The sequence below is a fragment of the Afipia sp. GW822-FHT03D08 genome, assembly GCF_058801645.1.
This window is the reverse complement of the sequence record NZ_JBXANK010000002.1, coordinates 230687-288357: the sequence shown is the minus strand read 5'-3', so window position 1 is coordinate 288357 and position 57671 is coordinate 230687. Positions and strand designations below refer to the sequence as shown.

Here is a 57671-nt window from a genome sequence, read left to right as displayed (position 1 = left end):
TATCGCGACCAGCTCGATTTCGGCTTTATCGCCGGAGCCAACATCATTCCGCATGTGGAAGTCCTGGCGAACATGCTGCCCAAGGAGTTCGAGCTGCTCGCTGCAGCCGTAGCGCCCGGCAATCACGCAAGCGCGGCAAGCTGAGACGTGGCACCTGCAATGACGGAAATGCCGCCGCTTCAGTATGCCGAGGTCAATGGCATACGCATGGGCTTCTATGAAGCCGGTCCCAAGTCAGACAAGCCGCCGCTGGTGCTATGCCATGGATGGCCGGAGATCGCATTTTCCTGGCGGCATCAGATCAAGGCGCTGAGCGAGGCGGGTGTCCGGGTTATTGCGCCAGACCAGCGCGGATATGGCGCGACGGACCGTCCGGAGCAGGTCGAAGCTTACGATATTGAACACCTCACCGGCGATCTGGTCGGCCTGCTGGATCATCTCAACATCGACAAGGCGATCTTTGTCGGCCACGACTGGGGCGGGTTTATCGTCTGGCAGATGCCGCTGCGGCATCCATCCCGTGTCGCAGGCGTCATCGGCGTCAACACGCCGCACACCCCGCGAACGGCAAGCGATCCGATCGGACTTCTGCGCCAGCGGTACGGCGACCATCTCTATATCGCGCAGTTTCAGGACCCTGAACGCCGCGCCGACAAGATATTCGACAGCCGTGTCGAGCAGACCTTCGATTTCTTCATGCGCAAGCCGATGCCGCAAAAGAAAGCGCCGGAAGCCGGCGAAGGGCCGCCAGCGGCGGGTCTCGGTGCGTCACCGAAGCTGAACATGGCGTTTCCGCAGATGGTCGCGGGTTACGATGGCAAGCTCGATCCTCGCGAGAAAATCCTGACGCCCGAGGAAATGCAGGTGTTCGTGGATGCTTTCAAAGGCTCGGGCTTCACCGGCGGCATCAACTGGTATCGCAACATGACCCGAAACTGGGAGCGTTCGGCGCATATCGACCACACCGTGCGCGTGCCCTCGCTGATGATCATGGCGGAGAACGATGCGGTTCTTCCGCCGTCGTCATGCGACGGGATGGAGAATATTGTTCCTGATCTCGAAAAACACCTGATCAGAGACAGCGGCCACTGGACTCAGCAGGAGCAGCCCCGTGAGGTCAGCGCCAAAATCCTCGAATGGCGGAGGCGGCGTTTCGGGTAACGCCGCCGGGAGGCCAGTCAAAGCCCTTGCAGTATAAGTTCTTTGCAAAAGATGCGCCGGAACAGTAGCTTCGGAGAAAAGCTCCGGGCCAGCCGGGCATCAATAAGTCACGTGGGCAGGAGATATCCGAGCGATGGCGTCCCAGAATAAGCTGAATCCCATTCCGCATCCGCCGAAGAAACCGGTCGTCGGCAACATGCTGTCGGTTGACGCCAATGCGCCCGCACAGCATCTGGCGAAGATGGCGAAGGAATTGGGCCCGATCTTCTGGCTCGACATGATGGGCGCGCCGTTCGTCGTCGTCTCCGGCGCAGACCTCGTCGATGAACTGAGCGACGAGACCCGTTTCGACAAGTCGGTGCGTGGCTCGTTGCGGCGTGTTCGCGCGATCGGCGGCGACGGGCTGTTCACGGCGCACACCAACGAGCCGAACTGGAGCAAGGCGCACAACATCCTGATGCAGCCGTTCGGCAACCGGGCGATGACGTCCTATCACCCGATGATGGTCGATATCGCCGAACAACTCGTCAAGAAGTGGGAGCGTCTCAACGCCGATGACGAGATCGACGTCGTGCACGACATGACCGCGCTGACGCTCGATACCATCGGTCTCTGCGGATTCGATTACCGGTTCAATTCGTTTTATCGCAAGGACTATCACCCGTTCGTCGAGTCCATGGTGCGTTCGCTCGAAACCATCATGATGACGCGCGGCCTGCCGCTTGAAAAACTCTGGATGAAGAAGCGGAATCACGACCTCGTGGAAGATGTGAAGTTCATGAATTCCATGGTCGACGAGATTGTCGCGGAGCGGCGCAAGAACGCCGAGACGACCGCCGGCAAGAAGGACATGCTCAACGCCATGATGACCGGTGTCGACAAGATCACCGGTGAAACGCTGGACGACGTAAATATCCGTTACCAGATCAACACTTTCCTGATCGCGGGCCATGAGACGACCAGCGGCCTTTTGTCCTGCGCGATCTATGCGTTGCTGAAGCATCCGAATGTGCTGGCCAAGGCTTACGAGGAAGTTGATCGCGTCCTTGGTTCGGACATCGCTGCGAAGCCGACATATCAGCAGGTGACGCAGCTCACCTACATTTCGCAGATCCTGAAGGAATGTCTGCGGCTCTGGCCGCCGGCGCCGATCTACGGAATCATGCCGCTCAAGGACGAGGTGATCGGCGGCAAGTACAAGCTGAAGAAGGGCACCTTCATCGCGGTTCTGGCGCTCGCGTTGCATCGCGATCCAAAGATCTGGGGGCCGCATCCGGACGTCTTCAACCCGGACCATTTCACGCGCGAGGCGGAGGCCGCTCGCCCGGTCAATGCCTGGAAACCGTTCGGGAATGGCCAGCGCGCCTGCATCGGCCGCGGCTTTGCGATGCATGAAGCCGCACTGGCGATCGGCATGATCCTTCAGCGTTTCCGGCTGATCGATCATGAGCGTTATCAGATGCACATGAAGGAAACGCTGACCATCAAGCCGGACGGCTTCAAGATCAAGGTGCGGCCGCGCCCCGACGGTGATCGCAAGGTCAGTGCAGCAAAACCCACGGCTGTGTCGGCCGGGACCGCGGCGCCGGCCACGCCAAGCCGTGCGCGGCCCGGTCACAACACTCCGCTTCTCGTCCTTTATGGATCGAATCTCGGCACCGCCGAGGAACTGGCGACGCGGGTTGCCGACCTTGCCGAGGTCAATGGCTTCGACACCAGGCTCGGGACACTGGATGAATATGCCGGTCATCTGCCCGATAAGGGCGGCGTCCTGATCTTCTGCGCATCCTACAATGGCGCCGCGCCTGACAACGCCACGCAGTTCGTCAAATGGCTTTCGGGCGATCTCGCGAAGGATGCGCTGGCCGGTGTGCGCTATGCCGTCTTCGGCTGCGGCAACAGCGACTGGGCCGCGACATACCAGTCGGTTCCGCGCATGCTCGACGAGCAGCTTGCGGCGCATGGCGCGAAACCGGTCTATGTGCGCGGCGAGGGCGATGCGCGGGACGATCTCGACGGCCAGTTCGAGAGATGGTTCGCAAAACTCGGCGCGGCGTCGATGAAGGAGTTCGGTCTCGACGCGGGATCGGGCGCGAGTTTCGCGCGCAGCGCGGACGATGCGCCGCTCTATCAGCTCGAGCCTGTCGCGGCGACGGCGGTCAACACCATTGTCGTTCAGGGTGGCGTCGTTCCCATGAGGGTTCTTGCCAACGACGAGTTGCAGAACAAATCCGGCGCCAATCCGTCCGCACGCTCGACGCGGCATATCGAAATCGAGCTGCCGGATGATCTTTCCTATCGCGTTGGCGATCACCTCAGCGTCATTCCGCGGAACGACCCGGTTCTGGTGGACGCCGTGGCGCGGCGCTTCGGCTTCCTGCCTGCCGATCAGGTGCGGCTGCATGTCGCCGCCGGACGCCGGGCGCAGTTGCCGGTCGACAATGCCGTGTCGGTCGGGCGGCTGCTGACCGAGTTCGTGGAATTGCAGCAGATCGCGACCCGCAAGCAGATCCAGATCATGGCGGAGAATACACGCTGCCCGAGGACCAAACCGAAGCTGGAAGCCTTTATCGGTGACGATCCTGTCTCGACCGAACTCTACCGTTCGGAAATCCTGGGCAAGCGCAGGTCGGTCTACAGCCTGCTGGAGGAATATCCGGCGTGCGAGCTGCCGTTCCACACCTATCTGGAAATGCTCTCGCTGCTGTCGCCGCGCTACTATTCCATCTCGTCGTCGCCGGCGGCGCTCGGTAGCAACAAGTGCAGCGTGACCGTCGGTGTGGTCGATGCGCCCGCGACCTCCGGACGCGGCATCTACAAGGGCGTCTGCTCGAATTATCTCGCCAGCCGGCGTCCGGGCGATGTGGTTCATGCCATCGTTCGCGAAACCAAGGCCGGCTTCCGGCTACCCGATAATCCCCTGACGCCGATCATCATGATCGGCCCGGGCACCGGTCTCGCTCCGTTCCGCGGCTTCCTGCAGGAACGCGCGGCGATGAAGGAGAAGGGGCAGACGCTCGGTCCCTCGATGCTGTTCTTCGGCTGCCGTCACCCGGAGCAGGATTTCCTCTATGCGGATGAACTCAAGGGTTACGCCGAGAAGGGGATCACCGATCTTCACGTCGCCTTCTCGCGCGCGGACACGCCGAAGAGCTATGTGCAGGACTTGATCGCCGCCCAGAAGGACAAGGTCTGGAAACTGATCGAGGCCGGCGCGATCATTTACGTGTGCGGTGACGGCAGCAAGATGGAGCCGGACGTCAAGCGCGTGCTCACGACAATCTACCGCGAGCGGACCGGAGCCGGCGAGGCCGCCGCCCTGCAATGGATCGACACCATGGGGACGCAGAACCGTTATGTACTCGACGTCTGGGCGGGGAGCTGAGATTTCCGCCGGCCGGATCTCTGCCGGCCGCCTCCGCACGCTTTCTTGTTAGTTCCTGTTGATTCCGCGCGCGTGTTCGGCGATCGCATTGATGATTGTCGGCCACATCGGAATCGGCAGTGCATGGCCCATGCCGTCGATCAGCAGCAGCTTCGCGCCGGGAATGGACGCGGCCGTGTCTTTTCCCGCTTCCACCCGCACCAGCGGATCGATGGTGCCGTGAATGACCAGCGTTGGCGCCCTGACCGACCGCAGCCGATCCTTGCGATTGCCCGAGGCGAGAATGGCGCGCAGTTGCCGTCCGACGCCCGCCGGATTGAGGCCGCGCGCATATGTTGCCTCTGCGCGGTGAAGGTCTTTTGCTTCGTCCTGCGGGAATGAACCGCCGCGTAGAACTTTCCACGTCTTGCCGAAACGCTCGATATATTCCTCTTTGGAAGTCGGCGGAGGTGCGAACAGAATGGCCGACGCCTCACGGGTCGGCTGAGGCAGCTTGGGATTGCCCGTCGATGACATGATCGATGTAAGCGACAGTACCCGGTCAGGATGCTGCATCGCAATTTCCTGCGCGATCATGCCGCCCATCGAGGCGCCGACGATATGCGCCTTTTTGATTCCGAGTGTATCGAGCAGGCCCACGACGTCACGGGCCATGTCCCACAGCTTGTAGGGCGCTTCAGGAGCGATCTTGAAAAGCCGGAGCTTGATCAGTTCCATCCGCCGCAGCGGCTTTCCGCCCGAAAGCCTGGTCGATTTTCCGATGTCGCGGTTGTCGAAACGGATCACGCGAAAGCCGCGCCCGGCGAGCTGCTCGCAGAACTCGTCATCCCAGTGAATCATCTGCGCGCCAAGACCCATGATGAGGACCAGCGGTTCTGCATCCGGCGCACCGAAGATTTCGTAGCAAAGTTCGATTCCGTTGGCCTTCGCCATCTGCGGAGGCTGGTGTGCAATTGCGTCCACGTCGTCCCTCTCGAAATGAAATAAAGTTAAAACCCCTATTACATGCTTTTGGGGCTTGCAGAAGCCGCGAACGGTGTCGCGCCTGTTTTAAACGACGGGTCGGTTGACCGAACCCACGCAACGGTATGGAATAGCAAAAAAAGCCGGCCCAACGGCTATTCGTTAACGTTTCCGGAGGGGCGCCTTATATGTCCGACAAACCCACCGATCCGGTGCAGGTGTGGCACACCATGCTTGCCGAGATGGAAAAAGGTTTCAACGCCATGGCCAATCAGGTCATGGGTTCGGAGCAGTTCAGCCGGGTCACACATCAGCTCACCGGCGCTTCGGTCGGTGCGCAAAAAACCGTCGGCGACCTGATGGAGCGCTATCTGGTCAGTATGAACCTGCCCAGCCGTGCGCAGATGACGGATATGGCTGACCGGCTGCAATCGATCGAAGGGCAACTGAGCGAAATCAGGGCGCTTCTCAATCGCGTGCATGGCGATCCTGTCTCGCAGAGCAACGGGACGGCCGCGCCGCGGCCTCCGCGCACCAAGCAGCCTCCATCTGCAGCCAAGGGAGGCACGCCATGAACGCGCAGGCCAACGCAAGCGCTCTGCCGGACGTCGCGCAGATCGGAGAGCGCATCCAGACCGAAGTCCAGCGTGCAATTCAGCGCAGCATCAAGGGTGTGGAGTATTTCGCATCGTCCGGGCCTTCGCTCGGATCGACGCCGAAAGATGTGCTGATCTCCAGAGGCACGATGAATCTTTATCACTATCGGCCGCTGGCGGATGAGATCTATCGCATCCCGATCCTGATCGTGATGGCGACGACCAACCGCGGTTACATCCTCGATCTGGTGCCGGGTCAGAGCTTCATCGAATTCCTGCTGAAGCAGGGTTACGATGTCTACATGCTCGACTGGAACGCGCCGCGTCCGGAAGAAAAGTCGCTGCGCATGGAAGACTATGTGCTCGGCTTCATTCCGGAGTGCATTCGGCGCGTGCAGGAGGATTCCGGCGAGACCGATGTCAACGTCATCGGGTATTGTTTCGGCGGTGTGCTGTCCTTGCTTTATGGCTCGATTTTCAACGATGGGCCGATGAAGAACCTCGTATGCTTCACCACGCCGATCGATTTCCGCCAGATGAAATTGTTCCAGAATTTCGCCGACCGGCGTTATTTCGACGTGGATGGCTTGATCGACAAGGCCGGCAATGTCTCGCCCGAAATGATCCGGTCGTCGTTTGAAATGCTGCGGCCGGCGTCGCGCGCTGTCGGGCAGATACAGCTATGGGAAAACATCTGGAATGATGAGTACGTGAAATCCTTCCAGATGTTTGATCGTTGGGGGCAGGATACGCTGCCGCTGGCCGGTGAATATTTCCGGCAGACCACGAAAGATCTCATGTGGGACAATAAGCTCTTCAACGGCACGATGACTGTTGGCGGGCGTCCTGCGGACATCTCAAAGATCAAAGTCCCGTTGCTTCACGCTGTCGCTGAGCACGATCACATTGTGCCTTACGATGCGGCAAAGCATCTGATGCAGATGATCGGATCGACTGACAAGACCGAGATCATTCTCAAGGGCGGTCACGTCAGTCTCGTCGCCGGCGCGAATGCCATCAAGCGCCTTTGGCCCAAACTCGATTCCTGGTTAAGTGAGCGATCAACATGAGCAGCACTGAAATGCGTTCCTATCCGCGTCGCGTCATGACCGAAGGCGGCGAGATCGAATTTCGTCACATGACGGCGGCGGACGAGGCGGCTGTCCTTGCGTTCGCGCAAAAGCTCCCGGTTCATGACCTGCTCTTCATTCCGCGCAACATCAGCGAGCCGAAGGTGCTCTCCGCCTGGATCAAGGAGCTCGAGCGCGGCGGTTTGGTGAGTCTTCTGGCAGTGAAGGGGAGTACGGTGGTGGGCTGCGGCACCATCGTCCGGGATCTTCTGTCGTGGTCGCCGCATGTCGGCGAAATCCGCATGGTGGTGTCCAAGGACGTCCGCGGTCTCGGTGTAGGCCGTGCGCTGTCGCAGGAAACCTTCGCGCTCGCGTTGGGATCAGGGCTGGAAAAGATCGTGGCCCAGATGACGGTCGATCAGACTGGCGCCATCGCCCTGTTCGAGAGCCTCGGCTTCAAGGCGGAGGCCCTGCTGCACGATCAGGTGAGGGACCTGGTCGGGAAAACCCACGATATCGTGGTTCTCGGTCACAATGTTTCCAAGGTCCGTGCCCAGCTCGAGGCCTATGGGGTGTCCGAAGCTGTCGGGTAAGCTATTGAAATAACTTAAATGTTATCTTATCACGGGCTCGTGATGGCGCAGTGCAACATTTCTGTTGCAGTGCATCTAAGACTTTGGCATAACTACCTTGCCCCGGGCCATACCGGACGGGGATGAGCCCATAGCTCGCAACCTTGAGGATGGAGACAGACAATGACGAATTCTTTCAACACCGAGTCCGTGCTGAACACCGTGAAGTCCGCTTTCGCGCCCGTCACCGACGCGCTGAAGAATTTCCCGAACGTGGAAGTTCCTGAAGCTGCTCGTGAGTTCGTGAAGAAGGCCGCCGGCACCGCCAAGGACCGTGCTGCTGAAATCCACACCGGTTCGGAGAAGGTGACCTCTGCGATCGAAACCGCTGTCGCCGGTTCGGTCAGCGAGACCGCGAAGATCTCCCGCAGCATCCAGCAGGCCGTTTACGAAGACGCGCAGGCGCTGTTCTCGGGCATCGACAAGCTGGCGTCGGCGAAGTCGCTGAACGAAGCCGTCACGATCCAGGGCGATCTGCTCCGCGCTCAGGGCGAAGTGGTGATGTCGCGCGCCAAGGCGACCACCGAATACTTCGGCAAGCTGATCGCCGACGGTGCGAAGACCGCGCAGGACAACTTCGCGAAGGTCGCGTCCTACACCAAGTCGGCCTGATAGCCGGCCTCGACCACCCTACAATTCGACGACCAAAGGCCCGCTTCGAGCGGGCCTTTGTTTGCCGCGCCTCTCCATCCTTTGACGGGAGCGGGTTCGCGATGCAATGTCGGTTGACCGGGATCGATCATGGCTGACAACGGAAAATTCGTGCTGGTCGCGGATACCGGCGACATCGCGCGCGCCGCGGAACTGCGCCGGGTCAAGATGCTCGCCACGCTCGTGCTCGTGGGCTGTGTCGTCGTGCTGATCATCGCCAAGGCGATGGAGCGCGTGCATCCGGGATTCGGATTTCTCGCAGCCTTCGCGGAGGCAGCGACGATCGGCGGGCTGGCGGATTGGTACGCCGTGGTGGCACTGTTCCGGCGTCCGCTGGGGCTGCCGATCCCGCACACCGCCATCATCCAGCAGAATCAGCACAGAATCGCTGACAAACTTGGCGAATTCATCGAGGTGCATTTTCTGAGCCCGGCGCCGGTCGACGCGAAGTTGCGTGAGGTCGATTTCGCATCCTTCATTTCAGCCTGGCTGACAGATCAGAAGAAAAGTTCGGATCTGGCGCGTTTCGTTCTGCGTCTGTTGCCGGAGGCGCTTGCGGCCGCGGAAACCTCGGGATTGAAGTCGTACTTCACACGCCGCATCGTGACGCAGCTTCAGTCTGTCGATCTCGCGCCATTGGCCGCGGGAACGCTCCGCGGCTTTATCGCCGAGGGACGCCACAAGGGCATGCTCGACGATCTGCTGCAGGCAATTCACGAGTCCATCAACAAGCCGGAGACGCTTGAACTGATCCGGGAGAAAATCCGCAACGAGCTTCCGACGCTGCTGAAGTTTTATCGCGCCGACAAGTTCCTGCTGAAGAGGGTTGCGGCGTCGGCCACATCGTTCTTTGAAGAAGTGCGCTCTGATCCGCAGCACCCGTTTCGCGGCGAGGTCGATCGCATCCTGCTGACACTCCCCGACAAGCTGGCGAACGACAAGACTTACGCAGATCGCATCGACGGATTGAAGCGCGACCTGCTGGCGCGTCCCGAGCTTGCTGCGCTGACGCGCGACATCTGGGCCAACATCAAGACATTCATTGACCGAAGCGCGAGCGGCGAGAGTAACGTGCTGCAGCATCATCTCGCCAACGTGTTCCTGGAGGCGGGCCGGCAACTCGCCGCCGACAGCGAAATGCGCGCAGAGATCAACGGTGGCATCGTTGCTGTGCTTCGCAGCTTCATCGCCGATCAGAAGAGCGGCGTGTCGCGTTTCATCGCCGATCAGGTCAAGTCGTGGGACATGAAGCAGTTGATCAACCTGATCGAGATCAACATCGGCAAAGATCTGCAATACATCCGATTCAATGGCGCGCTGATCGGAGGACTCGCAGGTGTTGCACTGCACACCGCGGAAGTGGTGATCAAAACGTTCTGATAGTCCACGCGAAAATTCAGCCTGTCGGCTATTTGCAACACTCGTTTCAAACGCGACGAGGGCGGCTTGAAATGCCGGAATTTGACCCATAGCTTGAACCAATGTGCGTTGATTGACGTGTTGTCCTGATTCGTTTCGCATTGGAGTTGATTTTGTCGCGCCGGCCGAAAGCCGGAAACGTACTGACGAAAAGGAAATCGAATGTCCGTTGCTACCCAGACGCTTCGCCCGCCATCCAGATTGCTGATGCTGATGGAGGCGCGCGCCATTAACGAATTCGGCGCCTTCCTCGGCGCGCTTCCCTTGCTCAGCCTCGCGCCCAAGGGTGATGGTCATCCCGTGCTGGTGCTGCCGGGATTGATCACCAGCGACAACGCGACGCGTCCGCTGCGCTCGTTCCTGAAGAGCCGCGGCTATGCCGTGAGCGGCTGGGGCCTTGGCCGCAACTTCGGTCCGCGCGCCGGTGTGCAGGACGCCATGATCAATCTCGTGCAGGATCTCAACGAGACGCACGGCCGCAAGGTCAGTCTTGTGGGATGGAGCCTCGGCGGAATCTATGCACGGCAGTTGTCGAAGATGATGCCGGACCGTGTGCGCTCGGTGATCACGCTCGGCAGCCCGTTCGCGGGGAATCCGCGGGCGACCAATGCGTGGCGCACTTATGAGACTGTCAGCGGCCGCCGCGCCGACCAGCACGATACGACCTTCGGCGGCGAGATGGCGAGGACACCGCCGGTGCCGACCACCGCGATCTTCAGCCGCACCGACGGCATTTGCGCGTGGCAAAGCTGCATCGAGCAGCCGGGCACGTATGCCGAGAACATCGAGGTGCAGGGCGCCAGCCATTGCGGCATGGGTCACCATCCGGCGATCGTTTATGCCGTCGCCGATCGTCTTGCGCAGGCGGAAGGCGAATGGAAGCCGTTCGATCGCAGCGGCTGGCGCAGCCTGGTTTATCCCGATCCGAGCCGCTGAACGGTTGATCTCGGCGGATATTCCCGTCCCGGGAACCGCCTCAGGGCGGTGTTCCGGGAGCATGCTTTTAGTCTCGCATAATCCTATCGGGTGCTGGCATTCATGCCAGGCGCGGATTATGTGGGCCTGGCTGGTGGGGGCCTGCGCACGTTGATGCGCGGCAACACGTCAGGAGGAGTGCTATGAAGCGCGTCTCTCTGATCGCCGCCCTGTCGCTGATCATTTTGTTTCCGTTCCCCGCGACGGCTGCCGACAACCACGCTGTTGTATCCCCTGATCAACTGAAATGGGCCCCGGCACCGCCGGCTTTCCCGAAGGGCGCACAGATGGCCGTGCTGAGCGGTGATCCGTCGAAGGAAGGGCTTTATGTTGTTAGGGTGAAGGTACCTGCCGGATACAAGGTGCCGCCGCATACACATCCTAACGATGAAAATGTCACCGTCATCTCCGGCACGTTCAACATTGGAATGGGTGGCACGTTCAACGATAAGAATGGCAGCGCTCTCAAGGCTGGAGGTTTTGCGTTCGCTCCGAAAGGCATGCAGCATTACGCGTGGTTCACCGAGGACTCCATCATCCAGTTGCACGGGATGGGGCCGCAGGGGATCATTTATGTCAATCCGGCCGATGATCCACGCAAAGGCAATTAGAATCTGAACGGAGCCGAGAGCCCTGGTCTCGGGTGATGCTTTCATAAATCGTCACGGCCGGGCATAGCCCTTGAAGAACGGCGTTCTAAGAACGCCGATGTTCCGGCCATTTTCTCGTCAGCCTTTCCCGCGCAGTTTGCCGACCACTCCCGTCGGGAAGAAGTACACGCTGGCGATGAACAGCAGACCGAGCCACAGCAGCCAGCGGTCGGGATGCAGCAGGGCAGGCAACACAGGAATGCCCGCACCGGCGGTCGCCTGCGAGGCCGCACCCATCAGCGCCTGAAGGTAGTTTTCAGCGAGAATGAAAATCGCCGCGCCGATGATCGCGCCGTACATCGTGCCCATGCCGCCGATCACCACCATCAGCAGAATGTCGATCATGATCGTGAAGGAGAGCGTCTCCGGTCCGGCATAGCGCAGCCACAACGCATTCAGCACGCCGGCGCAGGCGGCGACCAGAGCGGCAATCACGTTGGCCCAGGTCAGGTGAAACACCGTGCGATAGCCGAGCGCCTCGGCGCGGAAACGGTTTTCGCGCACCGCCTGCAACACGCGGCCGAACGGCGAGTTCACGATGCGCAGCAGCGTGAGGATCAGCGCAGCCGCGATCACGAAGACGATGTAGTAGGTCAGTATGCGTCCGTTGAATTCGAAGCCGAATACATCTTTCGGAATGATCACGGTGCCGGGACGCAGCAACTCCGGCAAACGGAAGCTGCGGCCATCATCGCCACCGGTCAGCCACGACAGTTGCGAGGCCAGCACCTGAAACGCTGACGCAACGGCCAGCGTGATCATGGCAAAGAAGATTGCCTGCACCCGCAGCGAGAACAGTCCGATACAAAGCGCGAGGAGCGCGGCCAGCGGCAGGCCAATGACAATGCCGGTGGCTACCGCCGACCACGTCGGCCCCATCGCGTAGAGCGCAATGGCGATGCCGTAGCTGCCGATGCCATAGAACATTGTATGCGCGAACGACACCGTGCCGGTGTAGCCGAGAAGCAGATCGTAGGACGCCACCAGCAGCGCGAAGATGCAGATCTTGGTGGCGACATTCATCGCCTTGGCGCCGGGAAACAGGAACGGAGCCAGCGCCAGCACCGTCACGATGACGATGAGCAGGAGAGAGAGAACGCGGCTGCGCGGCGGATCGCCGGAAAGGATCATCATCGATTTGTTACCGGATAGAGTCCGCGCGGCCGCCACATCAGGATTGCCACCATCAGCAGGATGTTCGAGATCAGCGCCAGCTTCGGCACCAGGAAGCCTCCATAGTTCGCGACCATGGCGACCAGGATCGCGCCGATGAAACATCCGCCGATAGAGCCGAGGCCGCCGATGATGATCACAATGAATATCAGCACCGTCAGTTCGCCGCCGATAGAGGCGTGAACTTCCTCGCGATAGAGCGCCCACATGATGCCTCCGAGGCCGGCCAGCGCGGAGCCTGTCATAAAGACGCCGAGAAAAAGCCGCTTGATGCGATAGCCCAGCGCCTCGACCATCTCGCGATTTTCGACACCGGCGCGGATCAGCAAGCCGATCTTTGTGCGGTTCAAGACCAGAAGCACAAGGCTGAACACCACCAGGCCGACGACCATCGCCAGCACGCGGTATTTGGCGATGGCAATGTCGCCGAGAATGAAGGACCCGCGCAGCGCCGAGGGTAGCGGCAGCGGAATGCGCTCCGGACCCCACAGCGCATAGAGAAGTTGTTCAGCTACGATGAGGCCGCCCATGGTGATCAAGATCTGCTTGAGATGGTTGCCGTAGACGGGAAGGATCAGCACCCGTTCGAACACGAGGCCGAGCGCGCCTGAGACCGCCATCGACAGCAGCGCGGCTGGGGCCAGCGCGAGCAGATTAAGCCACAGCGAGTCGGCCTGGACGTATCCGGCCATCGGCGCCAGCACCAGCGTCGCGACATAGGCGCCGACCGCGATGAATGCGCCGTGTCCGAAGTTCAGGACATCCATCAGGCCGAACACCAAAGTCAGCCCCGAGGCCATGATGAAAATCATCATGCCCATGGCGAGGCTCGCGATTGTCAGCGTCACCCAGGTCGAAGGCGAGCCGATCAGCGGGATCATGGCGAGGGCAAGTGCGATTGGCAGCAACAGCGGAATGAAATCGCGATTGGCTTGGGGCAGCGGTTCAACGGCAGCCGGTGGTGTCGTCGTGTCGGTCATTGATGCGCCTCGAGGCTGAGACCCAGCAGCTTTTCCTGCAACGAGGTATCCTTGGCGAGGTCGGCCATCGCGCCGCGATGCACGATCTTGCCGTTGTCCATCACCAGCACATTGTCGCCGACTTCCTGCGCCACGCGGAAATTCTGTTCCACCAGCAGGATGGTCGCGCCGCGCTTCTTCACTTCAGCGAGACATTCGATCAGGTTGACGACGATGGCGGGCGCAAGACCCTTGGTCGGCTCATCAATGAGGAGCAGCTTGCGTGGCTCGACGATGGCGCGGGCGATGGACAGCATCTGCTTCTGCCCGCCGGACAAAGATCCCGCGCGCGACAGCCAGAAGCGTTTCAGCGCCGGGAAGAATCCGAAAATCCATTGCAGCCGCGTGTCGTCGAGTGGACCTTCGCGCGCGGCGAGGATCAGGTTCTCCTTCACGGTCAGGTCCGAGAACACGGACATGGTTTCGGGCACGTAGCCGACGCCGAGGGTTGCGATGTCGGGCGTCAGTTTCTTTTCGGTGCGCTGGCCTGCGAGCGTGATTGTGCCGGAGGAGGGCGGTGATAGACCCATGATGGTGCGCAGTGTCGTGGTCTTGCCCGCGCCGTTGCGGCCGAGCAGCATGGTGATCTGGCCTTCCGGCACATTGAGATCGACGCCATGCAGGATGTGATACTGCGCGATGTGGGTGTGGACGCCGGTGAGAGTCAGCATGTCGCTCATGCCGCGGTCTCTTGTGCATGAATTGCGATGGTTGCGCTTACTGCAACCCTCCCCCTTGCGGGGAGGGGTCGGGGGTGGGGGGTATCACGAAGATTGCGCTTGTGGTTTACCCCCCACCCTAACCCTCCCCCGCAAGGGGGGAGGGAGCTGCGCTGAGTTGGTTGCGGGTGCATTGTGAAAGTCATGCCGCACTCTTTCCGGGCGCGATGCCCAGATAAGCTTCCTGCACGATCGGCGAGGCGATCACCTCGGCTGGCTTGCCGTCGGCGACCAGTTGTCCGTTGTGCAGGACGATGATGCGGTCGGCGAGGGAGCGCACCACGTCCATCTTGTGCTCGACCAGCAGGATGATCTTGCTGGTGTCCTGCTTCAGCCGCGCGATGAGATCCAGCACCACCGGCACTTCGTCCACGCTCATGCCCGCGGTCGGCTCGTCGAACATGAAGACTTTCGGCTCCAGCGCCATCATCAGCGCAACTTCAAGTTTGCGCTGGTCACCATGGGAGAGGGCCGCCGCTGCGACCGCGCGGCGGTTGCCGAGCGCGATGGAATCGAGGATCGCATCGGCGCGTTCGATCAGGTCACGGCGCTTCATCCACGGCCGCAGCATCTCGTAATGCACGCCGCTGGCCGCCTGCACGGCAAGGCGGACATTTTCCTCGACGCTCAGGTTCGGGAAAAGATTGGTGAGCTGAAACGCGCGGCCGAGCCCCTTGCGGGTGCGCAGGGGGGCAGTCAGGCGTGTGATGTTCTCGTCCGCAAGCAGTACTTCGCCGGCGGTCGGCCGTAACTGTCCCGAGATCAGATTGAAGTAGGTGGTCTTGCCGGCGCCGTTCGGTCCGACAATGGCGGTCAGTTCGCCGGGGCGAAATGTGCAACTCACCTTGTTGACGGCAACGTGGCCGCCGAAACGGATGGTCAGGTCGCGGGTCTCTAGGGTGAGGGGCATGTTTCGAGTCTCGTCGTTCGTCATTGCGAGGAGCGAAGCGACGAAGCAATCCAGCTTTTGAAGACTGGATTGCTTCACTTCGCTCGCAAGGACGACGTGCTTGTTACCGCTTGTTCTTGATCGGGATCTGCATGTCCTCGATCTTGAGCTCGCGGACCAGTTCGTTATCCGCCCAAGCGAGGTTCGGATCGACCTTGACGCGGAAGTGATACATGCTCTGCAGCGCCTGATGGTCTTCCTTGCGGAACATCATCTTGCCCTTCGGCGTATCGAATTCCATGCCTTCCATCGCCGCGATCAGCTTCTCGGTGTCGGTCGATTTCGCCTTCTGAACAGCGGTCACCGCAGCCATCGCCGCGGCGAAACCGCCCGCGGTGAAGAAGTCCGGCGGCGCGTTGAAGCGCTTCTGATGCTCGGCGACGAGCCAGTCGTTGATCGGGTTCTTCGGGATTGCGTAGTAGTAGTAAGTTGCGCCTTCGAGGCCCGGCAGGCGCTTGTAGGCAGCCAGCGCCGGGAGAATGTTGCCGCCGCTCGACAGTTCGATGTTGTAACGCTTCGGGTCCATGTCCTGGATCTTGGTCAGAGGATCGCCGCCGCCGGCCCAGATCACCCAGATGATCTTGCGGCCGGGCTTGTCCTTCAGCGCATCGAACAGGCGCTGGGCTGCCGCGGTGAAGTCGGTCGTAGCTGCCGGAACATATTCTTCCGCTGCCAATGTCGCGCCGGTCTTGCCGAGTGCTTCCTTGAACGCGGCGACGCCGTCCTTGCCGAACGCGTTGTCCTGACCGAGCGTGGCGACAGTGACGCCCTGCTTGCCGATAGCGACCGCGTTCGAGATCGCGTCCTGCGACGAGTTGCGGCCAGTGCGGAAGATGTAGCGATTCCACTTCTCGCCGGTGATGGCGTCGGCCACCGCCGGCTCGACGATCAGCACCTTCTTGTTTTCTTCGGCGATCGGCAGCATGGCCAGCGCCGCGCCAGAGGCGGTGGTGCCGATGGCGAGATCGACCTTGTCGTCCTGATAGGCTTCGGCCAGCGCCGCCTTGGCGAGGTCCGGCTTGCCCTGGTCGTCCTTGGTGATCAGGACGATCTTGCGGCCATCGACCGTCATCGTGTTCTTGGTGGCGTATTCCAGACCCATGCGCAGGCCGTTTTCGGTCTGCTTGGCATAGGCCTCCAGCGGTCCGGTCTTGCCGTAGATCAGCGCGATCTTGAGATCGTCGGCTGACGCCGGTGCTACTGCCAGCGCGGCGGCGACGCCCGCGAGAATTGCAATTTTACGCATTATTGTCCTCCCCGATTTTCCTCAGAGCGGACCATACATACACGGATCGGAATTACCAATTTTTTTGCGGAAATTTCCCTGCGGGCCGTAACCGACCGGCCGTGTGTCACAGCCATGACGCCGCTCAGTAATGGGGCGGCGGCTCGTTCGTGATGGGTGAGCCCGATTTGGCCTCGGCGTCATCAAGCCGCTCGCGCAGCGCCAGCATCTCCCGGCTCAGGGCGTCGATCTGCTTCCATTGCGCGGTAATGGTACTGTTCAGCGTCTCGATGGTTTCGTCGAGATACGCGATGCGGATTTCCAACGCGTCGATGCGCGTGGCGGGCGAGGTGGGCTCAGTCATCGGCTTGCTCGCTCATGTCGATCTCTGTCGCGTCGGTGTGATCCGCTCCATCCCCACGCAGGGCCTGACGCTCGCTCAGCCCGTGACCGAGCGCGATGCGCTGGTCGAACACGAAGCATTCGCCGCGCCACAGACTTTGCTCTTCGGGGATCTCCTCGAGATACTTCAGGATGCCGCCCTTGAGGTGATAGACCTCCTCGAAGCCTTGCGACAGCAAGTAGGAACTGGCCTTTTCGCAGCGGATGCCGCCGGTGCAGAACATCGCTATTTTCTTGTGCTTGCTGGAGTCGAGTGTGCGGCCGGCGAAATCGGGAAACTCGCCAAAGCGGGTGATCTTCGGATCGACCGCGCCTTCGAATGTGCCCATCTCGACTTCGAAGCCGTTGCGGGTGTCGAGCAGCAGCACATCGTCCTGCCTGATGAGCGCGTTCCAGTCGGCGGCATCGACGTAGATGCCGACCCGGGCGTTTGGATCGGTTTCCGGGTCGCCGAGCCTGACGATCTCCTTTTTCAGCCGGACCTTCATCCGGTTGAACGGCATCTCGCTCGCGCTGGAGAATTTCAGTTCCAGATTGTCGAGGCGGCCATTGAAAAGCGCGCCATTCTGCAACTGGTTCATCAAGGCATCGATGGAAGCCTCGCGGCCTGCGACGGTCCCGTTGATGCCCTCCGCCGCCAGCAGGATGATGCCCTTGATATCGAGCGCCACGCACATATTGCGCAGGGGCTCCCTGAGCGCCTCAAAATCCGGGAGCGCGACGAACTGATAAAATGCGGCGACCTTGTACGACATGGCGGGGGTTATATCGCACGAGGCCTAGCCCCAAAACCCGTATTCAACGTCAGGCCGGGCGGGAGCAGACGGCCGGGTTTTGCCGCATTTTGGGGCAAATTCTGGCCGACCGGCAGTGTCGTGTTCCGGCCAGGTTTGCGCCGAACCGGCGAGGTGTGTCGCAAAGGCTACTTAATGCTGCTTTATTTGGCGGGCATGCCCCATGACAGGGAAATCTGCTAGATAAAACGCTGGCTTACCTTCGAATCGGAACCGTCCCGTTGCATCAGATTTCAAAAGAGCCCGTTCACAGCGATCCCGCAAAAAAGAACTTCAGTATCGCGTTCGGCTTGGAACGGATCGGGCTGATTGCGCTGCGCGCGCCGCGCACGGCGGCGGTCGTCCTGCTTGCACTGTGCGTGATCGCGGTGTTCGGCATCCAGCGCATCAAGATCGACGATTCGCTGAGCCAGTTGTTCCGGTCCGATACGCCCGAATACAAGCAATATGAGGAAGTGACCAAGCGCTTCCCGTCCAGCGAATATGATGTGTTGGTCGTGGTGGAGGGCAAGTCGCTGCTGGAGCGCTCGTCCCTCGAAAAGCTGCGCGACCTGGTCACAGACCTGCAACTTGTGGACGGCACCCGCGGCATTATCTCGCTGTTCTCCGCCCGCCAGCCGCCCGAGGGCGGACGGCTGCCTGCGGCCCTGTTTCCTGAAACCCTGCCGGAAGGCGCGGCGTATGATGCCTTTATCAAGCGCGTAAAGGAAAACGAGGTCATCAAGGGCAAGCTGCTGTCTGAGGACGGCACGCTGGCGCTGATCGTGCTCGCGCTCGACCCGAAGATTGTCGGCAACAAGGGCCTCAACGCGACCATCGGCGAAGTTCGCAAGCTGATGAGCGAAGATCTCGCCGACACCGGTTTGAATAGCCAGTTGTCCGGCGTGCCGGTGATGCAGCTCGAAATCCGCAACGCGGTCGAGCGGGACGGCCTGACCTACAACATCGCGGGCATTCTGGCTGGTTGCATCATAGCGATCATCTTTTTCCGCCGCATCTCGTTCATGATCGTCGCGGCGTTTCCGCCGCTGCTGGCGATCCTGCTGTCGATCGGCACGCTGGGCTGGCTCGGTTTCAGCCTCAACATGTTCCTGAACGTGATGACGCCGCTCATTATGGTCATCAGTTTCGCCGACTCGATGCAGCTTACGTTCGCGGCTCGAGATCGTCTGATCGCGGGCGAGGATAAATACACCGCCTTTCGTAACGCCGTGCTGGTGGTCGGGCCAGCCTGCGTGCTGACCCACGGCACGGCGGCGTTGTCATTCCTTGCCTTGCAGTTTTCCGATTCCGACCTGATCCGCACCTTCGGCGAGGCCGGATTGATGGCGACCGTCATCGCACTGCTCGCGGTGTTGTCGCTGGTGCCGGTGTTTGGCGTTCTGCTGGTGCGCAAGGAGAACCTCCTCGCCACCAAGGTGAAGGGGGCGGACCGTGGCGTCGAAGCCCTGCGTGCGTTCTGCGCGTTTATCGCCAAGCGGATGGTCGGGCACCCCGGACTTTTCAGTCTGATTGCGCTGCTCGTGGTGCTCGGTCTCGGTATTATCTACGCGAGCCTTGAGCCGCGCTATCGTCTGGCCGATCAGGTGCCGGACAAGCAGCAGGCCGTTGAAGCCTCGAGCCGCCTTGATGCCAAGCTGACCGGCGCCAATCCGATCGATGTGCTGATCGAATTCCCGAAGGGCAAGTCGCTCTATGATCAGGATACGCTCGATACCATCGCAGCCGTTCACTCGATCATCGAGAAGCAGGCGGGTGTCGGCAACGTCTGGTCGATCGAGACGCTGCGGCGCTGGCTGGCGGAAAAAGCCGGCCGCTCTGACGTGGCGATCCTGAAAGAATATGTCGACCTGCTGCCGGCCTATCTGGTCAGGCGCTTTATTTCCGAGCAGCAGGACGCGGTCGTGGTGTCGGGACGCGTGCCTGATCTCGACTCCAGCCAGATCCTGCCGACGGTCGAGAAGCTCGATGCAGCGATGGGGACGGTCCGTCAGGCGCATCCAGGCTACAATATTGCGGTGACCGGCCTGTCCGCCATCGCCGCGCGCAACAGCGCCAGCATGATTGGAAAACTCAACCACGGTCTGACCATCGAGTTCATTCTGGTTGCGGCTTTTATCGGTCTGGCGTTCCGCTCGGTGGTGGTGATGTTCGCGAGCATCCTGCCCGGCATCTTCCCGGTTGTGCTCTCGGGCACGGTATTGTGGTTCATGGGCGAGGGGCTGCAGTTTGCAAGCGTGGTCGCGCTGACCGTGTCATTCGGCCTGGGATTGAGTGCGACAATTCATTTCCTCAACCGCTTGCGGCTGGAAGAGAAACCTGGCGTCGACGAGGCGCAGGCGGTCGAACGCGCCACGGTTCTGGTCGGCCCGGCCTTGATCCTGACCACGGTGGTGCTGGCCTGCGGTCTGGTGGTGACGGTGTTTTCCGATCTGCCGTCGCTGCGCCTGTTCGGATGGCTCAGCGCTTTCGCCATGATCGCGGCGTTGATCGCCGACCTTTTCATTTTGCGGCCGACGGCGATGTGGCTCATCAGCACCTCTGACCGCATCAAGGCGGCGTGGGGCAGGAAATAACCCCCGAGGCGTCTCTCGGCTTCAGTCAGCAAAAAGCCCGCCGACTCATCATCGGCGGGCTTTTGAGTATGAGATCCTAGTTGCTTCTCGACAGGCTGATAGTCACGCCGCGCAACTCGCCCTTCGAACTGATGTTGACCGACTGCTTGTTGCCGCGGGTCACGACGTTGAAGGTCGCTGCATAGCCGTTGGTCTGGACCAGTGCGGTAACCTGGCCATTTACAATACTTCCCTCGACGGTGCCGTTGACGCCGCGGCTGGCTTCGCTCCAAGAACCGGTAATGTTGCTGCCCCTGGCCAGGATATTGCTTGTGAGTTCGAACTTGTAGCTGTCGCTGGCGCAGCGCAGGACCTGACGAAGGTTGTTGCCGCTGTCGTCGACGGAGTAGGTGCCGCGGCAACGGATGCGCTCGGTACCGCCCTCGGCGATGGTGATCGTGCCGTTGCCGGACCAGTTGCCTGCATAATTGGCAAATGGCGCGGTTTCGGCATGCGCGAGCGCAGGAGCCATCAGGAAGGCTGCAGCCAGGGTAGCGCCGCGAAAACTACGAAAATCAAAACGCGAAGCGGGGAAAGACATCTCTAAACACCATCGTTGGCGGGCGATAAGTATTTGTCGCTCATATCACGCTTTGGTTCATTGGAAAACGTGGCGCAGTGCACCAAAACGAGAAAATCGCGATGACGGACTCCTTGTAAGTCTTGTGACATCGGCTCATTCGTCCATGACTGGACGCTTTCGGCCATTTCGCGCGCTGCAGCGCAATGATCGGATGTTTGGGATAATTCCTCCCCGGAGCGGTAGACAATCCCGTTTTTCGGACTTCTAATCCTCCCCAAGGCCGGCGGAAAAAAGCATGGCCATTTGGGAGGACGACGATGAAATTGACGAGACGTGAGTTTTCCGTGGGCGTTGGTGCCGTCCTTGCGGCGCCTGCCGTGATAAAAAGCGCCGGAGCGCAAGGCGCGACCATCAAGATCGGCATGGTGCTTCCCGTTACAGGATCAGCCGCAGAGCAAGGCAAGTTCGCACTGAACGGCGCCAAACTGGCGCTGGAGGCCGTCAACAAGGCCGGCGGCGTTCTCGGCAAGCAGGTCGAACTTGTCACCGAAGATGATCAGACCACCAATCCGGGTGTTGTGCTCGCATTCTCCAAGCTCGCTGCGCAGCAGGACATCGTCGCATTTCTCGGTTCGATCCGTTCGACGCAGGTGCATGCCATGGCGCCGGATGTGCTGAAACTCGGCAAGCCGATGGCGATCGGGGGAACCGATCCGAACCTGACTCACATGGGCAATAAGTGGCTGTTTCGCTTCCGTCCGAACGACAGTTATTCCGGCAGCGTGATCGCCGACTATGGCACCAACACCCTCGGCAAGAAAAAGTGGGCTGTGCTCCATTCCACCGACGCGTTCGGTACGGCCGGCGGCAAGGCGCTGACCGAAGGATTGAGCAAGCTCGGCATTACCCCGGTTCTTGACCAAGGCTATGCCAACCAAAGCCAGGACTTTACCCCGGTGGTGCTGGCGATCAAGCAATCCGGCGCGGATGTTCTCGGCTCCTACTTCACGTTCGAGAACGATCTCGGCATCTTCGCGCGTCAGTTGCGCCAGCTTGGCGTCAACATCCCGTGGGTGGGATCGCCGTCGATCGTCGGCGTGTCATCGACAAGACTAGCGGGCGCCTCGCTCTTTGGAACCTACGGGGTCGCGGATTACGCGGAAGATTCAAGTCCTACAGCCAAGGCTTACGGCAAGGCTTACCGCGATGCCTACAAGCTCGCGCCGGACAATCAGAGCGCATGGACCTATGACGCTGTTACCGTGCTCGCAAAGGCGATGAACACGGCAAAGTCCACCGAGCCGGAGAAGGTTCGCACTGCGATCCTGGCGATCAAGGGATTCGAAGGCGCGGAAGGTCAATACAACTTCGATGAAAACGGGGATGGCCTTCACGGCTACAACATCGTGAAGAACGACAAGGGCAACATCGTCTTCGAGAAGCATATCGAAGCGAAGCGATAGGCCGCCCTTCGTCATTGCGAGGAGCGCAGCGACGAAGCAATCCAGCTTCTTTTGTAGTTCTGGATTGCTTCGCTTCGCTCGCAATGACGAGACCAAGACCATTCACCTCCGTCTCTCGGGTAGAGTGTCTCATGGATCAGATTCTTCAATTGCTCTTTACGGGCATCGGCATCGGCTCCGTCTATGCGCTCGTCGCGCTCGGTTTCGTGCTGATCTTCCGCGCGACCAATGTCGTGAACTTCGCGCAGGGCGAGTTCTCGATGGTGGCGGCGTTTCTGATGGTTGTGTTCGCGGTCGACCTGCAATGGCCTTACTGGCTGTCGTTCCTGATCTCGCTCGCCGGCATGGCGCTGTTCGGCGTGATCTTCAATCTCGGGGTGTATTATCCGCTGCGCCACCGCACCTTTCTGCCGGTCATCATCGCCACCATCGGCGCATCGATCTTTCTGGCGAATTCGGTGCTGGCGATCTACGGACCCGCGCCGCAGGTGTTGGAAGGCTGGTTCGAGACGCCGGGCATCCAGTTGGGGCCGGTCTATCTCGACAGCCAGTATCTGCTGATTATCGCGGTCACCATCGCGCTTGTGATTCTGAATTACTGGTTCTTCGAGCACACGATGCTCGGCAAGAAGCTACAGGCGACGTCGCAGGACAAGGAAATGGCGTCGCTGCTCGGTATCTCCGTGTCGAGCATGATCATGATCACCTTCATCTATTCCGCGGTCCTGGGTGGACTGGCCGGCATCCTTGTCGCGCCCATCCTGTTCGTCTCGATCCAGATGGGGGCGACAATCGCGCTGAAGGCTTTCGCAGCCACCATTATCGGCGGCTTTGGCGATGTCACGGGCGCAATCATCGGCGGTGTCGCACTCGGCATCATTGAGACCTTCGGTGCAGCCTATGTGTCGGTTCCGTACAAGGATGCGTTCGCATTCCTCGTGCTGATCGCGTTCCTGGTCTTCCGTCCGCAAGGCATCTTCGGCGAACGCGTGGCGGAAAAAGCATGAGCATGCCGAGCCAGAACATACCTGTCACCGCGACCCTGCGCTCGACGCCGCTTGTGCTCCGACATCTGCCGTACTTCCTCCTCGCTGCGGTTGCCGTGTTCGCCGCGGCGACCATGAACTTCGATGGTTACGTCCTCAATATTCTGATGCAGGCGGCGACGTTTGCCATCGCGGTATTCGGTCTGACGGTCGTGCTCGGGTTGTGCGGACAGATCAATCTGGCACAGGCGGCGTTCTTCGGATTGGGCGCCTATGCCGTCGGATTGGGCACGGCTGATTACCAGATCAATTTCTGGATTTGCCTTGTGGCCGGTTCGCTACTGGCGCTGGCGGCCGGAGCATTGCTCGGCATGAGCACGCTCAAGCTCGGCGGTCATTACCTCGCCATGGTCACGATCTCGTTCCAGCAGATCGTCACGCTGGTCATGATCAATGCGATCTGGCTCACGCGCGGCCCCGACGGCATCTCGAAGATCGGGCGGCCGGCGCTGTTCCAGTCGCAGCAGTCGTTTCTGGCGTTCTGCGTCGCGGCGCTCGCAGTGATCGGCTATATCGTTTGGCATCTACCGGACACACGGATCGGCCGCGCCATGCGCGCGGTACGTGACAATGAACTTGCTGCTGGCGTCGCGGGCATCGACATCTTCCGCACCAAGGTGGCGGCGTTTGCGCTCTCCGCACTGCTTGGCGGAATCGGCGGCGGACTGTTCGCGGGTGGCTTCTCTTATGTCAGCCCGGACCAGTTCTCGTTCGCAGAGTCGATTGTCTTTCTCACCATGGCGCTGCTGGGCGGTGTCGGATCCCCGATCGGCGCCGTGATCGGCACCGGCTTGCTGATCCTGATTCCGGAATGGCTGCGCTTTCTGAAGAACATCCCGGGGCTGTATCTTGCGATCTACGGGCTGTTCGTCATCCTCATCGTGCGCTTCATGCCGGACGGCATCTGGGGCTTCGTGCAGGACGTCATCACGAGGTGGCGGGCGAAAGCCGCGCCTCATATCGCAAGTCCCGCGCTACAACTCGCGCCGGCCAAGACCGGCGGCGATATGGTGCTTGAGGTGACGGGCCTGTCCAAACACTTCGGGGGTCTCAAGGCCGTCGATAAGGTGGATATTTCCGTGCGCCGTGGCAGCGTCCATGCGCTGATCGGACCGAATGGCTCGGGCAAGACGACCACACTCAACATGCTGTCGGGCCTCTACAAGACGACTGCCGGCAGGATCGTGCTCGACGGTACCGACGTCACCGATATGCCCGCGCACCAGCGTACCGCTGCGGGGCTGGGGCGCACCTTCCAGAATATCCGGCTGTTCCGTTCGATGAGCGCGCTGGAGAACGTGGTGATAGGCGCGGAGCGTCCGGGCAATACGTTGATCGGCAAGGGCGGTCAGGACGCGTTGACCCAGCGCGCGATGTCTGCGCTGACATTTGTCGGTCTCGGCGGGCGTGCCAATGAGCTGGTGTCTAGTTTCTCCTATGGTCACCAGCGCCTGATCGAAATCGCCCGCGCGCTGGCAGGAAATCCGACACTGTTGTTGCTGGACGAACCGGCGGCAGGCCTGAACTCGAGCGAGAAGGTCGAATTGCATGACCTGCTCAAGCGGATCGCGGCTCAGGGGCTCACCATTCTGATTATCGATCACGACATGACGCTGGTACGCGAGGCGGCGCAGCACATCACCGTGCTCAACTTCGGCAAGCGGATCGCCGATGGCGAGTCGCTGGCGGTATTGCAGCATCCCGATGTCATCTCTGCTTATCTCGGGACGGAGTGAATCATGGCGCTGCTCGAGATCAACGACCTTATAGTCCTCTACGGCGAAATCGAAGCGTTGCGCGGTGTTTCGCTTAAGGTGGAGCAGGGGCAGGTAGTGACGCTGCTCGGCTCCAACGGGGCGGGCAAGTCCACCACGCTGCGTGCGATATCAGGCCTCGCCAAGCCGGCGGCCGGAGAAATCCTGTTCGACGGCAAGTCGATTGTGGGCCTCGGACCGGAAGCCATTGTGCGTCTCGGTATTTCGCACGTTCCGGAGGGGCGGCGGGTGTTTCCCGGCCTCACCGTGAAAGAAAACATCATGCTTGGCGCGTCGAACCGCAAGGTCGCAAAGGCTCAGCTTTCGCGCGAAGCCGATGCGATGTTCGATCTGTTTCCGGATATTCGTGCGTTCTCCGACAAACTCGGCTGGACGCTGTCAGGCGGTCAGTTGCAAATGGTCGCGGTCGCGCGCGGACTGATGGCCAAGCCGCGTCTCCTGCTGCTGGATGAGCCGTCGCTCGGCCTTGCGCCGGTGATCGTGCAGGCGGTGTTTCGCATCATCGCCGAAATCCGCAAGGAAACGACTGTTTTACTTGTCGAGCAGAATGCGCGAATGGGATTGTCCGTTGCAGATCATGGCTACGTGCTGGAAACGGGCCGCCTTGCTCTGGGCGGCAAACCCGACGAACTGTGGAGCAACGAAGCAATCAGAGCCGCTTACCTAGGCGGCCATACCAAGGCAACTGTCTAAATGGTCACTATAAACTCCCAGAAGCTCATCGGCTTCGTCTCCGAGATTTTTTCCCGCGCCGGCTCGTCAAAGGCGGAGGCGGATCGCATCGCCACTTATCTTACGACGGCAAACCTCACCGGCCATGACAGCCACGGCGTCATCCGCGTGCCAAAATATGTCGCCTGGGTGCAGGACGGCTCCATCATCCCTGACCAGAAGATCAAGATCGACGTCGACACGCCATCGCTGGCGGTGATCGACGGCGGCTTCGGCTATGGACAGACGGTCACACCGCAGGCGGTGAAGATCGGCATCGAGAAGTGCAAGGCGAATGGCGTCGCGGTGATGACGCTGAAAAATTCCGGACATCTCGGCCGGGTCGGCGATTGGGCCGAAATGGCGGCGGCGGAAGGATTGATCTCGATCTTTTTCGTCAACGCCGCAGGATCGGTGCTCGTTGCGCCTTATGGCGGCGTCGGCCGCAAACTCTCGACCGCGCCCTATTGCGTCGGCATTCCGCGTCCGGAGCAGGGGCCGGTGGTGCTGGATTTTGCGACCTCCATTGTCGCCGAAGGCAAGGTGATGGTCGCGAGCCGAGGCGGCAAGAAGCTGCCGAAAGGCGCGTTGGTCGATGAAAACGGTGCGCTTACCGAGGACCCGCATGTTCTTTACGGGCCCTATGACGCCGAAGGGCCAAGAAATCATGCCCTTGGGACAGGCGCGATCCGCGCGTTCGGCGAGCACAAGGGTTCAGGTCTCGCGTTGATGTGCGAATTGTTAGGAGGCGCGCTGACCGGGAACGGGGCGACCAAGACAGACCGGCGCTTCTCCAACGGCATGCTTGCGATCTTCATCGACCCCAAGGTCGTCGATCCTGCGCATTTCTTCGACGGCGAGGTCGCCCGCTACATCGCCTACTTCAAGGACAGCAAGCTCGCGCAGGGCCACGAAGCGGTGCTGATTCCGGGCGAGCCGGAAGCGGCGACGCGGGCCGAACGCACAAAGAATGGCGTCCCGCTGACCGACGAGACCTGGAATTCCATCGCGGCTACGGCCCGGTCCCTCGGAATCGGCGAAGACGCCATTGCCAACGCAACCGGGTAGGTCGAGGATCGGGTTTAGCCGGAGGGCAGCTCATGCATGACCCGCGCCCAAACCAAGCGACAACAATCAAAACAGAAACGGGAAACGATCGAATGGCAAACAAGGTCAAGGAAATCTGGGCTGCGGGCAAGGTGGTCGTCAACGGCTGGCTTGCCATCCCCTCAGGTTTTTCAGCCGAGGTGATGGCGCAATGCGGTTTCGACAGCGTCACCGTCGATATGCAGCATGGCGTGCAGGATTATCAGTCAATGATCCAGTGCTTCCAGGCGATGCAGGCGCATCCGGTCACGCCGATGGTTCGCGTGCCGTGGAACGAGCCCGGCATTATCGGCAAGGTGCTGGATGGCGGCGCTTACGGCGTTATCTGTCCGATGATCAACACGAAAGAGGAAGCCGAGCGCTTCGTGCAGTATGCGAAGTATCCGCCACGCGGCACTCGCAGCAACGGTCCGATCCGCGCCATGATGTATGGCTCCGCCGGCACCTATCAGCAGACTGCGAATGAAGAGACGCTCTGCATTCCGATGATCGAGACCAAGACTGCGATCGAAAACCTCGAAGCGATCCTTGATGTGAAGGGCATAGCGGGTGTCTATATCGGTCCGTCAGATCTCGGCTTCTCCTACGGCTTGCATCCGACACTGGATCGGACCGAGCCGGAGATCATCAAGATCTATGAGCGGATCGTGAAGGAATGCGACAAACGCGGCATCTTTCCCGGAATCCATTGCAGCGGTGCGGCGGGCGCGGCACTCGCCATCGAGCGCGGTTTCAAGCTCGTCACGATCATGAACGATAGCGGGCTGCTGGCCATGTCTGCGAAGAGTCACATCGCCGAGACGCGGAAAAATTCCGGCGGCAAGGCTTAACGAGCGCAGGCATGCGTGCGCGTCATTGCGAGGAGCGTAGCGACGAAGCAATCCAGTCTCTTTAAAGGGTGGATTGCTTCGCTTCGCTCGCAATGACGAGACGAGATTTGCGCGAAGTGAACCGAAAGCCAGAGCCAAACAAGGATAACAGCCATGGCCCCGACACCCGTGATCCGCCTGCATTCCGATGACAGCGTGGTGATCGCGCGGACGGCGCTGCTGCCGGGCGCCGAGATCGCGCAGGGTGTTGCTGCGACGGAACGCATTCCCGCAGGTCACAAGGTTGCGGTGAAGCCGATTGCGGTCGGAGAGCCCGTCAAGCGCTACGGCCAGATCATCGGTTTCGCCATCGTTCCGATCGCGCCGGGACAGCATGTCCATGTGCAGAATATCGGCATGGGGGAGTTTTCCAAGGACTATGCCTACGGTGTCGACGTCAAGCCGACGCCAAACTTCGATCTGCCTGCGACATTTCAGGGCATTCGCCGTCCGGACGGGCGCGTGGCGACGCGCAATTACATTGGCATTCTCACTTCGGTGAATTGCAGCGCGCATGTCGCTGGCCTGGTCGCTGACGTGTTCAAGAAAAATCCGTTCACCGGTCACGATCCGCTCGCCGATTATCCCAATGTGGATGGCGTCGTCGCGCTGACCCACAAGACCGGCTGCGGCATGACGCAGCTTGAGCCGCTGACGGTTCTACGGCGAACACTCGGCGGTTATGCACGCCATGTGAATTTCTCGCATGTGATCATTCTCGGTCTCGGCTGCGAGATGAATCAGATCGGCGGATTTCTCGAGGAGCAGCGGCTGGCGGGCCGTCTGCGGTCGCTGGACATCCAGGATGTTGGTGGATCGCGCAAGACGGTCGAGAAGGCTGTCGCATTTGTGCGCGAAGTTCTCGCGGAATCGAACAACATCAAGCGCGAACCGTGTCCGGCGAGCGAGTTGATGGTCGCGCTTCAATGCGGCGGTTCAGATGGCTACTCCGGCGTGTCGGCCAATCCGGCGCTCGGCGCGGCCAGCGATCTGCTGGTGCGCCACGGTGGCTCGGTGATCCTGTCCGAAACACCCGAGACCTATGGTGCGGAACATCTTCTGACGCGCCGCGCGGTCAGTCCCGAGGTAGGCGAGAAGCTTGTCGCCTTGATGCGGTGGTGGGAGGACTACACCCAGCGCAACGGCGCGGAGATGGATTCCAATCCCAGCCCCGGCAACAAGGCGGGCGGCCTCACGACGATCCTGGAGAAATCGCTTGGCGCGATGGCCAAGGCCGGCAGCACCAACCTTGTCGACGTGGTTGGCTATGCCGAGCCAGTCACCAAGAAGGGCTTCACCTTTATGGATACGCCAGGCTTCGATCCGGTGGCTGCGACCGGGCAGGTCGCGGGCGGTGCCAATCTGGTGTGTTTCACCACGGGGCGCGGCAGCGTGTTCGGCTGCAAACCATCGCCGTCGATCAAGCTCGCGACCAACACGCCGATGTTCCGCCGCATGGAAGAGGACATGGATGTGAACTGCGGAACCATTCTGGACGGCGACGAAACCGTGCAGCAATGCGGCCAGCGTATTTTCGAGCTGATCCTGCGAGTGGCCTCCGGAGAACAGACCAAGAGCGAAGCGTTCGATTTCGGCGCTGCGGAATTTGCGCCGTGGGTATTAGGCGCTACGATGTAGCCATCGACCGCGGGGATTCTGGACATGCCGGCCGTTGAACGCATTGACCCAAAGACGATCTTCTCTGCCGAGGAATGGGCGCGGCTGACCGCGCGCGATTCATGGCGCGGCATGTGGCTGGTCGTGCATTGCTGGGGCACCATCGCCGCTGCCGTCGCCCTCGTGACCCTCTGGCCGAACCCGTTCACCTGGCTGCTCGCGGTGATGATCGTCGGCACGCGGCAGCTTGGGCTGGCGATCCTGATGCACGAGGCCGCACATGGCGGGCTGCACACAAACCAGAAGATCAACGAGTTCGTCGGAAACTGGATTTGTGCCGTGCCGGTCGCGCGACGCTGGCAGGCTATCGCACTTACCATCTCAAGCATCATCGGTTCACGCAGCAGCCGGAAGATCCCGACCTCGGGCTTTCCGCGCCGTTTCCGATCTCGAAGGACAGCTTCTATCGGAAGGCGTTCCGCGATCTCACAGGGCAAACCTTCATCAAGCAGCGCAGGCCATCGTTCAAGGCGCTGTTCGCGCGGCATGATCCGGTGCTGACGGACGCGATGCGCGATGAGGAGACTGAGAACTTCCTGACCAGCGGCCGGATCGCCATGCAGCGGTTTCTCGCCGTCAACGCGCTGCTGTTCGGCCTGTTCTGGCTTGCCGGCGCAGGCATTTGGTTCTTCGGCGTCTGGATCGTTGCGATGGCGACGTGGTTTCCGCTGGTGACGCGGGTGCGCAACATCGCCGAGCATGCCTGCACTTCGACCGGTCCCGATCCGTTCAGCCATGCGCGCACGACCCATGCAAACATCATCGAGCGCGCACTGATCGCACCTTATTGGGTGAACTATCACGCCGAGCACCATCTGTTCATGTATCTGCCGTGCTACCGGCTGGAAGAAGCGCACCGCTTGCTGACCGAGAAGGGCCTGATCCAGCGGGTTGACGTCGCTGCTGGCTATCTCGACGTCCTGCGCCTTGCGACGTCGCGCGCGCGGCCTGCTTCCGCAGCATGACCGCCGCACGGATCACAATCGCTCTCGTCGCATCGCTGTTTGCCACCACGCTCGCGCAGGCGCAGGAATGGCCGACGCGGCCGATTACGCTGGTGGTTCCGTTCGCGGCGGGTGGTACAGCCGATCTGGTCGCGCGGCCGATCGCGCAAGGGCTGACAGAAAAGCTTGGCCAATCCGTCGTGGTGGAGAACAAGGCCGGTGCGGGAGGCACGCTCGCAGCCGGCATCGTCGCGAAATCGCCGCCCGACGGCTACACGGTATTCTTCTCGACCATCGCGCATACGATCGCGCCGAGCCTTTACAAAGCATTACCGTATGACTTCGAGAAGGATCTTGAGCCAGTTACGATTGCTGCGAAGGTGCCGAACATCCTGATCGTCAATCCCTCGGTGCCAGCGAAAACCGTCAGTGAACTGATTGCCTGGATCAAGGCGAATCCCGGCAAGGTGAATTTCGGCTCGGCGGGACTTGGCAGCACCGAGCATATGTCCGGCGAGATGTTTCGCGCGAGCCTCGGCGTCGACATCGTGCATGTTCCCTATAAGGGCGGCGCGCCGATGATGACCGATTTGATCGCCGGCCAGATCCAGATGGCGATCGAGACCAGCGGATCGGCACGGCCACATATCCAGAGCGGCACCGTCCGGGCACTGGCGGTGAGCACGCTTGCGCGTTCTCCTTACTTCCCGGAGCTTCCGACGCTCGATGAAGCGGGGCTCAAGGGTTATGAGATCACGACCTGGTACGGCGTCTTGTTGCCGAAGGGGACGCCAATTGCCATTCGCGACAAGCTTTACGCGGCCATCGTCGATGTCCTGAAACAGCCGCTGATCGCCGACCGCCTCAAGGATCTGGCGGCGGAGCCGGGCGGGCAGCCGCCTGCGGAGTTTACTAAATTTATCGCATCAGAGACCGCGAAATGGCGCAAGGTCGCCAAGGACGCAGACCTCAAGGTCGAATGACACTGCCTTTGCCATCCATCCCGAAATGTTCTTAAGTGCCCATCGCATAAGGACGGGAAGGCAGAATGACAAAGGGTCTCAAGAAAGGGCTGACCAGCTACGGCGATCCGGGATTTTCGCTGTTCCTGCGCAAGGCCTTCATCAAGGCGATGGGCTATTCCGACGATGCGCTGGAGCGCCCGATTGTCGGCATCACCAACACCTACAGCGATTACAATCCCTGCCACGGCAACGTCCCCCAGATCATCGAGGCCGTGAAGCGCGGCGTCATGCTGGCCGGCGCGATGCCGATGGTGTTTCCGACCATTTCGATCGCCGAAAGTTTTTCGTTCCCGACCTCGATGTACCTGCGCAACCTGATGGCGATGGACACGGAAGAGATGATCCGCGCGCAGCCGATGGACGCGATCGTTGTCATCGGCGGTTGCGACAAGACGCTGCCGGCGCAAATCATGGCCGCGGTGAGTGCCGACCTGCCGACGGTCGTCATCCCGGTGGGGCCGATGGTGGTGGGTCATCACAAGGGCGAGGTGCTGGGCGCATGCACCGACTGCCGCCGCATGTGGGGAAAATTCCGCGCGGGCGAAATCGATCAGGCCGAAATTGAGGCCGTCAACGGCCGCCTCGCGCCATCGGTGGGAACATGCATGGTCATGGGCACCGCCAGCACCATGGCCTGCATCACCGAGACGCTGGGCCTGTCGTTGCCGATGAGCGCGACAATTCCTGCGCCACATTCCGAGCGGATACGCTCGGCCGAATTGAGCGGCAAGCGCGCCGCTGAAATGGCAGTTACCGGCGGACCTCGTCCCAGTGAATTGCTGACGCCTGCCGCGTTTCGCAATGCGCAGGTGGTGTTGCAGGCGATCGGCGGCTCGACCAACGGGCTGATTCATCTGACGGCGATAGCCAATCGGACGCCGCATCGCATCGATCTCGCCGCGTTCGATCAGCTTGGCCGCGAGGTGCCGGTGCTGATCGACCTGAAGCCGTCTGGTGCTCATTACATGGAGCATTTCCATCACGCGGGCGGTGTGCCGAAGCTGATGAAGCAACTTGGCGACCTGATCGATCTTGATGCGAAGACCATCGCCGGCGGTACGCTGCGCGATGTCGTCGCCAATGCGGAGGAAGTGCCCGGGCAGGACGCTATCCGTCCGCGCGACAATCCGATCAACCGCGAAGGCGCGATGGCGGTCCTCCACGGCAATCTCGCGCCACGCGGCGCGGTCATCAAGCAGTCGGCGGCGACGCCTTCGCTGCTTCAGCACACCGGACGTGCGGTTGTGTTCGAGTCGGTCGAGGACATGACGCTCCGCGTTGACGATCCAGAGCTGGACGTCAAAGCCGATGACGTGCTGGTGTTGCGCAATGCCGGGCCGAAGGGCGCGCCGGGCATGCCGGAGGCCGGCTATCTGCCGATTCCGCAAAAAATCCTGCGCACGGGGGTCAAGGACATGGTGCGCATTTCGGATGCCCGCATGAGCGGCACAGCATTCGGCACCATTGTGTTGCACATCACGCCGGAATCTGCCGTCGGCGGCCCGCTGGCGTTGGTGCAGACCGGCGACATGATCCGGCTCGATGTCGCGAAGCGGCGCATCGATCTTCTGGTGGATGAGGTCGAACTGACCATGCGCCAGAAAGCCTTGCCGAAGCCGTCAACGCCGGACTGGGCGTCTCGCGGCTATGCGCATTTGTTCCATGAGACGATCACGCAGGCCGACGAGGGCTGCGATTTTGATTTCATGCGGCGGGAGGGTCCCGGCGAGGTCTGAACAGCGCACCGTTTCGTTTGAACCGTTTTCACAAGGAGAGAGCGATGAGCACCATGACAATGACGGCGGAACAGTACGCCGACCGCCGCCGCCGGATATGGGCCATCGTCGGAAGCTCATCTGGCAATCTTGTGGAGTGGTACGATTTTTACGCCTACGCGTTCACGGCGCTTTATTTCGCTCACGCGTTTTTTCCCGCGGGCAACCAGACCACGCAATTGCTGCAAACGGCGGCGGTGTTTGCCATCGGCTTCCTGATGCGGCCGATCGGCGGATATATTTTCGGCAGGATTGCCGACAAATACGGCCGCAAGACCTCGATGGTCACCTCCATTTTGATGATGTGCGGCGGCTCGCTGGCCATCGGCCTGCTGCCGACCCACGACACCATTGGTGTTGCAGCGCCGATCCTGCTGCTGCTTGCGCGCATGGTGCAGGGGCTCTCGGTCGGCGGTGAATATGGCACGACCGCGACCTACATGAGCGAGGTTTCGCTGCCCGGCAAGCGTGGTTTCTACGCATCGTTCCAGTACGTCACGCTGATCGGCGGGCCGTTGCTCGCCTCGCTGGTCGTGCTGATCGTCCAGCTTTCACTGACGGACGCGGAACTGCGGGCCTGGGGCTGGCGTATTCCATTCCTGATCGGTGCGCTCTGTGCGATCGTTGCACTTTATCTGCGCATGTCGCTGCACGAAACATCGTCCGAAAAGAGCCGCTCGCAGGAGGGCGCAGGGACCCTGCGCAACATCTTTACGCATCACATGAAGCCGTTTCTGCTGGTGCTCGGCTACACCGCGGGCGGGTCGCTGATCTTCTATACGTTCACGACCTACATGCAGAAGTATCTGGTGAACACGGCGCACATGGACCATCGCACCGTGAACATTGTGATGAGCGCGGTGCTGTTCACCTACATGATCATGCAACCGCCATTCGGCGCGTTGTCGGACCGGATCGGGCGGCGCACGCAAATGCGGCTGTTCGGTGTGCTGACGGTCCTGACTGTCGTTCCGCTTATGCATGCGATCGGCAGCGTAAAAAGTCCCTACATGGCCTATCTGCTGATCGTCATCGCGCTGGCGATCGTGTCGCTCTACACATCAATCAGCGGCGTGGTGAAGGCCGAGATGTTTCCGCCGGAGGTGAGGGCGCTCAGCGTCGGTTTTGCCTATGCCATTGCCAATGCGGGATTTGGCGGCACCGCGGAATATGTCGCGTTGTGGTTCAAGGATCACGGAATCGAATCGGACTTCTTCTGGTACGTAACTGTGATGTGCGCTCTTGCGTTGCTCGCGGCGATCCTGATGCCTGACCCCAAGGTCAAGGGCTATCTGCACGGTCACGAGTCGGATCCGGATTAGGTCAGGACACAGCGTGCCGTCACCCTGAGGTGCCGAAGCAAAGCGGAGGCCTCGAAGGGCGACGGCGATAGTTGCGCGTCATCCTTCGAGGCTCGCAAGCGCTCGCACCTCAGGATGACGGACATCCTCAATAGGTCGCGCGGCCACCGGAAATATCGAACACGGCACCGGTGGTGTAGAGACATTCCTCGGATGCCATCCACGCCACAAGCGATGCCAGCTCTTCCACCTTCAGGAAGCGTCCGCGCGGAATTTTCGACAGCATGAAGTCGATATGCTGCTGCGTCATCTGATCGAAAATCGCTGTCTTCGCGGCAGCGGGAGTCACGGCATTCACTGCGATGTCGGTGCCAGCCAGTTCCTTGCCGAGCGATTTTGTCAGCGCGATCACGCCGGCCTTCGAGGCCGAGTAGTGCGACGCGTTCGGGTTGCCTTCCTTGCCTGCGATGGAGGCAATGTTCACGATCCGCCCGTAGTTCTGCTTCATCATCACGGGCACGATGGCCTTGCAGCAGATGAAGGGGCCGTCGAGGTTGATCTTCATCACCTGACGCCACTCGTCGTAGGAGAGATCGGCGACGGTCTTGTTCACGCCCGCGATACCCGCATTGTTGACCAGAATGTCGATGCGGCCGAACGCCTTCAGCGTTGCGTCGCGCGCGGCCTCCACGGCGGCCGGGTCGGTAACGTCGACCTTCAGAACGGTGACTGCGGAGCCGATCTCTTTCGCGGTTTTGTCCGCCAGCGCCTGGTCGAAATCCCAGATCCCAACCTTGGCGCCGGAGGCCACAAAGCGTTCGGTGATGGCGCGGCCAAAGCCCTGCGCGCCGCCGGTGACGACGGCGAACCGTCCGTTGAGATCGATCTTGTTCACGGTGGCTCTCCCGAGGTTTCTTATGAGGATATTGCTGCGACAACTGCGGACTGCTCCCTCTCCCCGGTGGGGAGAGGGGTGGGGTGAGGGGCACTAAATCTATCGGGAGATTCTACGCCCTCACCCGGATTGCTTCGCAATCCGACCTCTCCCCATGGGAGAGGTGAATAACTCACTCTATTTCGCTTTTGGTGGAGCGTCGAAATCACAGCGTCCAGCCGCCGTCAATGATGTGCGCGACGCCCGTGGTAAAGGCGCTTTCATCGCTGGCAAGGTAGACCGCGAGCGACGCGATTTCGTCCGCGGTGCCGAGGCGGCCCATTGGCTGGCGGCTGACGAACATTTCGCGCCCGCCGGCTCCAAGCGCGGCGGCACGTCCGAGCATCGATGGCGTTTCGATGGTGCCAGGGCAAATGCTGTTGCAGCGGATGCCCTTGGTGATGAAATCGACCGCGACGGCGCGGGTGAGAGCCGCCACAGCAGCTTTCGTCGCGCTGTAAACGTAGCGGTTGGGCGCAGCCTTGAATACGCCAGCGGCGGAGGCGACATTCACGATCGAGCCGCCGCCGCCTTCAAGCATCAGCGGAAGGAAGGCGCGAATCGTCCGGTGCATTGATTTGACGTTGAGGTCGAACGAAAAATCCCAGTCGCTGTCGGCGCAATCCAGCACGGTGCCGTTGTGGACGAATCCGGCGGCATTGAGCAGAATATCGACCCTGCCGACCTTCTTCGCCATCGCTTCGACCGCCGCGGTATCGCGCACATCGAGTTTGTGCGTTTCGGCCACGCCATCCCTGGCGAGCGCGGCCAGCCCCTTGTCATCGATGTCGGTCGCAATCACCGTCGCGCCTTCCTTTGTGAAGGCGAGGGCGCAGGCGCGGCCGATGCCGGCTGCGCCCGCGGTGATGAACGCGCGCTTGCCCTTCAGTCGATCAGACATATCAAAGCCCCGACGTTAGTGATTGTCGCGCGCCACGCCGACGGTGCCGGCGATGTTGCGATAGCGGGTTGCCAGTTCAAGACAGGCGCCAGTGGCCTGCTGACCGACCGTGTCGCGATAAAGCTCCTGCCACGGCGTCTGGTTCTTCGGGTAGGGGAAACCGCCCTTGGCCAACAGGTCCGCGTGGCGCTGCTTCACCTCGGCGTCCGAGATCAAGATATTCGCTTCGCCCTTGTTGAGGTCGATGCGCACCCGGTCGCCGGTTCGGAGAATCGCAAGTCCGCCATTGGCAGCTGCTTCCGGTGAGGCGTTGAGGATCGAGGGTGAGCCCGACGTGCCGGACTGTCGCCCGTCGCCGATGCACGGCAGGGACGTAATGCCCTTCTTGATCAGCGCCGCGGGCGGCTGCATGTTCACGACCTCCGCGCCGCCGGGATAACCGATCGGCCCGACGCCGCGCACGAACAGCATGCAGTGTTCGTCGATGTTCAGGGATTCATCGTCGATACGGTGATGATAGTCTTCCGGTCCCTCGAAGACGATCGCGCGGCCTTCGAAGGCTTCGGGGTCTTTCGGGTTGGACAGATAGCGGTCGCGGAATTCCTTCGAAATCACGCTGGTCTTCATGATCGCCGAATCGAACAGGTTGCCGCGCAGGACGATGAAGCCGGCATCTTTCACCAATGGCTTGTCGTAGGTGCGGATCACGTCGCTGTCCGGTGCGGGCGCGGCCTTGCAGTTCTCGCCGATGGTCTTGCCGTTGACAGTGAGCGTATCCTCGTGGATGCGCTTGTGCTTGATCAGTTCGCGCACCACGGAGGGGACGCCGCCGGCGCGGTGATACTCCTCGCCGAGGTAGAAGCCGGCGGGCTGCATGTTGACCAGCAGCGGGACATCGTGGCCGATGGTCTGCCAGTCCTCGATGGTGAGATCGACGCCGATGTGACGGGCCAGCGCATTGATATGAATCGGGGCGTTAGTTGAGCCGCCGATTGCCGAGTTGACCACGATGCAGTTCTCGAATGCTTTCCGGGTCAGGAAGTCGGAGGGCTTGAGGTCCTCCCACACCATCTCGACGGCGCGCTTGCCGGTCTCGTACGCAATCTGGCCGCGTTCGCGGTAGGGCGCCGGAATCGCAGCGCAGCCCGGGAGCGAAAATCCGAGCGCTTCAGCCAGCGAATTCATGGTCGAGGCGGTACCCATGGTGTTGCAATGGCCGACCGATGGCGCGGACGACGCCACGATCTCCATGAACTCGTCATAGTCGATCTTGCCGGCGGCCATTTCCTCGCGCGATTTCCAGACCACGGTGCCGGAACCGGTTCGCTCGCCATTGAACCAGCCGTTCAGCATCGGCCCGCCCGACAGCACGATAGCAGGAATGTTGACGGTCGCCGCCGCCATCATGCAGGCGGGTGTAGTCTTGTCGCAGCCCGTGGTCAGCACCACGCCGTCCAGCGGATAGCCGAACAGGATTTCGACGAGGCCGAGATAGGCAAGGTTGCGGTCCAGCGCCGCCGTCGGCCGCTTGCCTGTTTCCTGAATGGGGTGGGTTGGAAACTCCATCGCAATGCCGCCGGCCTCGCGGATGCCCTCGCGCACGCGCTGCGCGAGCTCGATATGATGGCGGTTGCAGGGCGACAGATCGTTGCCGGTCTGGGCGATGCCGATAATAGGCTTGCCGGATTGCAGTTCGTGCCGCGTCAGCCCGTAATTCAGATACCGCTCAAGATAAAGGGCCGTCATTCCCGGATTATCAGGATTATCGAACCAGAGCTGGGACCGGAGTTTGCGCTTTCCGCCGTTTTTTGTTGCGGCGTTATCGTCGTTTTTTTTCACAAGATTTCTCCCGCACTGCACACATGCTTGTGTCGGCGTTGGTAATGTTTGCATGTCGAAGCGTCATCTGCAACGCTCGCGGCTCAAACATCCGATCTTTGGGACAAAGCCGAAAATCTCTGCTAAGACCTCGGTCTAATAGCAAGAACGGGTAACCCGCAGAGACTACGTTCGGCAAACTTCCGAGCATCGAAGTTCAGAAAAAACAGAGCAGCGACGGCTTCCGCCGGACGACGCCGGGACCACAGGGAGGAGAGTTTATGGCGTCTGTGCATATTCACGACGTGCGAAAATCGTTTGGCGGATTTGAAGTCCTGCACGGCGTGACGGTTCCGATCGAGGACGGACAATTTGTCGTTCTGGTTGGTCCCTCCGGCTGCGGCAAGTCGACCTTGCTGCGGATGCTGGCGGGTCTGGAAAACATCACCTCGGGAACAATCTCGATCGGCGACCGCGTGGTCAACGACGTGCAACCCAAGGAGCGGGACATCGCCATGGTGTTCCAGAACTATGCGCTCTATCCGCACATGACAGTCGCCAAGAACATGGGCTTCTCGCTCAAGCTACGCGACGCGCCGCAGGGTGAGATCGACAAGCTGGTGCACCGCGCCGCCGATATTCTCGCACTTACGCCGCTGCTCGACCGCTATCCGAGGCAGTTGTCCGGCGGTCAGCGCCAGCGCGTCGCCATGGGCCGGGCCATCGTGCGCGATCCCCAGGTATTTTTGTTCGACGAGCCGCTGTCCAATCTGGATGCCAAGCTGCGCGTGGCCATGCGCACCGAGATCAAGGAATTGCATCAGCGGCTCAAGACGACCACGGTCTACGTCACGCACGACCAGATCGAGGCCATGACCATGGCCGACAAGATCGTCGTCATGCATGACGGCATTGTCGAGCAGATGGGTTCGCCGCTCGAGCTTTATGATCATCCGGACAACAAGTTCGTCGCAGGGTTCATCGGCTCACCGGCGATGAATTTCCTCGACGGCAAACTGGTCGGCAGTAATACGCCGCATGTCGAGACCGCGAACGGCGCAAAGCTGCCGCTGGTGGCTTCGCGCACCGGTCTCGACGGCAAGCCGGTGACTTACGGCATTCGTCCCGAGCATCTCGAATTCGCCGATGACGGAATCGAAGCCGACGTCATCGTGGTCGAGCCGACCGGATCGGAAACCCAGATCGTGGCACGCATCGGCCAGCAGGATCTGATCGCCGTCATCCGCGATCGCCGCCCGGTGAAGCCGGGCGACAAGGTGAGGCTGCGGCCGAATCCGGCTGCAGCCCATGTCTTCGACAAGGAGACCGGAAAGCGTCTGATCAACTAAAAATCGCGCTTCACTAAAATCATAACCAACAGCCGGCCACGACAACGAAGAGCCGGTACAACAGGGAGATGAAGTAATGGATAAATTTTTGCCAAATCGCCGTGCGCTTCTGAAAGGTGGCGCATCGGTGCTCGCCGGCGCGGCGACGGTTTCAGCCGATCAGCTTCTTGGCTTCGCAAAGGCCTGGGCGCAGACCACGCAGTGGAAGCCTGAGGCCGGCGCCAAGATCAACCTGCTGCGGTGGAAGCGTTTCGTGGAAGCCGAAGACAAGGCCTTCATGGACATCATTGCGGCCTTCACCAAGGCCACCGGTGTCGAGGTCAACGTTTCCAACGAATCGTATGACGACATTCAGCCGAAGGCGTCGGTCGCGGCCAACACCGGGCAGGGCCTCGACATGGTCTGGGGTTTGTATTCGCTGCCGCATCTGTTGCCGACGAAGTGCGTCGACGTGAGCGACGTTGCCGATTATCTCGGCAAGAAGTACGGCGGCTGGGCCGACTCGGCCAATGCCTACGGCAAGGACAAGAACGGCAAGTGGATCGGCATTCCGGTCGCCTGCACCGGTGCATTGATGAACTATCGTATCAGCTCAATGGAGAAGGCCGGCTTCAAGGAGTTCCCGAAGGACACGGCGGGTTTCCTCGAACTGTGCAAGGCTCTCAACAAGAACGGCACGCCGGCCGGTATGGCGCTCGGCCACGCCTCGGGCGATGCCAACACCTGGCTGCACTGGGCGCTGTGGACCCATGGCGGCTATCTCGTCGACAAGAACGACAAGGTCATCATCAACTCGCCCGAGACGATGAAGGCGCTGGAATACGTCAAGGCGCTGTACGACAACTTCATTCCCGGCACCGCGTCGTGGAACGACTCGTCGAACAACAAGGCGTTCCTTGCCGGCCAGTTGCACGCGACCTGCAACGGCATCTCGGTTTATGTCACCGCCAAGCGCGAGGCGAAGAACATCGCCGAAGACATGAATCATGCTTACATGCCGATCGGCCCAGCCGGAAAGCCGACCGAACTGCATCTGCCTTTCACGATGCTGACCTTCAACTTCACGAAGTTCCCGCAGGCGTGCAAGGCGCTGACCGCGTTCATGATGGAGGCCGACCAGTTCAATCCGTGGCTGACGTCTGCGTCCGGCTATCTGTCGCCATTCCTCAACGGCTACGACAACAATCCGGTCTGGACGTCGGATCCGAAGAACACGGTGTACCGCGACGTCGCCAAGCGCACCCTGACGCCAGGTGGTCTCGGTACGCTCGGAGAGAACGCCGCAGCGGCGATCGCGGACTTCCTCGTCGTCGACATGTTCGCGAACTACTGCACCGGCCGTGAAGATGCGAAGGGCTCGATTGCCTTCGCTGAGCGTCAGGCCAAGCGGCTTTATCGCTGATAATTGACATTGCCGGCGCGGAACTTCCGCGCCGGCGCTTTATCGATCAACCATCTGCGCGTATTGTTCGCAAAACTGGTTTCCACTTTTGCGAAAAGCGCGACAAGGGTTCGGAACCATGACCACGATTCCAGCAACCGTCTCCACCAAGCCTTACGTCAGTTCGCTGTCGGCCTGGCGGCGCCTCATGACGAATCGCAACTGGATCGCACTCTGGTTCATGCTGCCCGCGGCGGGCTTTTTGATCCTGTTTCTGGCTTATCCTCTCGGCCTTGGCGTCTGGATGAGTTTTACCGATGTTCGCATCGGCCGCGCCGGACAGTTCATTGGTATCGAGAATTATGAATGGTTGTGGGAGGACGGCGTCTTCTGGCTGTCGGTGTTCAACACCCTCGTTTACACGATCGTGGCCAGCGCCATCAAATTCGCACTCGGACTTTATCTTGCGCTGCTGCTCAACCGCAGTATGCCCTTCAAGGCGCTGATCCGCGCCGCCGTCCTGATCCCGTTCATCGTGCCCACAGTTTTGTCCGCGATCGCATTCTGGTGGATCTACGACTCGCAATTCTCGATCATTTCCTGGTCGCTCACCAAGATGGGCTTGATCCACCAGAACATCAATTTTCTGGGCGACTCCACCTGGGCGCGGGTGAGCGTCATCATTGCCAATATCTGGCGCGGCGTGCCGTTCGTCGCCATTACGCTGCTCGCAGGTTTGCAGACGGTGTCGCCATCGCTCTATGAGGCCGCGACTCTCGACGGCGCGACCAACTGGCAGCGTTTCCGCTACATCACCTATCCGCTGCTGACGCCGATCATCGCAGTTGTCATGACATTCTCGGTGCTGTTCACCTTCACCGATTTCCAGTTGATCTGGGCGCTGACGCGCGGCGGCCCGGTCAACGCCACGCATCTGATGGCGACGTTGAGTTATCAGCGCGGCATTCTCAGCGGTCGGCTCGGCGAGGGCGCGGCGATCGCAACCGCAATGATTCCGTTCCTGCTCGCGGCCATTACCATCTCGTGGTTCGGCATGCAGCGGCGCAAATGGCAGCAGGGGTCTGACAATGACTGATGACGTCGCTCCGGTGAAGTCTTTGGTTTTGCGCGGTCGGGGCAAGGCCCGCGCGCGAATGGCGCAAATGGCAGCAAGGATCTGACAATGACCGATCACGCAGCACATCCGCCAGCCGCGACAGCGCAGTCGTCGACCGACAACAGCGAGGGCATGAGCTATCTCGAGACACTGCCCAGCAAGATCGTGACGCTCTACATTCCGCTGTTCATCATGGTCGTCATCCTGCTGTTTCCGTTTTACTGGATGGCGCTGACCTCGATCAAACCGGATGAACAGTTGATCGATATGGAGACTTACAACCCATTCTGGGTTGTGAAGCCGACCTTGAAGCATATCCAGAAGCTGCTGTTCGAGACGCAGTATCCGCGCTGGCTGTGGAACACGATGTATGTCGCCGCTGCGGCAACGTTTATCTCGATTGTCGCGAGTGTGCTGGCGGCCTACGCCATCGTCCGCCTGCGGTTTAAGGGCGCCAATGTCGTCAGCGCCTCGATTTTCCTGGCCTATCTCATTCCGCCGTCGATCCTGTTCATTCCGCTGGCGTCGGTGATCCATTCCTACGGACTGTTCGATTCCCCGCTGTCGCTGATCCTGGTGTATCCGACACTGCTGATCCCATTCTCGACCTGGCTGCTGATGGGCTACTTCAAGACCATTCCGTACGAACTTGAAGAATGCGCTCTGATCGACGGCGCCAGCCGCTGGCAGATCCTGACCAAGATCGTGCTGCCGCTTGCGGTGCCCGGGCTGATCTCGGCTTTCATCTTCTCGTTCACGCTCTGCTGGAACGAGTTCATCTACGCGCTGACTTTTCTGTCCTCGACACAGAACAAGACGGTCCCCGTCGCCATCGTCAACGAATTCGTCGACGGCGATATCTACAAGTGGGGATCGCTGATGGCAGGCGCGCTGGTCGGCTCACTGCCGCTGGTCATTCTTTACGCGTTCTTCGTGGAGCACTACGTGTCCGCCATGACCGGCGCGGTCAAGGAATAGACCTCGACATCAAGAAGAAACTCCAAAGAAGGGGCGAAGGCTTTGCATATTCTGGTTCTCGGCGCGGCCGGCATGGTGGGGCGCAAACTTGTCGATCGGTTGCTCCGCGACGGCAGGCTCGGAAAGTCCGACATCACCCGCATGACGTTGCAGGATGTCGTCGCCCCGGCAAAGCCGAATACTTCCATTCCCGTCGAGACGGTGACCTGCGACGTCGCGGATCAGGCTGCGGTGACCAAGCTTGTGGCGGCAAAACCGGATGTGATTTTCCATCTCGCGGCCATTGTCTCGGGTGAGGCTGAAGCAGACTTCGACAAGGGCTACCGCATCAATCTCGACGGCACGCGTTATCTGATCGACGCCATCCGCGCCATCGGCGGTGACTACAAGCCTCGCGTGGTGTTTACATCATCTATTGCAGTGTTCGGCGCGCCGTTCCCGGACAAAATCGGTGACGAGTTTTTCACCACACCGCTGACGAGCTATGGCACGCAGAAAGCGATCGGCGAGCTTCTGGTTTCCGACTACTCCCGTAAGGGCCTGCTCGACGGCGTCAGCATCCGTCTGCCGACCATTTGTGTGCGGCCCGGGCTGCCGAACAAGGCGGCGTCCGGCTTTTTCTCCAACATCATCCGCGAGCCGCTGGCCGGCAAGGAAGCGGTTCTGCCGGTGTCCGAAGATGTGCGCCACTGGCACGCATCGCCGCGCTCCGCAGTCGGCTTCCTGCTGCACGCCGCGACCATGGACACCGGCACCATCGGTCCGCGCCGGGCGCTCAGCATGCCGGGACTCTCGGTGACGGTCGGTGAGCAGATCGCCGCGCTGACACGCGTGGCAGGGCCGAACGTGACGGCACGGATCAAGCGCGAGCCAGACCCGACCATTGTCGGCATTGTGGCCGGCTGGCCGCGCGATTTCGTCACCGATCGCGCGCTCAAACTCGGTTTCACCACGGCCGAAAAGACCTTCGATGACGTCATCCGCATTCATATTGAAGACGAACTCGACGGTTCATTCGTGTCCTGACACAACGCCGGTGCAGCGATGACGACTGTCGCCTGCATTGGCGAATGCATGATCGAACTTTCGCAGGGCGCCGGTGGTCAACTGACGCGTAGCTATGGCGGCGATACCCTGAACACGGCGGTCTATCTTGCGCGTCTTGGTGTGAGCGTGGACTACGTGACTGCGCTTGGGATCGATCCATTCAGCGACGAAATGGTTAAAGCCTGGAAGGGCGAGGACGTTGGTACCGCGCGCGTTGCGCGGATCGACGGCAAGCTGCCCGGCCTCTATGTGATACGGACCAGCGAGGCGGGTGAACGGTCATTCTACTACTGGCGCGAGAGCGCGGCGGCGCGGATGCTGCTCGATTTGCCGCAGACCGATGCAATCCTGGCGGCGCTGGCAAGCTATGATCTGATCTATCTCTCAGGCGTTACGCTGTCGCTCTATAGCCCCGATGGCCGTCAGCGGCTGATCGATGCGCTCCGGAAGGCTCGCGAGGGCTCGACGCGCGTGGCGTTCGACACCAATTTCCGCGTTCAAGGCTGGCCGGTGCTGGATACCGCGCGTCAGGTCTATCGCGATATCCTTGCCGTCGCGGATATCGTTCTGGCGTCCGTCGATGACCTCACTCCATTATTCGGAGCGCGCATGCACGGTGAACTGATTGACCGCATGGCCGCCCGCGAGGTCGTGCTCAAACTTGCAACGCCGGGCAGCGTTGTCAGGCATGATGGCGTGGAGCACGCCGTGAAGGCGGACCCGGTTAGCAAAGTGGTGGATACGACAGCGGCGGGTGACAGTTTCGCAGCCGCCTATCTTGCCGCGCGGCTGGACGGAATAGCGCCTGTTGAGGCGGCACTGGCCGGGCATCGTCTGGCCGGTGTGGTGATCGGTCACCGGGGCGCAATCATTCCGCGCGCCGCGATGCCGTCTAACGGGACGGCCAGCGCGGCCGGGATGGAGCGATCATCATGACGGGCATGTCGGGCTCTGAAAGGCAGGCCGCCCTGGAGAAGATCCTGATGCCTGCGCGGATTATTCCGGTATTGACCATCGGCCGCGTCGAGGATGGCGTGCCTCTGGCCCGTGCGCTGGTGGCGGGTGGTGTGAAAACGCTCGAAATCACGTTCCGCACAGAGGCAGCAGCCGATGCCGCCAGGGCGATTATCGCCGAGATCCCGGAGGCCGTAGTCGGAATCGGCACCGTCCTCAACGCCGACGACCTGCGCCGAGCGCAGGCCCTCGGCGCGCGGTTCGCGGTCAGTCCCGGCGCTACGCCGGAGTTGCTCGACGCCGCAGCGGCGAGCGACCTTCCGCTGCTGCCGGGTGTCGCTACAGCATCTGAGCTGATGCAGGCGCGGGCGCGGGGATTTGATCTGCTGAAATTCTTTCCCGCCGAGCAATCCGGCGGCATTCCGATGCTGCGCGCTCTGGCCGGACCGTTCCCCCATACGCGCTTTTGCCCGACCGGTGGTGTCAGCGCCGCCAACGCCGCAACATGGCTGGCTGAGCCGAATGTCATCGCGGTCGGCGGGTCGTGGCTATGCCCGGCATCGGACGTCAAAGCGGGGAACTGGGAGGTCATCACCGGGCGCTGCGTCGACGCGATGAAATCGCTGCGGCGAAAGTAGCTTCCGTTTTGTCACCTCTCCCCGTTTACGCGCTACCGCCGCTCTCGATGTCGTCCCCGCTTTCGCGGGGAGGACATCATATGGGTGGGCCTCAATTCGAAAAACCTGAGTCCGGTGAACGGGTTGCGACTCATATCGCAACCTCGCGCGAAACGGACGTTCAAGTTCATCGTGAAGACGAATCCCGCCTCTTAAAGACTCGTCCCGACTCTCAAAATCCCATCGCTGCGCCGTCGCTGCGTGGATCGGTCGCTCCCTCGAACATTCCGTCGGCGTGACGTACGACAGCGCCGGCGTGGCCCATGGTCGAGGTGAAAGCCGGCAGGATCTCGATGTCGTGACCGGCATCTCGCATGGCCTGAACCACCGCCGGATCGAAACGGTCTTCCAGCTTGAGCGTTACTGTGGCGTCGCCCCATGTCTTGCCGAGCAGCCAGCGCGGCGCGGTGATCGCGGCCTGCAAGCCCTGACCGTACATGGCATAGCGGCTGAACACGGCGGACTGGCTCTGGGGCTGCCCTTCGCCGCCCATGTTGCCATAGACCATGCGGCGGCCATCGTCGAACAACGCCATCGCCGGGTTGAGGGTATGGAACGGCTTGCGGCCGGGACGCAGCGCGCGCGGTCCATCGCCATCGAGCAGGAAGCTCGAGCCGCGGTTCTGCCAGACGATGCCGGAATTCTCCAGCACGCAGCCGGAGCCGAATTCGAAGTAGATGCTCTGGATGAAGCTGACAGCGATGCCGTCCTTGTCCACGGCGCCCAGCCACACGGTGTCGCCCGGATTGACCGGCATCGGCCATGGCAGCGCGCGCTTACGGTTGACGTTGGCCGCGAGTCCGTCGAGCGTCGCGGAGGTCAGGTAGTGTTCGGCCTTTTCCTCCATCAATGCAGGGTCGCCCACGATGCGGTCCCGCACGAGAAACGCCTGCTTGGTGGCTTCGACAACGCAATGGAGATACTCGAACGTTTCGGCTTCCTTGACGCCGAGCCGCTCGAAGATCGCGAGGATCATCAGCGAGGCGAGGCCCTGCGTCGGCGGCGGGAAGTTGTACAGCGTCGCGCCCTTGACCGCGACCGACAGCGCCTGACGGCGCTGCGCTTTCTGTGCAGCAAGATCGGCCAGCGTGACCGGAGAGCCACAGCGCGCCAGATCCGCGGCGATCTCCTTCGCCAGTGCGCCGGTGTAGAAATCCATTGGGCCGTGCTGGCCGAGCCGCTTCAGCGTTGCGCCGAGCGCGGGCAGCTTCATCAACTGGCCTTCCTTCGGCAGCTTGCCGCCAAGCAGGAATGTATCGACAAAGCCCGGCGAGTCTTTCAGTTCGGCGAATTTCGTCTCGGTCAATTCCTGCTGTGTCGCGGTGATGGCAAAGCCGTTCTCGGCGGACCACGCCCCATCTTCCACAAGCCGGGACAGCGGAAGTTTTCCGCCCATCTCCTTGTTGATCGCGATCACCTCGGCCCAGCCGGACAGCGTGCCAGCGACTGTATTGGCGGCGAGGGGACCGCGTGATGGAATTGCGGACAGACCCTTGCCCTTGTAGAATTCAACAGTCGCAGCCTGTCCCGCTGCGCCGCAGCCGTCCACTGCAATCGGTGGCTTGCCGCTGGCGGAAATCAGCCAGAAGCCATCACCGCCGATCGAGTTCATGTGCGGATAGACAACCGGCAGGCTCGCTGCCATGGCCAGCGTTGCCTCGATGGCGTTGCCGCCTTCGCGCAGCACGCGCAGCCCGGCTTCGCTGGCGAGATGGTGCGGCGAGGTTACCATGCCGCGGCGGGAGCGAGGCGTATTCAGCATTGATCGTATCCATGGTCTAGCGTTGACGCGCCGACAATGGACGCTATGCCATATGTAAGTGAATACTTCACTTTTGGCAAACCGCAAAATAACCGGCTTTCGCCGGGTATTTTGGCGTGGATCGCTAAGAAACCTATTCGGCGGGGGCAGCCAGAGGTGTGCCGGGTGCGGCGTGCCCGAACCATGCCATCCGCCATGGTTTCAAGACGAACAGGGCGAGCAGGCCGGTCAACACATCCATGACGATGATCAGGCCGAAAACCGGCATCCAGCTCCCGGTGGATTCACGGATCATTGCTGCAACCGGGCCGCCGAGCACAGAACCGATACCCTGGGCCATGTAGAGAAATCCATAATTCGTGGTCGCGTTCTTGGTGCCGAAGGTGTCGGTCAGGGTGGAGGGGAACAGCGAAAATATCTCGCCCCAGCCGAAGAACACGACGCCCGACAGCAGCACGAACGCAAGCGCGTTGTCGCGGAAGGCGACCATCAATGCGATGGCGATGCCTTCGAAGATAAACGCGAGGCCCATCGTATTCTCACGTCCGATGCGATCCGATACCCAGCCGAAGAATGGCCGGGTCAGTCCATTGGTGATGCGATCGATGGTGAGCGCGAGCGGCAGTGCCGCCAGACCCCAGACCATCACATTGGCGACGCCAAAATCCTTGGTAAAATTTGCGAACTGCGAAATCACCATCAGCCCGCCGGTGGACATCATCGTCATCATGACGAACATCAGCCAGAAGATCGGTGTCTTCAGCATCTGCTTCGGTTCGTAATCCACGGCCGAGGTTGCGACCTTGATCGAGGTCGCCGCTGCCGCGGTCTCTCCGGCTTTGGGATTGCGTAAACCGAGCGCGGCCAGAAGGCCAACGGCGCCGAGAATGATGCCGAAGGTGATCAGCGTCGACTGATATGTCGAACTCTTCAGCATGGCGTCGATCGGGAACGTGGTCAGGATCGCGCCGAACCCATATCCGGCGGCAACCATCCCCGTGGCGAAACCGCGCCGGTCCGGGAACCAGCGCACCATCAGGCCGACAATGCCGACATAAACGATGCCGGTGCCGATGCCGCAAAACAAGCCATAGGTTGCATAAAGCGCGGTCAGCGATGTTGCATAGGCCGAGAGTACCCATCCCAGTCCGCTCAGAACGGTGCCTGCGGCGATCAGGAGCTTTGGTCCGAAACGGTCGATCAGCCAGCCCTGTGCCGGCGACAGCCATGTTTGCAGGACGATCAGCAACGAGAAGGTGATCTGGATCGCGGGAAGCGTTGCGCCCGTTGTGGTCTGGAAGGATTTGACGAACAGCGTCCAGACGTATTGCGGGCTGGAGATCGCCATCATCGCGATGACGCCCAGCAACAGTTGAATCCAGCGTGCGTTGCTTGCCTTGAGATCGGTGGTGAGACTCATGCCGGTTTTCTCCATGGTTGGAGAAAACACAGCAATGTACGTGCCACTCACCTTATCGGCGTTATGCGTTTGTGGGGTGGTGGCACATGCATTTTTGAACGGAATGAATCCGTGGTCGAAGTGTTCCTTACACCTTGACCATTCGCTTGCCGCGATTCTCGCCGGCGAGAAGTCCGATCAGCGCGTTCGGCGTGTTTTCCAGGCCGTTGATGATGTCTTCCTGCACCTTGATCTTGCCGGCCTTCACCCACGACTGGAGGTCAGCCATCGCGGCGTCACGCTGATCATTGAAGTCGGTGAAGATGAAGCCTTGCACGATCAGGCGCTTGACGACGATCAGTCCTGGGACGCCCCGGGGGCCGTGGGCTGGCGGCGTGCCGTCATAGGCCGACACGGCTCCACAGCAGGAGATACGGCCGTGCTGGTTCATCTGCGGCAGGCAGGCTTCGAAAATATCGCCGCCGACATTGTCGAAGTAAACGTCGATGCCGTTCGGTGCGGCCGCCTTCAGCGCTTTGAACACGGGCTCGGACTTGTAGTCCACCGCCGCATCGAAACCGAGCTCCGAGACCAGCCAGTTGCACTTCTCCTTGCCGCCCGCGATGCCGACCACGCGGCAGCCCTTGATCTTGGCAATCTGCCCGACGAAGGAGCCGACCGATCCTGCGGCGGCGGATACCACGACGGTTTCGCCTGCCTTCGGCTTGCCGACGTTGAGCAGGCCGAAATAGGCGGTGAGACCTGCCACGCCGTACACGCTGAGCAGGTTGGTGATCGGATCGATGCGCGGCACCTTGACCAGATGTTTTGCGCGGACCACGGCGTAGTCCTGCCAGCCGGTATCGCCGAACACCAGATCGCCGGCGGTGAAGCCCGGCGCATTGGATTTCACCACTTCGGCAATGGCGCCGCCCGCCATCACGGTATTGGCCTCGACGGCTGCACGGTAGGTCGCACCCTGCATCCAGGCGCGGTTGGCCGCATCGAGCGAGATGTAAAGCACCCGCAGCAGAACCTCGCCGTCCTTGGGTTCGGGAATGGCTGCTTCCGCCATCTTGAAATTCTGGGGCAGCAGCTTTCCGGTCGGCTTCTCGACCAGCAGAATCTGACGATTGGTCTGTGTCATAGGCATTCCTCCGCAGGGCTTGTGTCTTTTTATCCCGCGACGATAGCAGCCTTTGATCCGGGATTGGAACGGGGTGGAACCGAGCCATGTTGAGGGCGTTCTTCTCGGAGTGGACCGCAGCTTGCTTGTCTGAGTATGGCCGCGCTGAGAGCGGGTCTGCGTCCTCGGAAGTGCCCTAATCTCACCGGAATTGTGGCCCGTTCTTAGCGCAACTGCATATTTCGAGAGCAGGGGGCCTGATGAGAGACGTGGTAAGTCCTTCCCTACGGCGCATTCTTTGTGTTTTTCCCCGATATTCCCCCTCATTTGGCACTTTCGAATACGCATACCCTCTGACCGATGGCGTTCAGGCTTTCATGCCCCCGCAGGGCCTCCTGCTGATCGCGGCCTCGCTTCCGGCCGGGTGGGAGGTCCGCTTTATCGACGAGAACATCAGGGCGGCAACCGACGAGGACTTCATTTGGGCGGACGCTGCGTTCGTCAGCGGCATGCATATCCAGCGGCCGCAGATCAACGATATCTGCCGGCGGGCGCATCAGCATGACTTAGCCGTGGCGCTGGGCGGTCCTTCCGTGAGCGCGTGCCCGGAATATTACCCGGACTTCGATTACCTGCATGTCGGCGAACTTGGCGACGCGACCTATGAACTCTTCCGGCGTCTGGGAAGGGATTCCGCGCGGCCCGATCGTCAGGTGATCCTGACGACCAAAGAGCGTCGGGATATGGCGGCGTTTCCGCTTCCAGCCTATGAGCTGCTTCCGCTCAACAAGTATTTCATCGGCAGCATCCAGTTTTCGTCGGGCTGTCCGTATCAGTGCGAGTTCTGCGACATTCCGGCGCTGTATGGCCGCAACCCGCGCCTCAAGTCTCCAGAGCAGGTGATCGCCGAACTCGACAAGATGCTGGAATGCGGCCTCGCGGGCGCGGTCTATTTCGTCGATGACAATTTCATCGGCAACCGGAAGGCGACGTTGGACCTGCTTCCGCATCTGGTCGAATGGCAGAAGCGTAACGGATACGCGATCCAGTTTGCCTGCGAAGCGACGCTGAACATCGCGAAGCGCCCGGAAATCCTGTCGCTGATGCGCGAGGCGTACTTCACGACGCTGTTCGCGGGCATTGAGACGCCGGATCCTGACGCGCTGAAGGCGATGTCGAAGCAGCACAATATGATGGTCCCGATCCTGGAGGGCGTGCGAACGTTGAACAGTTACGGGCTGGAGGTGGTGTCCGGCATCATTCTCGGTCTCGACACCGACAAGCTCGATGCCGGCGAGGGCATTCTCGAATTCATCGACCAGTCCCAGATTCCACTGCTGACCATCAATCTGTTGCAGGCGTTGCCGCGCACGCCTCTGTACGATCGCCTGAAGCGCGAGGGCCGTCTGATCGAGGACAGCGATCGCGATTCCAACGTCGATTTCTTCCTGCCCTACGAACACGTCGTCTCGACATGGCGGGAATGTATGGGCCGGGCTTACACGCCGGGGAAACTGTTCGCGCGGTTCGAGCATCAGGTGCGCGAAACCTATCCGAACCGGTTTCAGCCGCCAAACAGCAAGCAGCGGCTGTCATGGAGCAACATCAAACGCGGCATGACGATGCTCTCGAACATCATCTGGCGCGTCGGTGTGAAGGGCGACTATCGCCGCGAGTTCTGGAAGTTCGCATGGCCGCGCCTTAAAACAGGCGATATCGAGCGGGTCATCAGCGTTGGTCTGGTCGCGCACCATCTGATAGTATTTGCCCGGGACGCTTCAAGCGGGCAGCAGAATGCTTCATATTATTCGACAAGATTGCGGGATATGTCCGTCGCTGCTGAGTGATGCGCGCCTGACGGCATCGCCAGCCGCCTTGTCGTCCGGGCATTCATGAAACAGCCGCTGGTTTACGACGTCGTTGTCCTCGGTGGAGGCGCGGCGGGCTTGATGTGCGCCAGCGTTGCGGGAAGCCGCGGCCGGCGCGTGGTGGTGATCGAACAGGCGAAGCGGCCTGCCGAGAAGATCCGCATTTCTGGCGGCGGGCGCTGCAATTTCACCAATCTGCACGCGACGCCTGCGAATTTCCTGTCGCGCAATCCGCACTTCTGCAAGTCTGCGCTGAGCGGCTATACGCAGCACGATTTCATTGCGCTGGTCGAGAAGCACCGCATCGCCTATCACGAGAAGACGCGCGGACAACTGTTCTGCGACGACTCCTCGCAGCAGATCATCGACATGCTGCTCGATGAATGCGGAGCTGCGGGTGTGACGCTGCATCCGGGCACGAAAATCTCATCTGTTGCGAAGGGTGAGAGTGGCTTCACGGTCGTCACCGATCGCGGCGAGATCCGCGGGCAATCGCTGGTGATCGCGACCGGCGGTCCTTCGATTCCGAAAATGGGATCGAGCGGTTTCGGCTACAAAATCGCCGAGCAGTTCGGTCTTAAGATCGTCCCCCCGCGCGCGGGGCTGGTGCCGCTGACATTCGATGAGGCTTTGCTGGCGCGGTCCAAAGACCTCGCGGGCGTTGCTGTCGATGCGGTGGTGAGTTGCGATGGGGTGCAATTCGATGAGGCGATGCTGTTTACCCATCGGGGATTGAGCGGCCCGGCGATCCTGCAAATTTCATCCTATTGGCGCGACGGCGACGATATTCAGATCGATATGGCGCCGGGTGTTGATGTTTTCGCCGCGCTGAAAGAGTTGCGGCGGGATCATCCTCGCCAGGAGCTGGCGACCGGGCTTGCGCGGCTATTGCCGTCGCGGCTTGCGCAGAGGATCGCGGAGGCGGGTGGTGGAATGTCGCGAATGGCGGACATGTCCGATCGCCAGTTGCAGGCGGTGGCTGCGCTCGTGAACAAGTGGCAGGTGACGCCGCGCGGGACCGAAGGCTACCGTACAGCGGAAGTCACGCTGGGCGGGGTGGATACGGCGGAATTGTCGTCGAAGACCTTTGAATCCAGGTCGGTCCCCGGTTTGTTTTTCATTGGCGAGGTGATCGACGTCACCGGCCATCTTGGCGGTTTCAACTTCCAGTGGGCCTGGTCGTCGGGGTTTGCCGCCGGCCAAATCGTCTGACCGGTTCCCTGGAAGCTATCGAGACGGGTTTTCAGCCCAAACCTCCCTATAAACACCTGAAATTGCACGAATATTTCGTCAGAATGGAGGATTGTCTTCAGGGGCGCGAACCTGCTAATCGACTGCGGCGGAGGCCCACGGTTGCCGCCGTCCCAAACCTGCTCGCGAGCCTGAATTGTCAGCTGAAATACCATTGGTCACCGCTGCCGTAGCCTTGGCGATCTGGGTCTATCTGATTGTGGCCCGGGGCGACTTCTGGCGAACGCAGAAGTTCGATGACCTTGCGCCTGCGCCCGGCTTCATGAACTGGCCGCCGGTCGCCGTCGTCGTGCCGGCACGCGATGAGGCTGCGGGCGTCGGTGCCTGCGTGACCTCGATCCTCAGCCAGTCTTATCCCGGCGCGCTGTCGATGATCCTGGTCGATGATCAAAGCCAGGACGGCACCTCGCAGATCGCAAGCGAAGCCGCGGCAAAGATCGGCGCATCGGATCGTCTGACGGTTTTACAGGGCCGCCCGTTGCCGTCGGGCTGGACGGGCAAGCTCTGGGCGGTGAAGCAGGGGCTCACGCTGGTCGAAAGCAGTGCAACGCAGCCTGAATATGTTCTTCTGACGGATGCCGACATCGTTTACTCCGGCGATTTGTTGATGCGGCTGGTGGCTCGCGCACAAAACGAAAAGCTCGCGATGACGTCGATCATGGCGAAACTTCGCTGCGAGAGCTTGGCCGAGAAATATCTGATCCCGGCCTTCATCTTCTTCTTCGGGATGCTTTATCCGTTCGGTTGGGTGCGCAGCCGCACGCGCGCGACCGGTGCGGCCGCCGGCGGATGCATTCTGGCGCGATGGGACGCGCTGAAGAATGCCGGCGGTATCGACGCCATTCGCGGGTCGCTGATCGATGACTGCGCACTTGGTGTACGGCTGAAGACGCAGGGACCGGTATGGCTTGGTTTCTCGCAGAACGTCGTCAGCGTTCGTGCATCGGATACCGTTGGTGACGTGGGACAGATGATCTCACGTTCAGCCTATGCGCAGTTGCACTATTCGCTGGCGCTTTTGATCGGAACCATCTTTGCGATGACAATCGTGTTCCTCGCACCGGTCCTTATTGTGCTGTTCGGTCACGGCCTTGCGGCGGTATTTGCGGCCGCCGCGTGGCTGCTGATGGCCCTCGCGTTCCAGCCCACGCTGCGATACTATGGGCAGTCGGCTCTCTGGGGACCGGCGCTTCCCGCAATCGCAGTCGCTTACATGGTGTTCACGGTCAACTCCGCGATCCAGCATTTTCAGGGGCGTGGCGGAATGTGGAAAGGCCGCGCCCAGGCACAGGTATCCAGCTCGCAATGACAACAGCAGGCGAATTGCGTTCAGGCAAAAGCCACAAGGACGAAAACTTCCCGGTCGCGTCATGGATCATCCATCCGCGCCACCGGGCGCTGATCCTTGCGTTCTATAATTTTGTGCGCACCGGCGACGACGTCGCCGATCATGCGACGCTGCCCGCGCAGGAGAAGCTCGACAAGCTCGATCTGCTGGAAGCCGAACTGCTGGGTAAGGGCGACACGCAGCCGGAAGCGGTGGCGCTGCGCAAGGCGTTTGCCGAACGCGGAATGTCCCCGAAGCATGCGCAGGATTTGCTGAACGCGTTTCGTCTCGATGTCACCAAGCTGCGCTACGAGAACTGGGACGAACTGATCCACTACTGCTCGCTCTCGGCGATGCCGGTCGGCCGCTTTATGCTCGACGTTCATGGCGAGGACCGCTCGACGTGGGCGGCGTCCGACGCCATCTGCGCCGCGTTGCAGATCAACAACCATCTGCAGGATTGCGGCAAGGACTATCGTAATCTCAATCGGGTCTACATTCCGCGCGACGCACTGGCGGCATCGGGTGCTACTGTCGAGATGCTCGGAGAGGCGCGTTCCACGCCAGCGTTGCTGAAATGTCTGCAGGCGCTGGCGCGGCGCACCGAGACGCTCTTGCACGAGGGCCGTTCGCTTCCAGGCGAGATCAAGGACACCCGGTTCTCGCTGGAGGTCTGCGTGATCGATGCTTTCGCCGACAAGATCGTGAACTTGTTGAAAGTGCGCGATCCGCTCAGCGAGAATGTCCATCTGTCGAAGGGGCAGATGGCGGGCGTTGCGCTATCCGCGATGGCGGGTGGCTTGTTCCGGCGCGTGACGGGGCAAATGCCACGTCCGGCCAGCACCGGACGTGTGATCTGACATGACCTCAACGAGCACAGCGCCGCACGCCGCCGCGCCGGAAGCGAATGTTCAGGGCGTTGCCTCGGGCAGCTCGTTCTACGCGGCGATGCGCATCCTGCCGCGCGAGCAGCGCGAGGCGATGTTCTATATTTACAGTTTCTGCCGTCAGGTCGATGACATCGCCGACTCCGATGGTCCGCGCCCTGAACGCCTCAAGGCGCTGGATCAATGGCGGCGCGACATCGATGCGCTTTATGCCGGGAAACCACCTCAACATCTGCGCGACTATGTGCCGTCGGTGAAACGGTTCGGTCTTCGGCGCGAAGACTTCATCGCCATCATCGATGGCATGGAAATGGACGTCCCCGCCGACATTCGCGCGCCTGATGCGCGGACGCTCGATCTTTACTGCGATCGCGTGGCGAGCGCGGTGGGGCGGCTGTCGGTGAGGGTATTCGGCCTCGGCGAGGAGGACGGCATCCTGCTGGCGCATCATCTTGGCCGCGCGCTTCAACTCACCAACATCCTGCGCGACATCGATGAGGACGCCGGTATCGGCCGGCTTTATCTGCCGCGCGAAAGCCTCAACGCCGCCGGCATCATGTCCAACGATCCGTTGGTGGTTGCCTCCGACCCGCGGCTGCCGCGTGCCTGCGAAGGCATTCTGAAGCAGGCGCGAGATCATTTCGCCAAGTCGAACGACATCATGGCGCGCAATTCGCGGCGCGTGGTCCGTGCGCCGAAGATCATGTCGGAATACTACCACGCGATCCTCGAGAAGCTCGTGGAGCGCGGCTTCGCTCTGCCGCGCAAGCCGGTCAAGCTCAGCAAGGCGGCCAAGATTTTCATTCTCATTCGGTACGCATTCATCTGATGGCAAAAGCTCATATCATCGGCGCCGGGGTCTCCGGCCTGTCCGCGGGTGTACGGCTCGCGAATGAAGGATTCGAGGTTCACGTCCACGAAGCGACCCAGCAGGCCGGTGGCCGCTGCCGTTCTTATTATGATGGCGCGACGGACATGGTCATCGACAACGGCAACCATTTGCTGCTGTCGGGCAATCTTCATGCACGCTCCTATGCGTTGTCGATCGGGAGCGAGCACGGTCTCGTCGGCCCGGAGCGCGCGCAGTTCGATTTCGTCGATCTGAAAGCGGGCAAGCGCTGGATGCTCGATCTCGGCAATGGCCGTTTGCCGACATGGGTATTCGATAAGTCACGCCGCGTGCCGGAAACGGGCGTGGGCGATTATCTCGCGTTGGCTCCGCTCGCCTGGGCCGGCAACGATGCACTGATTGGCAACACGATCAAATGCGAGGGCAAGCTTTATGAGAGGCTTGTACAGCCCTTGATGCTTGCGGCGCTGAACGTCGATCCGCCGGATGGCTCCGCGGGCCTCGCTGGTGCCATCGTGCGTGAGACGTTGCTTGCAGGCGGCAAGTCCTGCCGTCCGCTGATTGCGCGCGAAGGATTGAGCACGGTGCTGGTCGATCCGGCGTTGAAGCTGATCCGGGAGAAGGGCGGTACAGTCAATCTTGGCCACGAACTGCGCCAGATGCTGATGGCTGGCGAGTCCATTTCGATGCTGGAATTCGGTGACGACACGATTGTCGTTGCGCCAGGCGATGTTGTCGTGCTGGCGGTTCCGCCGCGCTCCGCATCGTCGATCCTGCCGGGTCTCAAGACGCCCACCAAGTTCCGCGCCATCGTCAACGCACATTTCCGCTACGATCCGCCGGACAACATGCCGCCAATGATGGGCGTGATCGGCGGCCTCATCGAATGGCTGTTCGCATTTCCGCAGCGGCTGTCCATCACAATCAGCGATGCCGACCGGCTGGTGAATGTGCCGCGCGAGCAGCTTGCCCGCGACATCTGGCGCGACATCTGCAAGGCTGCGGGCATCAGTGATGAGGTGGCGGAGGGGGCGCTGCCGCCGTGGCAGATCGTGCGAGAGCGCCGTGCCACATTTGAGGCAACTCCGGAACAGAATGCCATGCGCCCAGGGCCGGTCACTGAGTGGAAAAACCTATTCCTCGCCGGGGACTGGACTGATACGGGACTGCCAGCGACCATCGAAGGCTCGATCCGCTCTGGCGATCGCGCCGCCGATCTGGCGCTGCAAATGCGATAGCGGACAGACATGCAGGGCATGACTCTCGAAGATCACAACGCCGGAGCCGCCGCACCGTCAGCGGCGGCTGTCGATGCCAGCATCGCGGCCGCGAGCAGCGCCGTGCTGGACTATCGCAAGCCCGACGGCCATTGGGTGTTCGAGCTTGAAGCCGACGCCACGATTCCGGCCGAGTATGTCCTGCTGCGCCATT

51 protein-coding genes and 1 pseudogene (2 of these 52 running past the window's edge) are annotated in these 57671 nt (G+C 60.9%); 37 read left to right on the top strand and 15 right to left on the bottom strand.

Features of this window, described 5'->3' with window-relative positions; translation table 11 throughout:
• From AC1RM7_RS16390 to AC1RM7_RS16380, 3 genes are all read left to right on the top strand, one after another.
• On the top strand, window positions 1–144 hold the 3' portion of the coding sequence (locus tag AC1RM7_RS16390; protein ID WP_024920622.1) for a WS/DGAT/MGAT family O-acyltransferase. Its footprint begins 1395 nt before the window's first position; 144 of the gene's 1539 nt are visible here — the last part of the coding sequence; its start codon lies beyond the left edge, outside the window; it ends in the stop codon at window positions 142–144.
• A gap of 15 nt (window positions 145–159) precedes the next feature.
• On the top strand, window positions 160–1161 hold the full coding sequence (locus AC1RM7_RS16385) for an alpha/beta fold hydrolase (protein ID WP_024920621.1): 1002 nt from the start codon (window positions 160–162) through the stop codon (window positions 1159–1161).
• Between the two features lie 133 nt (window positions 1162–1294).
• Window positions 1295–4546, top strand: coding sequence for a bifunctional cytochrome P450/NADPH--P450 reductase (locus AC1RM7_RS16380; RefSeq protein WP_024920620.1), 3252 nt, complete (start codon window positions 1295–1297; stop codon window positions 4544–4546).
• Window positions 4547–4594: 48 nt separating this feature from the next.
• Here the strand turns inward: AC1RM7_RS16380 and AC1RM7_RS16375 are convergent, their stop codons facing one another.
• The gene (locus tag AC1RM7_RS16375) at window positions 4595–5509 is read right to left on the bottom strand and encodes an alpha/beta fold hydrolase (protein WP_024920619.1); all 915 of its coding nucleotides are present in this window, start codon (window positions 5507–5509) and stop codon (window positions 4595–4597) included.
• Between the two features lie 188 nt (window positions 5510–5697).
• Between AC1RM7_RS16375 and AC1RM7_RS16370 the strand changes: the two genes are divergently transcribed.
• The 7 genes from AC1RM7_RS16370 to AC1RM7_RS16340 all read left to right on the top strand — a co-directional run bounded on the left by AC1RM7_RS16370 (window position 5698) and on the right by AC1RM7_RS16340 (window position 11463).
• Window positions 5698–6084 (top strand): hypothetical protein, encoded by a 387-nt coding sequence (locus AC1RM7_RS16370; RefSeq protein WP_024920618.1) that lies wholly within the window; start codon window positions 5698–5700, stop codon window positions 6082–6084.
• Window positions 6081–7175: a PHA/PHB synthase family protein gene (locus AC1RM7_RS16365; protein WP_024920617.1), complete on the top strand. Its 1095-nt coding sequence runs from the start codon at window positions 6081–6083 to the stop codon at window positions 7173–7175. The genes AC1RM7_RS16370 and AC1RM7_RS16365 overlap by 4 nt, the downstream gene beginning before the upstream one ends.
• Window positions 7172–7768, top strand: coding sequence for a GNAT family N-acetyltransferase (locus AC1RM7_RS16360; RefSeq protein WP_024920616.1), 597 nt, complete (start codon window positions 7172–7174; stop codon window positions 7766–7768). Before AC1RM7_RS16365 ends, AC1RM7_RS16360 begins: the two co-directional genes overlap by 4 nt.
• A 162-nt stretch (window positions 7769–7930) precedes the next feature.
• Window positions 7931–8419 carry a phasin gene (locus AC1RM7_RS16355; protein ID WP_024920615.1) on the top strand — a complete coding sequence of 163 codons (489 nt, stop codon included), beginning with the start codon at window positions 7931–7933 and terminating at the stop codon, window positions 8417–8419.
• 129 nt (window positions 8420–8548) lie between these two features.
• Window positions 8549–9838, top strand: coding sequence for a DUF445 domain-containing protein (locus AC1RM7_RS16350; RefSeq protein ID WP_024920614.1), 1290 nt, complete (start codon window positions 8549–8551; stop codon window positions 9836–9838).
• Between the two features lie 201 nt (window positions 9839–10039).
• Window positions 10040–10813, top strand: a complete 774-nt coding sequence (locus AC1RM7_RS16345) for an esterase/lipase family protein (RefSeq protein ID WP_024920613.1) — start codon at window positions 10040–10042, stop codon at window positions 10811–10813.
• Window positions 10814–10995: 182 nt separating this feature from the next.
• Entirely contained in the window at window positions 10996–11463 is a 468-nt protein-coding gene (locus AC1RM7_RS16340) for a cupin domain-containing protein (protein WP_024920612.1), read from the top strand.
• Between the two features lie 117 nt (window positions 11464–11580).
• Here AC1RM7_RS16340 and AC1RM7_RS16335 read toward each other — a convergent pair whose 3' ends face one another.
• From AC1RM7_RS16335 to trhO, 7 genes are all read right to left on the bottom strand, one after another.
• The gene (locus AC1RM7_RS16335) at window positions 11581–12636 is read right to left on the bottom strand and encodes a branched-chain amino acid ABC transporter permease (protein WP_024920611.1); all 1056 of its coding nucleotides are present in this window, start codon (window positions 12634–12636) and stop codon (window positions 11581–11583) included.
• On the bottom strand, window positions 12633–13655 hold the full coding sequence (locus AC1RM7_RS16330) for a branched-chain amino acid ABC transporter permease (RefSeq protein ID WP_024920610.1): 1023 nt from the start codon (window positions 13653–13655) through the stop codon (window positions 12633–12635). The genes AC1RM7_RS16335 and AC1RM7_RS16330 overlap by 4 nt, the downstream gene beginning before the upstream one ends.
• A complete protein-coding gene (locus AC1RM7_RS16325) occupies window positions 13652–14374 on the bottom strand; it encodes an ABC transporter ATP-binding protein (protein WP_024920609.1) in 723 nt (240 codons plus the stop codon). The genes AC1RM7_RS16330 and AC1RM7_RS16325 overlap by 4 nt, the downstream gene beginning before the upstream one ends.
• Before the next feature lie 181 nt (window positions 14375–14555).
• The gene (locus AC1RM7_RS16320; RefSeq protein WP_006019723.1) at window positions 14556–15323 is read right to left on the bottom strand and encodes an ABC transporter ATP-binding protein; all 768 of its coding nucleotides are present in this window, start codon (window positions 15321–15323) and stop codon (window positions 14556–14558) included.
• A 103-nt stretch (window positions 15324–15426) separates the two neighbouring features.
• Window positions 15427–16608, bottom strand: a complete 1182-nt coding sequence (locus AC1RM7_RS16315) for a substrate-binding domain-containing protein (protein WP_006019724.1) — start codon at window positions 16606–16608, stop codon at window positions 15427–15429.
• 124 nt (window positions 16609–16732) lie between these two features.
• A complete protein-coding gene (locus AC1RM7_RS16310) occupies window positions 16733–16951 on the bottom strand; it encodes a SlyX family protein (RefSeq protein WP_006019725.1) in 219 nt (72 codons plus the stop codon).
• Window positions 16944–17744, bottom strand: coding sequence for an oxygen-dependent tRNA uridine(34) hydroxylase TrhO (trhO, locus tag AC1RM7_RS16305; RefSeq protein WP_024920608.1), 801 nt, complete (start codon window positions 17742–17744; stop codon window positions 16944–16946). Before trhO ends, AC1RM7_RS16310 begins: the two co-directional genes overlap by 8 nt.
• A 260-nt stretch (window positions 17745–18004) precedes the next feature.
• On the opposite strand from trhO, the gene AC1RM7_RS16300 reads away from it, so the two are divergent.
• A complete protein-coding gene (locus AC1RM7_RS16300) occupies window positions 18005–20359 on the top strand; it encodes an efflux RND transporter permease subunit (RefSeq protein ID WP_024920607.1) in 2355 nt (784 codons plus the stop codon).
• Between the two features lie 76 nt (window positions 20360–20435).
• Here AC1RM7_RS16300 and AC1RM7_RS16295 read toward each other — a convergent pair whose 3' ends face one another.
• Window positions 20436–20939 carry a hypothetical protein gene (locus AC1RM7_RS16295; protein ID WP_006019728.1) on the bottom strand — a complete coding sequence of 168 codons (504 nt, stop codon included), beginning with the start codon at window positions 20937–20939 and terminating at the stop codon, window positions 20436–20438.
• Window positions 20940–21238: 299 nt separating this feature from the next.
• On the opposite strand from AC1RM7_RS16295, the gene AC1RM7_RS16290 reads away from it, so the two are divergent.
• The 11 genes from AC1RM7_RS16290 to AC1RM7_RS16240 all read left to right on the top strand — a co-directional run bounded on the left by AC1RM7_RS16290 (window position 21239) and on the right by AC1RM7_RS16240 (window position 34635).
• Window positions 21239–22384, top strand: coding sequence for an ABC transporter substrate-binding protein (locus AC1RM7_RS16290; RefSeq protein ID WP_006019729.1), 1146 nt, complete (start codon window positions 21239–21241; stop codon window positions 22382–22384).
• Window positions 22385–22515: 131 nt separating this feature from the next.
• A complete protein-coding gene (locus AC1RM7_RS16285) occupies window positions 22516–23391 on the top strand; it encodes a branched-chain amino acid ABC transporter permease (RefSeq protein WP_006019730.1) in 876 nt (291 codons plus the stop codon).
• Window positions 23388–25166, top strand: a complete 1779-nt coding sequence (locus tag AC1RM7_RS16280; RefSeq protein ID WP_024920606.1) for a branched-chain amino acid ABC transporter ATP-binding protein/permease — start codon at window positions 23388–23390, stop codon at window positions 25164–25166. The genes AC1RM7_RS16285 and AC1RM7_RS16280 overlap by 4 nt, the downstream gene beginning before the upstream one ends.
• 3 nt (window positions 25167–25169) lie before the next feature.
• Window positions 25170–25898, top strand: a complete 729-nt coding sequence (locus tag AC1RM7_RS16275) for an ABC transporter ATP-binding protein (protein ID WP_006019732.1) — start codon at window positions 25170–25172, stop codon at window positions 25896–25898.
• A complete protein-coding gene (locus AC1RM7_RS16270) occupies window positions 25899–26984 on the top strand; it encodes a malate/lactate/ureidoglycolate dehydrogenase (RefSeq protein ID WP_024920605.1) in 1086 nt (361 codons plus the stop codon).
• A 92-nt stretch (window positions 26985–27076) separates the two neighbouring features.
• On the top strand, window positions 27077–27853 hold the full coding sequence (locus AC1RM7_RS16265; RefSeq protein ID WP_041711320.1) for an HpcH/HpaI aldolase family protein: 777 nt from the start codon (window positions 27077–27079) through the stop codon (window positions 27851–27853).
• Between the two features lie 153 nt (window positions 27854–28006).
• Entirely contained in the window at window positions 28007–29530 is a 1524-nt protein-coding gene (locus AC1RM7_RS16260) for a UxaA family hydrolase (protein ID WP_024920603.1), read from the top strand.
• A 311-nt stretch (window positions 29531–29841) separates the two neighbouring features.
• A complete protein-coding gene (locus AC1RM7_RS16255) occupies window positions 29842–30534 on the top strand; it encodes a fatty acid desaturase (RefSeq protein ID WP_244434477.1) in 693 nt (230 codons plus the stop codon).
• Window positions 30531–31496, top strand: coding sequence for a Bug family tripartite tricarboxylate transporter substrate binding protein (locus AC1RM7_RS16250; RefSeq protein ID WP_006019737.1), 966 nt, complete (start codon window positions 30531–30533; stop codon window positions 31494–31496). Before AC1RM7_RS16255 ends, AC1RM7_RS16250 begins: the two co-directional genes overlap by 4 nt.
• A 65-nt stretch (window positions 31497–31561) precedes the next feature.
• Window positions 31562–33274 carry an IlvD/Edd family dehydratase gene (locus tag AC1RM7_RS16245; RefSeq protein ID WP_006019738.1) on the top strand — a complete coding sequence of 571 codons (1713 nt, stop codon included), beginning with the start codon at window positions 31562–31564 and terminating at the stop codon, window positions 33272–33274.
• Between the two features lie 44 nt (window positions 33275–33318).
• Window positions 33319–34635, top strand: coding sequence for an MFS family transporter (locus tag AC1RM7_RS16240; protein ID WP_492839224.1), 1317 nt, complete (start codon window positions 33319–33321; stop codon window positions 34633–34635).
• A 127-nt stretch (window positions 34636–34762) separates the two neighbouring features.
• Here the strand turns inward: AC1RM7_RS16240 and AC1RM7_RS16235 are convergent, their stop codons facing one another.
• From AC1RM7_RS16235 to AC1RM7_RS16225, 3 genes are all read right to left on the bottom strand, one after another.
• A complete protein-coding gene (locus AC1RM7_RS16235; protein WP_006019740.1) occupies window positions 34763–35509 on the bottom strand; it encodes an SDR family NAD(P)-dependent oxidoreductase in 747 nt (248 codons plus the stop codon).
• A gap of 205 nt (window positions 35510–35714) precedes the next feature.
• Entirely contained in the window at window positions 35715–36449 is a 735-nt protein-coding gene (locus AC1RM7_RS16230; protein WP_024920601.1) for an SDR family oxidoreductase, read from the bottom strand.
• Between the two features lie 15 nt (window positions 36450–36464).
• Window positions 36465–38342 carry an IlvD/Edd family dehydratase gene (locus tag AC1RM7_RS16225; RefSeq protein ID WP_244434478.1) on the bottom strand — a complete coding sequence of 626 codons (1878 nt, stop codon included), beginning with the start codon at window positions 38340–38342 and terminating at the stop codon, window positions 36465–36467.
• A 206-nt stretch (window positions 38343–38548) separates the two neighbouring features.
• Here AC1RM7_RS16225 and AC1RM7_RS16220 point away from each other — a divergent pair, with 206 nt between their 5' ends.
• The 8 genes and pseudogenes from AC1RM7_RS16220 (at window position 38549) to eda (ending at window position 45731) form a co-directional block, all read left to right on the top strand.
• Window positions 38549–39616, top strand: a complete 1068-nt coding sequence (locus tag AC1RM7_RS16220) for an ABC transporter ATP-binding protein (RefSeq protein ID WP_006019743.1) — start codon at window positions 38549–38551, stop codon at window positions 39614–39616.
• A 76-nt stretch (window positions 39617–39692) separates the two neighbouring features.
• Window positions 39693–41018 (top strand): ABC transporter substrate-binding protein, encoded by a 1326-nt coding sequence (locus tag AC1RM7_RS16215; RefSeq protein WP_006019744.1) that lies wholly within the window; start codon window positions 39693–39695, stop codon window positions 41016–41018.
• A 118-nt stretch (window positions 41019–41136) separates the two neighbouring features.
• A complete protein-coding gene (locus tag AC1RM7_RS16210) occupies window positions 41137–42093 on the top strand; it encodes a carbohydrate ABC transporter permease (protein ID WP_024920599.1) in 957 nt (318 codons plus the stop codon).
• Between the two features lie 227 nt (window positions 42094–42320).
• A pseudogene (locus AC1RM7_RS16205) lies at window positions 42321–42368 on the top strand (hypothetical protein); the annotation flags it as partial.
• Window positions 42369–42381: 13 nt separating this feature from the next.
• Window positions 42382–43092 (top strand): carbohydrate ABC transporter permease, encoded by a 711-nt coding sequence (locus AC1RM7_RS16200; RefSeq protein WP_444826206.1) that lies wholly within the window; start codon window positions 42382–42384, stop codon window positions 43090–43092.
• Between the two features lie 42 nt (window positions 43093–43134).
• Window positions 43135–44118 carry a D-erythronate dehydrogenase gene (denD, locus tag AC1RM7_RS16195; RefSeq protein WP_024920598.1) on the top strand — a complete coding sequence of 328 codons (984 nt, stop codon included), beginning with the start codon at window positions 43135–43137 and terminating at the stop codon, window positions 44116–44118.
• A gap of 18 nt (window positions 44119–44136) precedes the next feature.
• Window positions 44137–45075, top strand: coding sequence for a sugar kinase (locus tag AC1RM7_RS16190; protein ID WP_024920597.1), 939 nt, complete (start codon window positions 44137–44139; stop codon window positions 45073–45075).
• The gene (eda, locus tag AC1RM7_RS16185) at window positions 45072–45731 is read left to right on the top strand and encodes a bifunctional 4-hydroxy-2-oxoglutarate aldolase/2-dehydro-3-deoxy-phosphogluconate aldolase (protein ID WP_034460699.1); all 660 of its coding nucleotides are present in this window, start codon (window positions 45072–45074) and stop codon (window positions 45729–45731) included. Before AC1RM7_RS16190 ends, eda begins: the two co-directional genes overlap by 4 nt.
• A 211-nt stretch (window positions 45732–45942) precedes the next feature.
• On the opposite strand, the gene AC1RM7_RS16180 is transcribed toward eda, so the two are convergent.
• The 3 genes from AC1RM7_RS16180 to AC1RM7_RS16170 form a co-directional block, all read right to left on the bottom strand.
• Window positions 45943–47532: a gamma-glutamyltransferase family protein gene (locus AC1RM7_RS16180; RefSeq protein ID WP_024920595.1), complete on the bottom strand. Its 1590-nt coding sequence runs from the start codon at window positions 47530–47532 to the stop codon at window positions 45943–45945.
• A 133-nt stretch (window positions 47533–47665) separates the two neighbouring features.
• Window positions 47666–48952, bottom strand: coding sequence for an oxalate/formate MFS antiporter (gene oxlT, locus AC1RM7_RS16175; protein ID WP_006019752.1), 1287 nt, complete (start codon window positions 48950–48952; stop codon window positions 47666–47668).
• A gap of 127 nt (window positions 48953–49079) precedes the next feature.
• Window positions 49080–50078: an NADP-dependent oxidoreductase gene (locus AC1RM7_RS16170; RefSeq protein WP_024920594.1), complete on the bottom strand. Its 999-nt coding sequence runs from the start codon at window positions 50076–50078 to the stop codon at window positions 49080–49082.
• 239 nt (window positions 50079–50317) lie between these two features.
• Between AC1RM7_RS16170 and AC1RM7_RS16165 the strand changes: the two genes are divergently transcribed.
• The 7 genes from AC1RM7_RS16165 to shc form a co-directional block, all read left to right on the top strand.
• Window positions 50318–51904: a B12-binding domain-containing radical SAM protein gene (locus tag AC1RM7_RS16165; protein ID WP_024920593.1), complete on the top strand. Its 1587-nt coding sequence runs from the start codon at window positions 50318–50320 to the stop codon at window positions 51902–51904.
• Between the two features lie 45 nt (window positions 51905–51949).
• Window positions 51950–53137, top strand: coding sequence for a BaiN/RdsA family NAD(P)/FAD-dependent oxidoreductase (locus AC1RM7_RS16160; protein WP_024920592.1), 1188 nt, complete (start codon window positions 51950–51952; stop codon window positions 53135–53137).
• 193 nt (window positions 53138–53330) lie between these two features.
• Window positions 53331–54485, top strand: coding sequence for a glycosyltransferase (locus AC1RM7_RS16155; protein WP_244434479.1), 1155 nt, complete (start codon window positions 53331–53333; stop codon window positions 54483–54485).
• Window positions 54482–55363: a squalene synthase HpnC gene (gene hpnC, locus AC1RM7_RS16150; protein WP_024920590.1), complete on the top strand. Its 882-nt coding sequence runs from the start codon at window positions 54482–54484 to the stop codon at window positions 55361–55363. The genes AC1RM7_RS16155 and hpnC overlap by 4 nt, the downstream gene beginning before the upstream one ends.
• Before the next feature lies 1 nt (window position 55364).
• On the top strand, window positions 55365–56219 hold the full coding sequence (gene hpnD, locus AC1RM7_RS16145) for a presqualene diphosphate synthase HpnD (RefSeq protein ID WP_006019758.1): 855 nt from the start codon (window positions 55365–55367) through the stop codon (window positions 56217–56219).
• Window positions 56219–57478: a hydroxysqualene dehydroxylase HpnE gene (gene hpnE / locus AC1RM7_RS16140; protein ID WP_024920589.1), complete on the top strand. Its 1260-nt coding sequence runs from the start codon at window positions 56219–56221 to the stop codon at window positions 57476–57478. The genes hpnD and hpnE overlap by 1 nt, the downstream gene beginning before the upstream one ends.
• A gap of 18 nt (window positions 57479–57496) precedes the next feature.
• Window positions 57497–57671, top strand: the 5' end (the start) of a protein-coding gene (gene shc / locus AC1RM7_RS16135; RefSeq protein WP_024920588.1) for a squalene--hopene cyclase. 1799 nt of this gene lie beyond the right edge of the window; the window shows 175 of its 1974 coding nt (coding positions 1–175); its start codon is at window positions 57497–57499; the stop codon falls past the right edge of the window.

Bases quoted from the DNA above. Each gene is read 5' to 3' on its own strand.
- AC1RM7_RS16385 (WP_024920621.1), top strand. From the start codon at position 160: ATGACGGAAATGCCGCCGCTTCAGTATGCCGAGGTCAATGGCATACGC.
- AC1RM7_RS16230 (WP_024920601.1), bottom strand. From the start codon at position 36,449: ATGTCTGATCGACTGAAGGGCAAGCGCGCGTTCATCACCGCGGGCGCA.
- AC1RM7_RS16325 (WP_024920609.1), bottom strand. From the start codon at position 14,374: ATGAGCGACATGCTGACTCTCACCGGCGTCCACACCCACATCGCGCAG.
- hpnE (WP_024920589.1), top strand. From the start codon at position 56,219: ATGGCAAAAGCTCATATCATCGGCGCCGGGGTCTCCGGCCTGTCCGCG.
- AC1RM7_RS16260 (WP_024920603.1), top strand. From the start codon at position 28,007: ATGGCCCCGACACCCGTGATCCGCCTGCATTCCGATGACAGCGTGGTG.
- AC1RM7_RS16225 (WP_244434478.1), bottom strand. From the start codon at position 38,342: ATGCAAACATTACCAACGCCGACACAAGCATGTGTGCAGTGCGGGAGA.
- AC1RM7_RS16250 (WP_006019737.1), top strand. From the start codon at position 30,531: ATGACCGCCGCACGGATCACAATCGCTCTCGTCGCATCGCTGTTTGCC.
- AC1RM7_RS16240 (WP_492839224.1), top strand. From the start codon at position 33,319: ATGAGCACCATGACAATGACGGCGGAACAGTACGCCGACCGCCGCCGC.
- AC1RM7_RS16280 (WP_024920606.1), top strand. From the start codon at position 23,388: ATGAGCATGCCGAGCCAGAACATACCTGTCACCGCGACCCTGCGCTCG.
- hpnC (WP_024920590.1), top strand. From the start codon at position 54,482: ATGACAACAGCAGGCGAATTGCGTTCAGGCAAAAGCCACAAGGACGAA.
- AC1RM7_RS16350 (WP_024920614.1), top strand. From the start codon at position 8,549: ATGGCTGACAACGGAAAATTCGTGCTGGTCGCGGATACCGGCGACATC.
- AC1RM7_RS16335 (WP_024920611.1), bottom strand. From the start codon at position 12,636: ATGATGATCCTTTCCGGCGATCCGCCGCGCAGCCGCGTTCTCTCTCTC.
- AC1RM7_RS16320 (WP_006019723.1), bottom strand. From the start codon at position 15,323: ATGCCCCTCACCCTAGAGACCCGCGACCTGACCATCCGTTTCGGCGGC.
- AC1RM7_RS16220 (WP_006019743.1), top strand. From the start codon at position 38,549: ATGGCGTCTGTGCATATTCACGACGTGCGAAAATCGTTTGGCGGATTT.
- AC1RM7_RS16160 (WP_024920592.1), top strand. From the start codon at position 51,950: ATGAAACAGCCGCTGGTTTACGACGTCGTTGTCCTCGGTGGAGGCGCG.
- AC1RM7_RS16340 (WP_024920612.1), top strand. From the start codon at position 10,996: ATGAAGCGCGTCTCTCTGATCGCCGCCCTGTCGCTGATCATTTTGTTT.
- AC1RM7_RS16380 (WP_024920620.1), top strand. From the start codon at position 1,295: ATGGCGTCCCAGAATAAGCTGAATCCCATTCCGCATCCGCCGAAGAAA.
- AC1RM7_RS16345 (WP_024920613.1), top strand. From the start codon at position 10,040: ATGTCCGTTGCTACCCAGACGCTTCGCCCGCCATCCAGATTGCTGATG.
- oxlT (WP_006019752.1), bottom strand. From the start codon at position 48,952: ATGAGTCTCACCACCGATCTCAAGGCAAGCAACGCACGCTGGATTCAA.
- AC1RM7_RS16265 (WP_041711320.1), top strand. From the start codon at position 27,077: ATGGCAAACAAGGTCAAGGAAATCTGGGCTGCGGGCAAGGTGGTCGTC.
- AC1RM7_RS16245 (WP_006019738.1), top strand. From the start codon at position 31,562: ATGACAAAGGGTCTCAAGAAAGGGCTGACCAGCTACGGCGATCCGGGA.
- AC1RM7_RS16215 (WP_006019744.1), top strand. From the start codon at position 39,693: ATGGATAAATTTTTGCCAAATCGCCGTGCGCTTCTGAAAGGTGGCGCA.
- AC1RM7_RS16365 (WP_024920617.1), top strand. From the start codon at position 6,081: ATGAACGCGCAGGCCAACGCAAGCGCTCTGCCGGACGTCGCGCAGATC.
- AC1RM7_RS16290 (WP_006019729.1), top strand. From the start codon at position 21,239: ATGAAATTGACGAGACGTGAGTTTTCCGTGGGCGTTGGTGCCGTCCTT.
- AC1RM7_RS16315 (WP_006019724.1), bottom strand. From the start codon at position 16,608: ATGCGTAAAATTGCAATTCTCGCGGGCGTCGCCGCCGCGCTGGCAGTA.
- AC1RM7_RS16180 (WP_024920595.1), bottom strand. From the start codon at position 47,532: ATGCTGAATACGCCTCGCTCCCGCCGCGGCATGGTAACCTCGCCGCAC.
- AC1RM7_RS16355 (WP_024920615.1), top strand. From the start codon at position 7,931: ATGACGAATTCTTTCAACACCGAGTCCGTGCTGAACACCGTGAAGTCC.
- AC1RM7_RS16370 (WP_024920618.1), top strand. From the start codon at position 5,698: ATGTCCGACAAACCCACCGATCCGGTGCAGGTGTGGCACACCATGCTT.
- trhO (WP_024920608.1), bottom strand. From the start codon at position 17,744: ATGTCGTACAAGGTCGCCGCATTTTATCAGTTCGTCGCGCTCCCGGAT.
- hpnD (WP_006019758.1), top strand. From the start codon at position 55,365: ATGACCTCAACGAGCACAGCGCCGCACGCCGCCGCGCCGGAAGCGAAT.
- AC1RM7_RS16310 (WP_006019725.1), bottom strand. From the start codon at position 16,951: ATGACTGAGCCCACCTCGCCCGCCACGCGCATCGACGCGTTGGAAATC.
- AC1RM7_RS16165 (WP_024920593.1), top strand. From the start codon at position 50,318: ATGAGAGACGTGGTAAGTCCTTCCCTACGGCGCATTCTTTGTGTTTTT.
- eda (WP_034460699.1), top strand. From the start codon at position 45,072: ATGACGGGCATGTCGGGCTCTGAAAGGCAGGCCGCCCTGGAGAAGATC.
- AC1RM7_RS16275 (WP_006019732.1), top strand. From the start codon at position 25,170: ATGGCGCTGCTCGAGATCAACGACCTTATAGTCCTCTACGGCGAAATC.
- AC1RM7_RS16170 (WP_024920594.1), bottom strand. From the start codon at position 50,078: ATGACACAGACCAATCGTCAGATTCTGCTGGTCGAGAAGCCGACCGGA.
- AC1RM7_RS16270 (WP_024920605.1), top strand. From the start codon at position 25,899: ATGGTCACTATAAACTCCCAGAAGCTCATCGGCTTCGTCTCCGAGATT.
- AC1RM7_RS16295 (WP_006019728.1), bottom strand. From the start codon at position 20,939: ATGTCTTTCCCCGCTTCGCGTTTTGATTTTCGTAGTTTTCGCGGCGCT.
- AC1RM7_RS16210 (WP_024920599.1), top strand. From the start codon at position 41,137: ATGACCACGATTCCAGCAACCGTCTCCACCAAGCCTTACGTCAGTTCG.
- AC1RM7_RS16360 (WP_024920616.1), top strand. From the start codon at position 7,172: ATGAGCAGCACTGAAATGCGTTCCTATCCGCGTCGCGTCATGACCGAA.
- AC1RM7_RS16200 (WP_444826206.1), top strand. From the start codon at position 42,382: ATGGAGACTTACAACCCATTCTGGGTTGTGAAGCCGACCTTGAAGCAT.
- AC1RM7_RS16190 (WP_024920597.1), top strand. From the start codon at position 44,137: ATGACGACTGTCGCCTGCATTGGCGAATGCATGATCGAACTTTCGCAG.
- AC1RM7_RS16330 (WP_024920610.1), bottom strand. From the start codon at position 13,655: ATGACCGACACGACGACACCACCGGCTGCCGTTGAACCGCTGCCCCAA.
- AC1RM7_RS16285 (WP_006019730.1), top strand. From the start codon at position 22,516: ATGGATCAGATTCTTCAATTGCTCTTTACGGGCATCGGCATCGGCTCC.